The organism is Lysobacter sp. CA199 (genome assembly GCF_052078715.1).
Classification (GTDB): Bacteria; Pseudomonadota; Gammaproteobacteria; order Xanthomonadales; family Xanthomonadaceae; genus Lysobacter.
In genome coordinates this window covers 281,841-337,984 of sequence record NZ_JBQJIL010000001.1, presented here as the reverse complement: position 1 = coordinate 337,984, position 56,144 = coordinate 281,841, and the positions used below count along the sequence as shown (strand labels likewise).

At 63.9% G+C, this 56,144-nt stretch carries 57 protein-coding genes (2 of these 57 cut by a window edge); 37 read left to right on the top strand and 20 right to left on the bottom strand.

Annotated features, from left to right (window positions below):
- The 3 genes from ACTOWJ_RS01600 to ACTOWJ_RS01590 form a co-directional block, all read right to left on the bottom strand.
- Positions 1-221, bottom strand: partial view of a hypothetical protein gene (locus tag ACTOWJ_RS01600; protein WP_441332821.1) — the 5' portion only. Its footprint begins 1,459 nt before the window's first position; 221 of the gene's 1,680 nt are visible here — the first part of the coding sequence; its start codon is at positions 219-221; the stop codon falls past the left edge of the window.
- Positions 222-424: 203 nt separating this feature from the next.
- Positions 425-976 (bottom strand): phosphatase PAP2 family protein, encoded by a 552-nt coding sequence (locus ACTOWJ_RS01595; RefSeq protein WP_441332820.1) that lies wholly within the window; start codon positions 974-976, stop codon positions 425-427.
- Positions 973-2,154 (bottom strand): glycosyltransferase family 4 protein, encoded by a 1,182-nt coding sequence (locus ACTOWJ_RS01590; protein WP_441332819.1) that lies wholly within the window; start codon positions 2,152-2,154, stop codon positions 973-975. The genes ACTOWJ_RS01595 and ACTOWJ_RS01590 overlap by 4 nt, the downstream gene beginning before the upstream one ends.
- Before the next feature lie 247 nt (positions 2,155-2,401).
- Here ACTOWJ_RS01590 and ACTOWJ_RS01585 point away from each other — a divergent pair, with 247 nt between their 5' ends.
- From ACTOWJ_RS01585 to ACTOWJ_RS01575, 3 genes are all read left to right on the top strand, one after another.
- On the top strand, positions 2,402-3,916 hold the full coding sequence (locus ACTOWJ_RS01585; protein WP_441332818.1) for a glucan biosynthesis protein: 1,515 nt from the start codon (positions 2,402-2,404) through the stop codon (positions 3,914-3,916).
- Positions 3,913-5,832: a glucans biosynthesis glucosyltransferase MdoH gene (gene mdoH / locus ACTOWJ_RS01580; RefSeq protein ID WP_441332817.1), complete on the top strand. Its 1,920-nt coding sequence runs from the start codon at positions 3,913-3,915 to the stop codon at positions 5,830-5,832. Before ACTOWJ_RS01585 ends, mdoH begins: the two co-directional genes overlap by 4 nt.
- A 72-nt stretch (positions 5,833-5,904) precedes the next feature.
- On the top strand, positions 5,905-7,608 hold the full coding sequence (locus ACTOWJ_RS01575) for an AMP-binding protein (RefSeq protein WP_441332816.1): 1,704 nt from the start codon (positions 5,905-5,907) through the stop codon (positions 7,606-7,608).
- A gap of 140 nt (positions 7,609-7,748) precedes the next feature.
- Here ACTOWJ_RS01575 and ppx read toward each other — a convergent pair whose 3' ends face one another.
- The 6 genes from ppx to ACTOWJ_RS01545 form a co-directional block, all read right to left on the bottom strand.
- Positions 7,749-9,278 (bottom strand): exopolyphosphatase, encoded by a 1,530-nt coding sequence (gene ppx / locus ACTOWJ_RS01570; RefSeq protein ID WP_441332815.1) that lies wholly within the window; start codon positions 9,276-9,278, stop codon positions 7,749-7,751.
- 16 nt (positions 9,279-9,294) lie between these two features.
- On the bottom strand, positions 9,295-11,379 hold the full coding sequence (ppk1, locus tag ACTOWJ_RS01565; protein WP_441332814.1) for a polyphosphate kinase 1: 2,085 nt from the start codon (positions 11,377-11,379) through the stop codon (positions 9,295-9,297).
- Positions 11,380-11,404: 25 nt separating this feature from the next.
- Positions 11,405-12,799 carry a phosphate regulon sensor histidine kinase PhoR gene (gene phoR / locus ACTOWJ_RS01560; protein ID WP_441332813.1) on the bottom strand — a complete coding sequence of 465 codons (1,395 nt, stop codon included), beginning with the start codon at positions 12,797-12,799 and terminating at the stop codon, positions 11,405-11,407.
- 9 nt (positions 12,800-12,808) lie between these two features.
- The gene (gene phoB / locus ACTOWJ_RS01555) at positions 12,809-13,516 is read right to left on the bottom strand and encodes a phosphate regulon transcriptional regulator PhoB (RefSeq protein ID WP_441332812.1); all 708 of its coding nucleotides are present in this window, start codon (positions 13,514-13,516) and stop codon (positions 12,809-12,811) included.
- A 559-nt stretch (positions 13,517-14,075) separates the two neighbouring features.
- A complete protein-coding gene (locus ACTOWJ_RS01550; RefSeq protein ID WP_441332811.1) occupies positions 14,076-15,713 on the bottom strand; it encodes a M48 family metalloprotease in 1,638 nt (545 codons plus the stop codon).
- A gap of 80 nt (positions 15,714-15,793) precedes the next feature.
- Positions 15,794-16,054: a hypothetical protein gene (locus tag ACTOWJ_RS01545; RefSeq protein WP_441332810.1), complete on the bottom strand. Its 261-nt coding sequence runs from the start codon at positions 16,052-16,054 to the stop codon at positions 15,794-15,796.
- A 119-nt stretch (positions 16,055-16,173) separates the two neighbouring features.
- On the opposite strand from ACTOWJ_RS01545, the gene grxC reads away from it, so the two are divergent.
- From grxC to ACTOWJ_RS01520, 5 genes are all read left to right on the top strand, one after another.
- Positions 16,174-16,449, top strand: coding sequence for a glutaredoxin 3 (gene grxC / locus ACTOWJ_RS01540; protein ID WP_441332809.1), 276 nt, complete (start codon positions 16,174-16,176; stop codon positions 16,447-16,449).
- 211 nt (positions 16,450-16,660) lie between these two features.
- Positions 16,661-16,996, top strand: coding sequence for a carboxymuconolactone decarboxylase family protein (locus tag ACTOWJ_RS01535; RefSeq protein ID WP_441333071.1), 336 nt, complete (start codon positions 16,661-16,663; stop codon positions 16,994-16,996).
- Positions 16,997-17,297: 301 nt separating this feature from the next.
- Positions 17,298-18,311 (top strand): isocitrate dehydrogenase, encoded by a 1,014-nt coding sequence (locus tag ACTOWJ_RS01530; RefSeq protein WP_441332808.1) that lies wholly within the window; start codon positions 17,298-17,300, stop codon positions 18,309-18,311.
- A gap of 236 nt (positions 18,312-18,547) precedes the next feature.
- Entirely contained in the window at positions 18,548-18,784 is a 237-nt protein-coding gene (locus ACTOWJ_RS01525; RefSeq protein ID WP_441332807.1) for a hypothetical protein, read from the top strand.
- A gap of 376 nt (positions 18,785-19,160) precedes the next feature.
- On the top strand, positions 19,161-20,507 hold the full coding sequence (locus ACTOWJ_RS01520; protein WP_441332806.1) for a Na+/H+ antiporter NhaC family protein: 1,347 nt from the start codon (positions 19,161-19,163) through the stop codon (positions 20,505-20,507).
- A gap of 277 nt (positions 20,508-20,784) precedes the next feature.
- On the opposite strand, the gene ACTOWJ_RS01515 is transcribed toward ACTOWJ_RS01520, so the two are convergent.
- Together ACTOWJ_RS01515 and gloB are read right to left on the bottom strand one after the other, a co-directional pair.
- Entirely contained in the window at positions 20,785-22,155 is a 1,371-nt protein-coding gene (locus tag ACTOWJ_RS01515; protein ID WP_441332805.1) for a transglycosylase SLT domain-containing protein, read from the bottom strand.
- Entirely contained in the window at positions 22,152-22,937 is a 786-nt protein-coding gene (gloB, locus tag ACTOWJ_RS01510) for a hydroxyacylglutathione hydrolase (RefSeq protein ID WP_441332804.1), read from the bottom strand. Before gloB ends, ACTOWJ_RS01515 begins: the two co-directional genes overlap by 4 nt.
- 125 nt (positions 22,938-23,062) lie before the next feature.
- Between gloB and ACTOWJ_RS01505 the strand changes: the two genes are divergently transcribed.
- From ACTOWJ_RS01505 to dnaQ, 3 genes are all read left to right on the top strand, one after another.
- Complete coding sequence (locus tag ACTOWJ_RS01505) at positions 23,063-23,779, top strand: methyltransferase domain-containing protein (protein ID WP_441332803.1); 717 nt, start codon at positions 23,063-23,065, stop codon at positions 23,777-23,779.
- 36 nt (positions 23,780-23,815) lie between these two features.
- Positions 23,816-24,286, top strand: coding sequence for a ribonuclease HI (gene rnhA, locus ACTOWJ_RS01500; protein WP_441332802.1), 471 nt, complete (start codon positions 23,816-23,818; stop codon positions 24,284-24,286).
- A gap of 127 nt (positions 24,287-24,413) precedes the next feature.
- The gene (gene dnaQ / locus ACTOWJ_RS01495; protein ID WP_441332801.1) at positions 24,414-25,151 is read left to right on the top strand and encodes a DNA polymerase III subunit epsilon; all 738 of its coding nucleotides are present in this window, start codon (positions 24,414-24,416) and stop codon (positions 25,149-25,151) included.
- Between the two features lie 234 nt (positions 25,152-25,385).
- Here the strand turns inward: dnaQ and ACTOWJ_RS01490 are convergent, their stop codons facing one another.
- Positions 25,386-26,090 (bottom strand): PP2C family protein-serine/threonine phosphatase, encoded by a 705-nt coding sequence (locus ACTOWJ_RS01490; protein ID WP_441332800.1) that lies wholly within the window; start codon positions 26,088-26,090, stop codon positions 25,386-25,388.
- Between the two features lie 561 nt (positions 26,091-26,651).
- Here ACTOWJ_RS01490 and ACTOWJ_RS01485 point away from each other — a divergent pair.
- Together ACTOWJ_RS01485 and ACTOWJ_RS01480 are read left to right on the top strand one after the other, a co-directional pair.
- Positions 26,652-27,815, top strand: coding sequence for a tyrosine-type recombinase/integrase (locus ACTOWJ_RS01485; protein WP_441332799.1), 1,164 nt, complete (start codon positions 26,652-26,654; stop codon positions 27,813-27,815).
- A 163-nt stretch (positions 27,816-27,978) separates the two neighbouring features.
- Complete coding sequence (locus ACTOWJ_RS01480; RefSeq protein WP_441332798.1) at positions 27,979-29,001, top strand: ParA family protein; 1,023 nt, start codon at positions 27,979-27,981, stop codon at positions 28,999-29,001.
- Positions 29,002-29,104: 103 nt separating this feature from the next.
- On the opposite strand, the gene ACTOWJ_RS01475 is transcribed toward ACTOWJ_RS01480, so the two are convergent.
- The 3 genes from ACTOWJ_RS01475 to ACTOWJ_RS01465 are packed head-to-tail and all read right to left on the bottom strand — an operon-like array spanning position 29,105 to position 30,692.
- On the bottom strand, positions 29,105-29,713 hold the full coding sequence (locus ACTOWJ_RS01475) for a hypothetical protein (protein WP_441332797.1): 609 nt from the start codon (positions 29,711-29,713) through the stop codon (positions 29,105-29,107).
- A 29-nt stretch (positions 29,714-29,742) separates the two neighbouring features.
- Positions 29,743-30,504, bottom strand: coding sequence for a hypothetical protein (locus ACTOWJ_RS01470; RefSeq protein ID WP_441332796.1), 762 nt, complete (start codon positions 30,502-30,504; stop codon positions 29,743-29,745).
- Between the two features lie 20 nt (positions 30,505-30,524).
- Positions 30,525-30,692 carry a hypothetical protein gene (locus ACTOWJ_RS01465; RefSeq protein WP_441332795.1) on the bottom strand — a complete coding sequence of 56 codons (168 nt, stop codon included), beginning with the start codon at positions 30,690-30,692 and terminating at the stop codon, positions 30,525-30,527.
- A 931-nt stretch (positions 30,693-31,623) separates the two neighbouring features.
- Between ACTOWJ_RS01465 and ACTOWJ_RS01460 the strand changes: the two genes are divergently transcribed.
- Genes ACTOWJ_RS01460 through ACTOWJ_RS01450 form a run of 3 tightly spaced genes read left to right on the top strand, consistent with a single transcriptional unit; the run spans position 31,624 to position 36,454 of the window.
- Positions 31,624-32,268 (top strand): DUF1629 domain-containing protein, encoded by a 645-nt coding sequence (locus ACTOWJ_RS01460; protein WP_441332794.1) that lies wholly within the window; start codon positions 31,624-31,626, stop codon positions 32,266-32,268.
- A 41-nt stretch (positions 32,269-32,309) separates the two neighbouring features.
- Positions 32,310-35,873 carry a peptidoglycan-binding protein gene (locus ACTOWJ_RS01455; RefSeq protein ID WP_441332793.1) on the top strand — a complete coding sequence of 1,188 codons (3,564 nt, stop codon included), beginning with the start codon at positions 32,310-32,312 and terminating at the stop codon, positions 35,871-35,873.
- Positions 35,874-35,908: 35 nt separating this feature from the next.
- Positions 35,909-36,454 (top strand): DMP19 family protein, encoded by a 546-nt coding sequence (locus tag ACTOWJ_RS01450; RefSeq protein WP_441332792.1) that lies wholly within the window; start codon positions 35,909-35,911, stop codon positions 36,452-36,454.
- 91 nt (positions 36,455-36,545) lie between these two features.
- Here the strand turns inward: ACTOWJ_RS01450 and ACTOWJ_RS01445 are convergent, their stop codons facing one another.
- From ACTOWJ_RS01445 to ACTOWJ_RS01435, 3 genes are all read right to left on the bottom strand, one after another.
- Entirely contained in the window at positions 36,546-37,172 is a 627-nt protein-coding gene (locus ACTOWJ_RS01445) for a hypothetical protein (RefSeq protein ID WP_441332791.1), read from the bottom strand.
- A gap of 72 nt (positions 37,173-37,244) precedes the next feature.
- Positions 37,245-38,252, bottom strand: a complete 1,008-nt coding sequence (locus ACTOWJ_RS01440; protein ID WP_441332790.1) for a phage portal protein — start codon at positions 38,250-38,252, stop codon at positions 37,245-37,247.
- Positions 38,253-40,013 carry a terminase ATPase subunit family protein gene (locus tag ACTOWJ_RS01435; protein ID WP_441333070.1) on the bottom strand — a complete coding sequence of 587 codons (1,761 nt, stop codon included), beginning with the start codon at positions 40,011-40,013 and terminating at the stop codon, positions 38,253-38,255.
- 142 nt (positions 40,014-40,155) lie between these two features.
- Here ACTOWJ_RS01435 and ACTOWJ_RS01430 point away from each other — a divergent pair, with 142 nt between their 5' ends.
- From ACTOWJ_RS01430 to ACTOWJ_RS01370, 13 genes are all read left to right on the top strand, one after another.
- Positions 40,156-40,995 (top strand): GPO family capsid scaffolding protein, encoded by an 840-nt coding sequence (locus ACTOWJ_RS01430; RefSeq protein WP_441332789.1) that lies wholly within the window; start codon positions 40,156-40,158, stop codon positions 40,993-40,995.
- A 51-nt stretch (positions 40,996-41,046) separates the two neighbouring features.
- Positions 41,047-42,054 carry a phage major capsid protein, P2 family gene (locus ACTOWJ_RS01425; RefSeq protein ID WP_441332788.1) on the top strand — a complete coding sequence of 336 codons (1,008 nt, stop codon included), beginning with the start codon at positions 41,047-41,049 and terminating at the stop codon, positions 42,052-42,054.
- 3 nt (positions 42,055-42,057) lie between these two features.
- On the top strand, positions 42,058-42,798 hold the full coding sequence (gpM, locus tag ACTOWJ_RS01420) for a phage terminase small subunit (RefSeq protein WP_441332787.1): 741 nt from the start codon (positions 42,058-42,060) through the stop codon (positions 42,796-42,798).
- Between the two features lie 112 nt (positions 42,799-42,910).
- Positions 42,911-43,384 (top strand): head completion/stabilization protein, encoded by a 474-nt coding sequence (locus tag ACTOWJ_RS01415; protein WP_441332786.1) that lies wholly within the window; start codon positions 42,911-42,913, stop codon positions 43,382-43,384.
- Positions 43,384-43,593, top strand: a complete 210-nt coding sequence (locus ACTOWJ_RS01410) for a tail protein X (protein ID WP_441332785.1) — start codon at positions 43,384-43,386, stop codon at positions 43,591-43,593. Before ACTOWJ_RS01415 ends, ACTOWJ_RS01410 begins: the two co-directional genes overlap by 1 nt.
- A 7-nt stretch (positions 43,594-43,600) precedes the next feature.
- Positions 43,601-43,999, top strand: coding sequence for a hypothetical protein (locus tag ACTOWJ_RS01405; protein ID WP_441332784.1), 399 nt, complete (start codon positions 43,601-43,603; stop codon positions 43,997-43,999).
- Positions 43,996-44,412 (top strand): hypothetical protein, encoded by a 417-nt coding sequence (locus ACTOWJ_RS01400; protein WP_441332783.1) that lies wholly within the window; start codon positions 43,996-43,998, stop codon positions 44,410-44,412. Before ACTOWJ_RS01405 ends, ACTOWJ_RS01400 begins: the two co-directional genes overlap by 4 nt.
- A complete protein-coding gene (locus ACTOWJ_RS01395; RefSeq protein WP_441333069.1) occupies positions 44,402-45,040 on the top strand; it encodes a glycoside hydrolase family 19 protein in 639 nt (212 codons plus the stop codon). Before ACTOWJ_RS01400 ends, ACTOWJ_RS01395 begins: the two co-directional genes overlap by 11 nt.
- The gene (locus ACTOWJ_RS01390; RefSeq protein ID WP_441332782.1) at positions 45,037-45,582 is read left to right on the top strand and encodes a hypothetical protein; all 546 of its coding nucleotides are present in this window, start codon (positions 45,037-45,039) and stop codon (positions 45,580-45,582) included. Before ACTOWJ_RS01395 ends, ACTOWJ_RS01390 begins: the two co-directional genes overlap by 4 nt.
- On the top strand, positions 45,579-46,016 hold the full coding sequence (locus tag ACTOWJ_RS01385) for a phage tail protein (protein ID WP_441332781.1): 438 nt from the start codon (positions 45,579-45,581) through the stop codon (positions 46,014-46,016). Before ACTOWJ_RS01390 ends, ACTOWJ_RS01385 begins: the two co-directional genes overlap by 4 nt.
- Positions 46,013-46,474 carry a phage virion morphogenesis protein gene (locus ACTOWJ_RS01380; protein ID WP_441332780.1) on the top strand — a complete coding sequence of 154 codons (462 nt, stop codon included), beginning with the start codon at positions 46,013-46,015 and terminating at the stop codon, positions 46,472-46,474. Before ACTOWJ_RS01385 ends, ACTOWJ_RS01380 begins: the two co-directional genes overlap by 4 nt.
- 101 nt (positions 46,475-46,575) lie before the next feature.
- Positions 46,576-48,261 (top strand): sensor domain-containing diguanylate cyclase, encoded by a 1,686-nt coding sequence (locus ACTOWJ_RS01375; protein ID WP_441332779.1) that lies wholly within the window; start codon positions 46,576-46,578, stop codon positions 48,259-48,261.
- Between the two features lie 79 nt (positions 48,262-48,340).
- Positions 48,341-48,487, top strand: coding sequence for a hypothetical protein (locus tag ACTOWJ_RS01370; protein WP_441332778.1), 147 nt, complete (start codon positions 48,341-48,343; stop codon positions 48,485-48,487).
- A gap of 64 nt (positions 48,488-48,551) precedes the next feature.
- Here the strand turns inward: ACTOWJ_RS01370 and ACTOWJ_RS01365 are convergent, their stop codons facing one another.
- The gene (locus tag ACTOWJ_RS01365) at positions 48,552-49,298 is read right to left on the bottom strand and encodes a hypothetical protein (protein ID WP_441332777.1); all 747 of its coding nucleotides are present in this window, start codon (positions 49,296-49,298) and stop codon (positions 48,552-48,554) included.
- Between the two features lie 108 nt (positions 49,299-49,406).
- Positions 49,407-49,832 (bottom strand): hypothetical protein, encoded by a 426-nt coding sequence (locus tag ACTOWJ_RS01360; RefSeq protein WP_441332776.1) that lies wholly within the window; start codon positions 49,830-49,832, stop codon positions 49,407-49,409.
- Positions 49,833-50,019: 187 nt separating this feature from the next.
- Between ACTOWJ_RS01360 and ACTOWJ_RS01355 the strand changes: the two genes are divergently transcribed.
- From ACTOWJ_RS01355 to ACTOWJ_RS01320, 8 genes are all read left to right on the top strand, one after another.
- Positions 50,020-50,910, top strand: coding sequence for a baseplate assembly protein (locus ACTOWJ_RS01355; protein ID WP_441332775.1), 891 nt, complete (start codon positions 50,020-50,022; stop codon positions 50,908-50,910).
- A complete protein-coding gene (locus ACTOWJ_RS01350; protein ID WP_441332774.1) occupies positions 50,903-51,469 on the top strand; it encodes a phage tail protein I in 567 nt (188 codons plus the stop codon). The genes ACTOWJ_RS01355 and ACTOWJ_RS01350 overlap by 8 nt, the downstream gene beginning before the upstream one ends.
- Positions 51,466-53,190 carry a tail fiber domain-containing protein gene (locus ACTOWJ_RS01345; RefSeq protein WP_441332773.1) on the top strand — a complete coding sequence of 575 codons (1,725 nt, stop codon included), beginning with the start codon at positions 51,466-51,468 and terminating at the stop codon, positions 53,188-53,190. The genes ACTOWJ_RS01350 and ACTOWJ_RS01345 overlap by 4 nt, the downstream gene beginning before the upstream one ends.
- 2 nt (positions 53,191-53,192) lie before the next feature.
- Positions 53,193-53,813 carry a hypothetical protein gene (locus ACTOWJ_RS01340; protein ID WP_441332772.1) on the top strand — a complete coding sequence of 207 codons (621 nt, stop codon included), beginning with the start codon at positions 53,193-53,195 and terminating at the stop codon, positions 53,811-53,813.
- Positions 53,814-53,897: 84 nt separating this feature from the next.
- Positions 53,898-54,470: a phage baseplate assembly protein V gene (locus ACTOWJ_RS01335; protein WP_441332771.1), complete on the top strand. Its 573-nt coding sequence runs from the start codon at positions 53,898-53,900 to the stop codon at positions 54,468-54,470.
- Positions 54,467-54,829 (top strand): GPW/gp25 family protein, encoded by a 363-nt coding sequence (locus ACTOWJ_RS01330; protein ID WP_441332770.1) that lies wholly within the window; start codon positions 54,467-54,469, stop codon positions 54,827-54,829. Before ACTOWJ_RS01335 ends, ACTOWJ_RS01330 begins: the two co-directional genes overlap by 4 nt.
- Positions 54,830-54,837: 8 nt before the next feature.
- Positions 54,838-56,004, top strand: coding sequence for a phage tail sheath protein (locus tag ACTOWJ_RS01325; RefSeq protein WP_441332769.1), 1,167 nt, complete (start codon positions 54,838-54,840; stop codon positions 56,002-56,004).
- Positions 56,005-56,018: 14 nt separating this feature from the next.
- Positions 56,019-56,144, top strand: the 5' portion of a protein-coding gene (locus ACTOWJ_RS01320; protein ID WP_441332768.1) for a phage major tail tube protein. 387 nt of this gene lie beyond the right edge of the window; only the first 126 of its 513 coding nucleotides appear in the window; its start codon is at positions 56,019-56,021; its stop codon lies off the right edge, out of view.

Below are 56,144 nucleotides of genomic sequence, written 5' to 3'. Positions count from 1 at the left end.
CCGTCCTGATCCAGGGCTTCGTTGAGCCGGGCCAATTTCACCGAATCGATGAAGACCTGTTCGCCGCCGCGCGGGGTCTTGTCGGTGTCGTAGCCGGCCGGCATCGAATTGCCGTTGACGACTTGTTCGGCGATGGCCCTGGGATCGGTCGCAGGCGGCGCGGCCGGCTCGCGCTGATGGAACACCGGCGACTGGCTGACGGGATCGAGCGGCAGGCTCATGACGGAACTCCGTGGAGGATGTTCCGAGTGTGCTGAATCGCGGCCGCGCGGGGCAGCTAGGTCCGGCCCTAGGTTTGGCTTGAGCAGGGCGGAGCCCGTCGCGGCGGTTTTGCCGCGGCGCGAAAGCCTTGCCGGAGGCGAAAACACCGCGTTCCGGCCCGAGTTGCGGCGGTGGCAGACGCCTCAGCGGCGCGCGGCCGCGCTCAGGAGAACAACGACACCCCGGGCACCAGCCACAGCGAGATGCCAGCCAGGGTCGAACCGATCGCGGTGGCGGCCACCACGTCGCTGGGATAGTGCAATCCCAGCACCACGCGCGACGCTGCCACGCTGGCGGTGAAGGGCACCAGCAACCACGCCAGCACCGGGTAATGCGCCATCGCTACCAGGCTGAAGGCGACCGCGTGCAGGGTGTGGCCCGAAGGGAAACTGAATTCGTCCAGCGGCGCGACCCAGGCATGGATGCGCTGGTCGGAGGCGAACGGGCGCGGACGCCGGGTCCAGCGCTTGAGCAGCTTGTACAGCGCCAGCGCGATCACTCCGGTCGCGGCCAGATGCGCCGAGGCCGCCAGACCGTCGTAGCCGTCGACCGCGATCAGCGCCGCCATCAGCGCGTACCAGAACACTCCGTCGCCGAGCCGGCTGACCGCGGCGAAATACGCGCGCGAGCTGCTGCGTTCGCCGAGGCGGTTGGCGCGCAGGCACCAGCCCGATTCGCCGGCGATCAGACGTTTGCGCAAGGGCAACCGGTTCATATGACCTCCTGCTTGGGTTTGGTGTCGTCGTTGAGGCGTAACGGGGTGCCGCGCGCGTTGCGCTCGGCCAAGCCATGCAACAAGGCATCGAAATCGGCCGCGACCTGTTGTGGGCGCAGGCCGCTGATCGCTTCGCGGCCTGCGCGGGACATTCCCGCGCGTAGCGAATCCTCGCTGCCGATGCGCACCGCCGCGGCGATGAAACCGTCGTCGTCGCCGTCGGCGATGGCCGCGCCGTGGACACCGTCGCGCAGATGCTCGTGCGCGGCGCCGTAGTCGAAGGCCACCGTCGGCACGCCGCTGGCCATCGCTTCCAGGGTGACGTTGCCGAAGGTTTCGCTGTGGCTGGGAAACAGAAACAGATCGCCGCTGGCGAAATGCTCGGCGAGAACTTCGCCGCGCTTGAGGCCGCAGAAAATGAAATCCGGGTTGTCGCGCTGCAGTTTTTCCCGCGCCGGGCCGTCGCCGACCCAGACGAAACGCGCCTGCGGCCGTTGCTTCTGCAGCGCGCGGAAGGCGCGCACGGCCAGGTCCAGGTTCTTTTCCGGCGCGATCCGGCCGACGTAGATCGCCGCCAGACCGTCTTCCTCCAGGCCCCACTCGCGGCGCAGCGCGGCGCTGCGGCGGTGCGGATCGAACAACACGGTATCGACCGCGCGCGGCAGCCGCACCACGTCCTCGAAGCCGCGTGCGCGCAGGAACTCGGCCAACTCGCGGGTCGGTACCAGGGTCGCGTCGGCGCCGTTGTGGAAGCGGCGCATCCAGGCCAGCGCGGTGCCGACCAGGAACGGCGCGCCGTAGTCGCGCATGTATTCGTCGAAGCGGGTGTGGAAGCCGGTCGCGGCCGGAATGCGCAGGCGGCGGGCGGCCTTGAGCGCCGACCAGCCCAGCGGGCCTTCGGTGGCGACGTAGATCGCGTCGGGCGTATCGCGTTTCCAGGCTTCGATCAGGCGGCCGGCGCAGGGCAGACCGAAGCGCAGGCCGGGGTAGCGCGGCAGCGGCAGGCCACGCACCAGCACTTCGTGCGCGGCGCCCGCGGCCGGATCGCTGTCCTGGCGCGGGCGCACCACGCCGACCTGATGCCCCCGGGCGCGCAGACCCTGCTCCAGACCTTGCACGGTCAGGGCGACGCCGTTGATTTCCGGCGGGTAGGTCTCGGTGACGATCGCGTAGCGCATTGCGCGGCTCCGGGTTTGGGCAATCCTGGGCGCGCGGCGTGTCCCGAGCGTTGCCGCCGGGTTACGCGTACATGACGAGGCCGTCGGGCGCGCCCGGGTAATCGTTTTCATTCGATCCGGTCACGCATTCGCGGTGAAAACCGCGTCGACGCTGGCGAGTCAAGAGCGTCGCGGCGTGCGCGTGTTCCGGAGTGTTAACAAGCCGATCCCTACAATCGCCCGGTTTATCCAATCCGAAGGTGTGGGTTTGCAGCGACGCGAATTACTCAAGGCCCTGAGCCTGCCGTTGGCCGCGGCGGCCGTCGGCGGCGCTTGGCCGGGGTGGGCGTCGGCCGCGGGACAAGTCTTCGGGCCCGACACCGTGCCGGCGCTGGCGCGCGCGCTCGCGGCCAAGCCGTATCGGCCGGCCGGCGCGGATCTGCCCGAGGCCCTGGCGCGGATCAAGTACGACACCTGGCGCGATATCCGCTTCGACCCGGCCCAGGCCTGGTGGAAATCCGAACGCCTGCCGTTCCAACTGCAATTCTTCCACCGCGCGTTCTTGTTCAAGCAACGCGTCGACTTGCACGTGGTGCGCGGCGGCGTGGCCACGCCGGTGGTGTATACACCGAAGATGTTCAGCTTCGGTCAGGCGCCCAAGCCGTCGCAGGACGATCTGGGCTTCGCCGGTTTCCGCGTGCATGCGCCGATCAATCGCGGCGACTACTTCGATGAGGTCTGCGCGTTTCTGGGCGCGAGCTATTTCCGCGCGGTCGCCAAGAACCTGCTCTACGGCCTGTCCGCGCGCGGCCTGGCGCTGAACACCGGTGCGGGCGACGACGAGGAGTTTCCGGCGTTCACCGCGTTCTGGATCGAACAGCCCGCGTCCAGCGCGAAGCAGATCGTCGTCCATGCCTTGCTCGACAGCCCCAGCGTGGCCGGCGCCTTGCGCTTCGTGATCACTCCGGGCGCGGAAACGGTGTTCGACACGCAAGTGCGCTTGTATCCGCGTGTGGCTTTGACGCGCGTGGGCATCGCGCCGCTGACCAGCATGTATCACTTCGACGCCACCGATCGGGTCGGCATCGACGATTTCCGTCCGGCCGTGCACGACTCCGACGGCCTGGCCCTGCACAACGGCGCCGGCGAACAGATCTGGCGCCCGCTCAACAATCCGGCCGCGCTGCAGGAAAGCGCGTTTCAGGATCGCAAGCCGCGCGCATTCGGGTTGATGCAGCGCAAGCGCGCGTTCGCCGATTACGCCGACAGCGAAGCGCATTACGAGCGCCGTCCGAGCGCCTGGGTGGAACCGCTCGGCGATTGGGGCGAGGGTGCGGTGCATTTGGTCGAAATCCCGACCCGCGACGAGTACAACGACAACATCGTCGCCTTCTGGCGTCCGCGCGCGCCGCTGGCGGCCGGTCGCGAGCATCGTTACGACTATCGTCTGCACTGGTGCCCCAAGCATGCCTGGCGCGCCGAACTGGCGACGGTGGCGCGCACCCGCATCGGCGCCGGCGGCGACGGCGCGCGGCTGGTGGTGATCGACCTGGACGGCGGCCGATTGGGCACACTGTCCGATCAGGCGCAGCCGCGCGCGGTGGTCTGGGCCTCGGCGGGCCGAGTGGTCAACGCGGTGGCCCATGCCAATCCCGGCACCGGCGGCTGGCGCCTGTCGTTCGAATTGCAGCCCTCTGATGCGCGCGTGGTCGAGTTGCGCGCCGTACTCGAGGACGGCGACGGCCCCCTTTCCGAAACCTGGCTTTATCGTTGGACCGAATGAACGCAACTGTCGCTCCCCCGCAACGAACCGTTTCCGTGCCCTACGAGGCGCTGCCCCCGGAGTCGCCGATGGCGATGCCGGTGCAGTCGCTGAAGGTCGGCGAGCGCCCGAAACTTCGGCTGCCCAGCGCGCCGACCGCGATGGGCTGGCGCCGCTTCTACGTGATCGGCGGAGCCGCGCTGCTGACCCTGACCGCGGCGTATCACATCCTGCGCGTGCTTTACGTCGGCGGCTTGAGCGTGCTCGAAGCGGTGCTGCTGATGCTGTTCGTGCCGTTGTTCGCCTGGATCGCGCTGGCCTTCGCCAGCTCGCTGGCCGGCTTCTTCCTGATCCTGTCGCGGCGGCGCTGGCGCTTCGGCCTCAAGCAGGGCGGCGAGCTGCCCGAACTGGGCCAGCGCACCGCGTTGCTGATGCCGACCTACAACGAAGATCCCGAGCGGCTGATGGCCGGCCTGCAGGCGATCTACGAATCGGTGGTGGCCACCGGCCAGATCGACAAGTTCGATTTCTTCATTCTCAGCGACACCACCAAGGAGCCGGTCCGGCAGGCGGAAATCCGCGCGTTCAATTCATTGCGCGAACGCACCGGCGGGCATGAGCGGATCTTCTATCGCCGTCGCAAGAACAACGCCGAGCGCAAGGCCGGCAATATTTCCGAGTGGGTGCGCCGGTTCGGCGCGGCTTATCCGCAGATGCTGATCCTCGACGCCGACAGCCTGATGACCGGCGAGGTCATCGTGAAGTTGTCCGGCGCGATGGAACGCAACGCCGACGTCGGCCTGATCCAGACCTTGCCGATGATCGTCAATGGCCAGACCTTGTTCGCGCGCATGCAGCAGTTCGCCGGCCGCGTGTACGGGCCGGTGATCGCCTACGGCATCGCCTGGTGGCACGGCGCTGAAAGCAACTACTGGGGCCATAACGCGATCATCCGCACCCAGGCCTTCGCCGATCACGCCGGCCTGCCGGAACTGCGCGGCTACAAGCCGTTCGGCGGCACCGTGCTCAGCCACGATTTCGTCGAGGCCGCTTTCATGCGCCGCGGCGGCTGGGCGCTGCACATGGTGCCGGGCCTGGTCGGCAGCTATGAGGAAGGCCCGCCTTCGTTGACCGACATGCTGGTGCGCGACCGCCGCTGGTGCCAGGGCAATCTGCAGCACGGCGCGGTGGTCTCGGCAAAGGGCCTGCACTGGATCAGCCGCATGCACATGGCCATGGGCATCGGCCATTACTTCACCGCGCCGATGTGGGCGATGCTGATGTTGGTCGGCCTGATCATTCCATTGGATCGCATGGATTACTTCAGTTGGCAGAGCGTCCGCCTGCCGGGTTTCTCGCCCAGCGCCTACTGGCGCGATCAGGATCCCGACCGCGTGCTGTGGGTGTTCGTTGCGACCATGGCGGTGTTGCTGGCGCCGAAATTCATGGCGTTCCTGGCGATGCTCACCGACCGCGAGACCCGGCGCGGTTGCGGCGGCGCGATCCGCGCCTGCTTCAGCATGATCTTCGAAACCCTGCTGGCAGCGTTGATGGCGCCGATCACCATGTACGTGCAATCGCGCGGCGTGGCCGAAGTGCTGGCCGGCAAGGACTCGGGTTGGGAATCGCAGCGCCGCGACGACGGCAGCCTGCCGCTGTCGGGGCTGATCCGCAGCTACGGCGGCCTGACCTTGTTTGGCATGCTGATCGGCGCGATGGCCTATGCGATCTCGCCGCCGCTGGCGGCGTGGATGTCGCCGGTGATCCTGGGCCTGGTGATTTCGATCCCGGTGGTCGCCTTCACCTCGGCCAAGGCGCCGGGGCAGTGGCTGCGCAAGATCGGCATCTTCCGTATCCCCGAGGAAATCAACCCGCCGCCGGTGCTGGTGCGGGCCAAGCAGTTGCGAATCGAGGCGGCGCAGCGGTCTTCCAACTGAGTCACGAATTCGGCTCCGCGGCTGCGACGCGTGCTGCGAATCGAGGCGGCGGCCTGCGGATATGCTAGCGCCATGAGCACCGCACCCGATCCTGCACTGAGCCACGTCGTCGGCGTCGCCTCGCCGCCGCTGCTGGACGAAACCATCGGCGCGATGCTCGCGCGCATCGCCGCGACCTGGCCCGAGCGCGAGGCGCTGGTGGTGCCGCCGCAAGGCGTGCGGCTGAGTTGGAAGCGTTTCGATACCGCCGTTACCCGTCTGGCCGCCGGCTTGCTCAAGCTCGGCCTCGCCCCGGGCGATCGCATCGGCGTGTGGTCGCTCAACCGGGTCGAATGGGTGCTGCTGCAGTTCGCCACTGCGCGCGCCGGCCTGATCCTGGTCAACATCAATCCGGCCTACCGCACGCACGAGTTGGAATACGCCTTGAACCTGGTCGCGTGCCGGGCCCTGGCGATCGTGCCCTCGTTCAAGACCTCGCATTACCTGGAAATGCTGCGCGAACTGGCGCCGGAGTTGGATCGGCATCCGCCCGGTCTGCTGCGATCGCGCCGTTTGCCGGACCTGCGCCATGTGCTGGCGATGGGGTCGGGCGAACCGCCCGCGGGGACGCACGCGTTCGACGCGATCGCCGCGTGCGACGACGCCGGCGCGCATGCGCTGTTGCGGCAAGTAGCCACGCAGTTGTTCGCCGACGACGCGGTCAATATCCAATTCACTTCCGGCACCACCGGCGCGCCGAAGGGCGCGACCTTGACCCATCGCAACATCGTCAACAACGGCTTCTTCGTCGGCGAGGCGATGCGCCTGAGCGAGCGCGATCGCTTGTGCATTCCGGTGCCGTTCTACCATTGCTTCGGCATGGTCCTAGGCAATATGGCCTGCGTCACCCACGGCGCCTGCATGGTGATTCCCGGCGAAGGCTTCGACCCGCTGGTCACGCTGCAGACCGTCGCCGAGGAACGCTGTACCGGCCTGCACGGCGTGCCGACGATGTTCATCGGCGAACTGGAGCACCCGCGTTTCGGCGAGTTCGACCTGTCGAGCCTGCGCACCGGGATCATGGCCGGCTCGAACTGCCCGATCGAAGTGATGAAGCAGGTGGTCGGGCGCATGCACATGGAGCAGGTGACCATCGCCTACGGCATGACCGAGACCAGCCCGGTCAGTTTCCAGACCGTGCCGGACGACCCGTTGGCGCGACGCGTGGATTCGGTCGGCCGCGTGCATCCGCACGTGGAAGTCCGCATCGTCGACGAGCACGGCGGCAGCGTGGCGCGCGGCGAAATCGGCGAGCTGCTGACCCGCGGCTATTCGGTGATGCAGGGCTACTGGGGCGACCCCAAGCGCACCGCCGAAGCGATCGACGCCGACGGCTGGATGCATACCGGCGACCAGGCCGTCATCGATGCCGACGGTTACTGCCATATCGTCGGCCGCTTGAAGGACATGCTGATCCGCGGCGGCGAGAACGTGTACCCGCGTGAGATCGAAGAATTCCTCTACGCCCACCCTGCCATCGCCGACGTGCAGGTGTTCGGCGTGCCCGATGCGAAATTCGGCGAGGAAGTGTGCGCCTGGATTCGCTTGGCCGAAGGCGCCGCGCTCGACGCCGAGGGCGTGCGCGCGTTTTGCCAGGGGCGTATCGCCCAGTACAAGATTCCGCGTTACATCGAGTTCGTCGACAGCCTGCCGATGACGATCAGCGGCAAGGCGCAGAAGTTCGTGATGCGCGAAAAGATGATCGAGCGGATTGCGGCGGCTCAAGGCAGCGGGTGAGCGTCGCGAATGCGCGACGGCGACAGATTCGAAATCTCGATGTCAGTGCGCTTCGGTCGTCATTCCCGCGTTCGCGGGAATGACGTTCTGGTTGGGGCGCTGACAGCGGAAACAGCGTGAGAGTCGGTGTGGCTTGAAACTCAAGCCGCCAGCAACTTTAACGCAATCCCCAGCCCCACCATATCCTGCGGCTCGCCTTCCAGATCCGCGCGCACCAACGGCCGCGATTCCAGCCAACGCTTGGATACGGTCAGGGTGAGCGTGTTGCCGTCGGCGTGCGCGTCGAGCTGCGGGATCGGGTCGGATTCGTGCGCGCGGTGCAGCAGCACCGCCAGGCGCAGCAGCGCCGAGCTGCGCCGTACCGCGGCCAGCAATCGGTCGGGCAGGGCGTCGAAGGCGTTCTTGGGAATGCCGCGGCGGTGGGTGCGCACCAGCGTGGCCAGGAATTGCTGTTGCTGGCGCGAGAAGCCGGAGATGTCCGAGTTCTCGATCACGTAGGAGCTGTGCACGTGGTACTGGCTGTGCGCGATCACCAGGCCGAGCTCGTGCAGGCGCGCGGCGCGGATCAGCATCAGTCGGTCGTCGGCGTCCAGGTGCCAGTTCTTGGCGACCTGGTCGAACAGACGCAGCATGGTCGCTTCGACCCGCGCCGATTGCTGCTCGTCGATGCCGTAACGCTTGACCAGCGCCCTGACCGCCGCATCGCGCGGATCGTCGGCGCCGCCGCGGCCGAGCATGTCGTAGAGCACGCCTTCGCGCATCGCCGCCTTGCTGATGGCCAGGCGCTGCAGGCCGAGTACGTTGAAGGCCGCTTCCAGGATCAGGATGCCGCCGGCGATCACCGGACGGCGGTCGGCCGACAAGCCGGGCAGGTCGATGGTCTCGATGCGCTCTGACTGCAAGAGGCGATCGCGCAGAAGCGGCAGGGCCTCGGCGGTCACCGCGCCCTTGGTCAGCTTCATCGCCGCGCAGATCTCGCCGATGGCTTTATTGGTGCCCGACGAGCCCAGCGCCTCTTGCCAGCCCAGCGAGCGGTAGGTGCCGGCGAACTGCTGGAACTCGGCCGAGACCTCGGTCAGCGCGTCGCGCCATTTCTTTTTCGACAGCTTGCCGTTCTCGAAGAACCGGCGGGTGGTGGCGATGCAGCCGACCTGCAGGCTCTCGCGCTCGATCGCCTCGAAGCCCGAGCCGATGATGCATTCGGTGGAGCCGCCGCCGATGTCGATGACCAGCCGCCGCTCGCCGGGTTTGGACGGCTGTGCGTGGGCGATGCCCAGATAGATCAGGCGGGCTTCTTCGCGGCCGGAGACCACTTCGATGGCATGGCCCAAGGCCGATTCGGCCGGCATCAGGAACGCTTGCGGCGCGGCCAGGCGGCGCACGGTGTTGGTCGCGATCGCGCGCACCCGCTGCGGCGGCACGTCGCGGATGCGCTGGCCGAAGCGCGACAGGCAATCCAATGCGCGCTGACGGACCTCCGGCGCCAGCCCGCCCTTGCGGTCCAGGCCTTCGGCCATGCGCACGGTTTCGCGCAGGCGGTCTACCGTGCGCAACTGGCCCAGCACGTAACGCGCGACCACCATGTGGAAACTGTTCGAGCCCAGGTCGACCGCGGCGAGCAGGTCGCCGTCCTGGAGCGGCAGGCGGGTGGTCGGGAAAATATTGGTCATGCGCGGAAGTTTGGGGTCATCCGCATAATTTGGCCAACAGTGTGGACTGGGCCGAGTGCGGCATGGCGCCCTCGGCCGGGCTCATCCGCAGGTATTCGCCGCTGGCTTGCAGCTCCCAGGAATTGAGGTTGTCGGCCAGGTAATTGGCCAGCGCTTCTTCGTAGACGCGGCCGCGCAGGTCCGAATCCAGGATCGGGAAACCGGTCTCCACGCGCCGCAGCAGATTGCGTTCCAGCCAATCGGCGCTGGAGCAGAACAGGTCCGGCGCGCCGTCGTTGGCGAACCAATAGACGCGGTGATGCTCCAGAAACCGGCCGACGATGGAACGCACACGGATATTGTCCGAAATGCCTTCCACGCCCGGGCGCAAGGTGCACGCGCCGCGCACGATCAAGTCGATCTGCACGCCGGCCTGCGAAGCCTGATACAGCGCACGGATCACCTGCGGCTCGTTGAGTGCGTTCATCTTGGCGACGATGCGCGCGGGCTTGCCGGCGCGTGCGTGCTTGGTCTCGCGGTCGATGCGCTTGAGCACGCCGGCGTGCAGGGTGAACGGCGACTGCAGCAGGCACTTGAGCTTGAGCGACGGCGCCAGGCCCGAGAGTTGCTGGAAGATCAGATGCACGTCGTTGCCGATGTCCGGATCGGCGGTGATCAGGCCGAAGTCGGTATAGGCGCGCGCGGTGCCGCTGTGGTAGTTGCCGGTGCCCAGATGCACGTAGCGTTTGAGCTTGCGGCCTTCGCGACGCACGATCAGCAGCATCTTGGCGTGGGTCTTGTAGCCGACCACGCCGTACACCACCTGCACGCCGGCCTCCTGCAATCGGTCGGCCAGGCCCAGGTTGGCTTCTTCGTCGAAGCGCGCGCGCAACTCGACCACTACGGTCACGTCCTTGCCGTTGCGCGCGGCTTGCACCAACTGCTCGACGATCGGCGAATCCTTGCCTGCGCGGTACAGAGTCTGCTTGATCGCCAGCACGTTCGGGTCTTCGGCGGCCTGGCGGATCAGCTCCAGCACCGGCGCGAACGAGTCGAAGGGGTGGTGCAGCAGCATGTCGCCGTCGGCGACGGTGTCGAAGATGGTGTCGATGCCCGGCGCTACGCGCTGCTGGTAAGCCGGGAATTTCAGTTCCGGGCGCTGGACCAGATCGTAGACCTGGATCACGCGGTTCAGATTCACCGGCCCGTTGATGCGGTAGACCGCGTTCTCGGGCAGATCGAAATTCTCCAGCAGGGTGCGCACGATCGGCTTGGGGCATTGCTCGGCGATTTCCAGCCGCACCGCGCGCAGGTAGCCGCGGCCGATCAGTTCGTCGCGCAACGCCAGGGCGATGTTGTCGACTTCTTCCTCGTCGACCAGCAGTTCGGAGTTGCGGGTCACGCGGAACTGATACGCGCCCTTGACCTCCATGCCCGGGAACAGCTCGTCGACGAAGGCCGACAGCACCGAGGACAGGAACACGAAATCGTGCTTGCCGCCGGAGACGTTCTCGGGCATCTGGATGATGCGCGGCAGCGAGCGCGGCGCGCGCACGATGGCCAGGTTGCCGGCGCGGCCGAATGCGTCCTTGCCCTTGAGCACGACCACGATGTTGAGCGATTTGTTGAGGATCTTCGGGAACGGGTGCGCGGGATCGAGCCCGAGCGGCGAGAGCACCGGCATGATCTCGTCGCGGAAGTAGGCGCGCAGCCAGCGGGTCTGACGCGCGTTCCACGAGTTGCGGCCGAGCACGCGCACGCCCGCTTCCTCCAGCGTCGGGCGCAGCACGTCGTTCCAGCATTCGTACTGCGACTTGACCAGCTCGGCGGCGCGGTCGTGGATGCGCGAGAGCACGGTCTGCGGCGCCAGGCCGTCGGGACCGGGCGCCAGGCCCAGATCCTGCGCGTGGCGCAAGGTGCCGGCGCGGATTTCGAAGAACTCGTCGAGGTTGGTGCAGGAGATGCACAGGTACTTCAACCGCTCCAGCAGCGGCACCTGCGGATCCTGGGCCTGTGCCAGCACGCGGAAATTGAAGTCGAGCTGCGAGAGTTCGCGATTGAAGTACAGCGAACTGTCGCGCAGCGGGTCGGTGTCGATCGAGGTTTCCGTCATCGCATTCATGGCGCTGCTGCTTCGATCCTGGTGGTCAATCGGATGAGTGTTGCAAATCTCGCGGCGCTTGTGCGTGATGCGGCGCATCGGTCAGCGCATCGAACGATTCGTTGTAGGCGTCGCGGCGGCGGATGCGATCGACGCCGAAGTGGCAGGCGAAGGTGCTGCCGCGGCCGACTTCGCTGGCGATTTCCAGGCGCGCGCCGTGCAGATGCAGGACGTGCTTGACGATCGACAGGCCCAGGCCGGTGCCGCCGCTCTCGCGCGAACGGCTGGTGGACACGCGATAGAAGCGTTCGGTGATGCGCGGCAGATGAGCGGCCGGAATGCCGTAGCCGCTGTCGACCACTTCCAGTACCGCGCCGCGGGCGATGCCGGCGCTTTCGGGGCGGAACCGGATGCGGATGGTGCCGCCGGCCGGGGTGTAGCGGATCGCGTTGCCGACGAGGTTGGAGAACGCGCTGTGCAGTTCCTTGTTCGATCCGAACAGATCGACCCCGGCCAGATCGTCCATGGCGATTTCGTGACGGCCCTGGCTCAGCGCATTGGCCTCGCGCTTGAGCGTAGACAGCATCGAGGACATCGACACGGTTTCTTCCGCCGGCAGGCTGTCCTGCGATTCCAATCGCGACAAGGTCAGCAGGTCTTCGACCAGTTGGGTCATGCGCTGCGACTGGCGCTGCATTTCGGCCAGCATCGGCGCCCAGTCCGGATGTTCTTCCGGATCGAGCATGTCCAGATAGCCGTGGACCACGGTCAGCGGCGTGCGCAGTTCGTGCGAGACGTTGGCGACGAAGTCGCGGCGCATCTGTTCGAGCTGGAGCAGGCGGCTGACGTCGCGCGCGACCAGCAGCCACAGGTTTTCCGAGTACGGGATCAGGCGCAGGCTCAGGGTGATCGCCGGATTCCACGGCGAGGCCGATTCCATCGGCTCGGCGTTGCGGCCGGAGGCCAGCCAATGCGAGAGCTGCAGCGGTTGCAGGCGCTGCACCACCGGCGCGCCGATATCGCGCGGATAGCGCAGGCCCATCAGTCCGGTCGCGGCCTCGTTGAACCACTGGATGCGCTGGCTGTTGCGCTCGACCACGACGATCGCGTCGGGCATCGCGGCGGCGGCGGCGCGGTAGGCGCGCAGCATTTCGATCAGGCGGCGCTTACGGCCGCGCATTTCCGCCTGGCTGCGGTGCAGCAGGCGGTCGAGTTCGTTCCAGATGCCTTCACCCAGTGGCGGGGTCAGGCGCTGGCGCGCGGTCAGCCGGATCAGCACCCGACGCAGGCGCCAGTAATGCCAGGCGACCACGCCGAGCGCGGCGGCGGTGACGATCGGCCACGGATAGTCGACCAGAACCCCGAGCACGGCCGCGCCGACCAGGATCAGGGCCAATTGACCGAGGGTGCGGAACCAGGCGGAGCGTGCGCGGGGCGGCATACCGCCAGCTTACGCGGCGAGTGAGGCAGAAAAACGATAGCCCGCGCCGCGCACGGTCTGGACCATGCCGTCGAGACGATGCGGTTCCAGGGTCTTGCGTAAGCGGCGGATGTGCACGTCCACGGTACGTTCTTCGACGTAGACGCTGCCGCCCCAGACGTGGTCGAGCAATTGAGTGCGCGAGTACACGCGTTCGGGATGGGTCATGAAGAAATGCAGCAAGCGATACTCGGTCGGGCCGATCTGTACCGGCTGGTCGCTGCCGTCGCTCTGGGCGAACACGCGGTGGGCGGCGCCGTCGATGCGAAGTGCGCCGACGCCGACACTGCCGTCTTCGTCGTCTTCGCGCGAGCGGCGCAGCACGGCGCGGATGCGCGCCAGCAGCTCGCGCGCCGAGAAGGGCTTGACCACGTAGTCGTCGACTCCGGCTTCCAGGCCGCCGACACGGTCGTTCTCTTCGCCGCGCGCGGTCAGCATGATGATCGGGATCTCACGGGTCAGCGATTCCTTGCGCCAGCGCCGGGCCAGTTCCAGGCCGCTGGTGCCCGGGAGCATCCAGTCGAGCAGGATCAGGTCGGGCACGCGGTCGGCGATGGCCGCCTGGGCCTCGCGGGCGTCGCCGGCGTGGACGGGGTCGTATTCGCCCTTGCGCAGGGCGAAGGACACCATGTCGCGGATGGCGGGCTCGTCTTCAACTATCAGGATGCGCTTCTGCACACGGTCACCGAGGGGGAGGCGGAAAGGGTTCGTCCTTGAAGCCGCGCCAGTACACTACCGTTTTGTGACTACTCCATGACATGGGGCGGGCGGCATCGTCGGCTTTGCGCTGTCGCGAGGCAGTCCAGGGGTTTCCGTACGCCGCCAGCAGTGGCGCGGTTCAGCCGGTATTGCGTGCGCATTCGCCGTTGTTGGCAGCGTTATCGCCGCCGCGCGAGTTTGGCGGGGAGGTTACATGGCGATGGCAGCCGGATACCCAATGGGCCTTTTGAAGCCACTGTCTGGGTGCCGATGCCGCCAGAATTTGCCAAGTTTGAAAGCCCGGGGCGAGCGGCTTGCGACAGTTCGATGTCGGTTTGGGGTGGAATCGGGGGCGGAGAATGGCGCAGAGCAAAAGCAAATCCGCCCTGGCCCGAGACGCAGCCCGGGGTTCAGGGGGAGGGAGCGCAGGACTAGGGCGAGGCGCTTGGGCGCTGCCTCGTTTGAAAAAGGCGGCCGGCGTCCTTGTGGCTGGCGCCGTTCCGACCGATCCGGCGGCGCGGGGGATTCGCTCCGGCGGCTACTGCCGCCTGAGGTCTTCGTCGCGCACGCCCTGGCGCTTGAGCTCCAGCACGGTCGGGGTGATCGCGGCGATGCGCGCTTCGATCCGGGCGCGGGCGTAGTAGTCCAGGTCGGGCTTGCGCTTGAGCGTGTTGAGCTGGACCAGGGCCTGTTCAGGGCGGCCGCGCAGGTAGGCGGCTTCGGCGTAGGCCTCGCCGGCGCGGATCGAGTCGCCGGCGATTTCGCAGGCGCGGGCGAAGGTCTGCTGCAGCAGCGGGTCGTCGCTGTAGGCGCCGAACAGCGGCCGCAACACGGCTTGGGCGCGTTGCCCGGCGGCGGCGGTGCTGCGGTCGGTCAGCACCTTGGCATAGGTCAGGGCGATCGCGCGGTTGCTCGGGGTCTGGCGCAACAGTGCCTCGAAGCGCGCGTCGGCGGCGGCGGTCTTGCCGGCCTGGGCCTCGGCTTCGCCCAAAGCCAGGCTCAGCCACAGCTGGCCGGGGTTTTTCTGCAGCAGTTCGGTCAGGCTGGCGATGGCCGCGCCGGACTGGTTCGCGCGCAGCCGCGCCAGGGCCTGGCCGTAGCGCTGGGCGTCGGTGTCGCCGCTCATCTTTTCGTACTCGCGCACCGCTTCGCGCGGCGAGTTGGCGCTGAGCACCCGCACCCGCTCGCGGGCGAAGTCGAACACGCCGGTGCCGCCGGCGGTGAGCGCCTGGTCGTTGAGTTTCAGTCCGCTGGGCAGCAGCGGGTTGTCGGTGCCGGCCGCGCTCGGCGGCAGGGTGAAGGGCGCCTTGGGAATGCGTTCGACCCGGGTCGCGTTGGGCGTGGCGGTGATCGCAGTGAGGCTGTTCTTGTTGGCCAGTTGTTCGGCGCGTTCCTTGGCCTCGCTGATGCGGGTGGTGGTGACCGGATGGGTCATCAGATAGTCCGGCGTTTCGCCGTACCAATTGGCCGCGTTGCTGCGCGAGACCACCTGCATGCGCTGGAAGAAGTCGGCCATCGCCGTGGTGTCGTAATTGCTGCGCGACAGGGTCTGGATGCCGATCCGGTCGGCTTCGGACTCGTTGGAGCGGGTGTAGTTGATCTGACGCTGCTGCATCAGGCCCAGGCCCGAGGTGATCGCGGCCATGGTCGCGTCGTCCTGCGAGTTTTCGCCGGCGGCCTGCGCGGCGACGATCGCGCCGAGCATGGCCAGCAGAATCGGCAATTGGTCGCGCTGCGCGCGCTCCACACCGCGCAGCACGTGCTGCTGGGTGACGTGGGCGATTTCGTGCGAAATCACCGCGGCGACTTCGTCTTCCTTCTCGGCGGTGAGCACCAGTCCGGAGTTCACCCCGATATAGCCGCCGAGCGTGGCGAAGGCGTTGATTTGCCGCTCGCGCAGCATGAAGAAGGTGAAGGGTTGGCGCGGCTTGTCGCTGTTGGCGGCCAGGCGAGTGCCCAGGGTGTCGAGCCAGCTGTCGATCAGCGGGTCTTCGAGCAGGTAATCGTAGTGGCGCAACTGCGCCAGCATCATCGAGCCGTATTCGCGCTGTTTGGCCGGCGTGAGCAACTCGCCCGCCGAGGAGCCGATGTCGGGCAGTTTGTTCTCCTGCGCGCTCGCGCAGACGCTGCCGAGAGCGAGAGTGACAGCGGCGGTGAGCAGGACGATGCGGCGCAAGCGGAATTCCTCGGGACGAGCGGGCGGTGCGGGCCGGACGCGGCGGACGCGTCCGGTGGGTGGTGCGGGTTGCGAGGTACTCAGTTGTAACGCGCCGATGCGGAAAAAGGGTCCGGGTCGATCCTGTTCGGTTGGAACGGTTTGGTTGGAAAGGCTCGGTTGTAACGGCTGCGCAGTTGAAACGAGAACCCGTGGATACGGCAATGGATGCGGGCGGCGCGGGTCGGGCGCCGCGCCGACGCTGGCAGGATGCCGCCCGGTGCGATCGACGGCGTGAACCTGCCGTTAATCCACGGGTCGCCGATCCGGCCTGCATCGTGCCAGCGCTGGCGATCGCCCACCCGACGCGGGCGTATTGCCGCGCAACGGACTGCGTTCCACCGGCACGCTTTAAACTACCCTGCCGCGCGACCATATTCGACCGCGAACCCATCCCGAAGTTTCCGGCAGGAGAACCGTTTTGAGCGACACCGCCCCCCAGACGCCGCAGATCGTGATCTATACCACCGCGATCTGCCCGTATTGCGTCGCCGCCAAGAATTTTCTCAAGAGCAAGGGCCAGACCTGGAGCGAGGTGCGCATCGATCTGGACCCGGTCGAGCGCGAGAAGATGGTCGCCACGACCCGCCGCACCAGCGTGCCGCAGATATTCATCGGCGAAACCCACGTCGGCGGCTACGACGACATGATGGCGCTGCACCGCGCCGGCGGCCTGGAGCCGTTGCTGGCGGGTTGAGCGAGCGCGTTCAGGCGGCAATGCCGCCTGCGTCCGCGAACGCCCGGACAAGGACGGCCGGGCGGATCTGAGATGACCGATCAAGTACCGCCATGGACGGCACGCGCGCCCCACCATCGAAGGAGCCTGTGTGAGTAAAGATCGTACCGACGACGCTGCCGCCCCCGCCGAAACCGACCGGATCGCCGAATTCACCGCGTTTCGCAAGCGCATGAACGAACGCATCCTGGCCGAACCGAACCAGGTCGTGCGCCGTTTCTTCGCGCTCGACACCCAGACCTACCAGCCCGGTGCGCTGGACGTGAAGACCAAGGAGCTGCTGGGCCTGGTCGCGTCCATGGTGCTGCGCTGCGACGATTGCATCAGCTACCACGTGGCCCAGTGCAAGGAAGCCGGCGTGAACCGCGACGAGATGTTCGAAGCGTTCTCGGTGGGCCTGGTGGTCGGCGGTTCGATCGTGATCCCGCACATGCGCCGCGCGGTCGACTTCCTCGACAAGCTCGAGCAGGGCGAAGCCGCCGCCCCGGCGGGGCACGATCACGGCTAGAACCGGTGCCTTCCCTGTAGGAGCGGCGCGAGCCGCGACCGCGATACCTCAGTTGCGCCGCAAGCGCGGTATCGCGGTCGCGGCTCGCGCCGCTCCTATCTGGGGCGGCCGAGCTGACCCGATGGGTTCGGCGACTGCGCCGAATCGGGCGCAATGGGCCTGAACGCGGCCATTGGGCCTTCCTCCAGTACGGCCGCGAATGCAGGCCGGGGCGGCTTCCGGCATAATTAGGGGGCTAACGCTCACACTTTGCGTACCGCGCCCGCGGCGCGCGCCGCCCCAACGCTGGAAGAATTCCCTCATGACGCAAACCATTACGGTCATCCGTGGCGACGGCATCGGCCCGGAGATCATGGACGCCACCCTGCACGTGCTCGACGCGATGAACCTGGGCTTGTCCTACGAGTTCGCCGACGCCGGCCTGGTCGCGCTGGAAAAGCACGGCGAGTTGCTGCCGGCCGCGACCATGGACTCGATCCGCAAGACCCGCGTCGCGCTCAAGAGTCCGCTGACCACGCCGGTCGGCGAGGGCTTCAGCTCGATCAACGTCGAACTGCGCAAGCGCTTCGACCTCTACGCCAATGTGCGTCCGGCCAAGTCGTTCCCGAACACCAAGTCGCGCTTCCCCTCGGGCGTGGACCTGATCACGGTGCGCGAGAACACCGAAGGCGCTTACATCGGCGAAGGCCAGTCGTTGTCGGAAGACGGCGAGACCGCGCTGCTGACCCAGAAGATCACCCGTCGCGGCTCCGAGCGCATCGTGCGCTACGCCTTCGACCTGGCGCGCAAGACCGGCCGCAAGAAGGTCACGGTGGTGCACAAGGCCAACATCCTCAAGTCGACCTCGGGCCTGTTCCTGAAGACCGCGCGCGAAGTGGCTCAGCGGTATCCGGACATCCAGTGCAACGAGATGATCGTGGACAACACCTGCATGCAGCTGGTGATGCGTCCGGAGCAGTTCGACATCATCGTCACCACCAACCTGTTCGGCGACATCATTTCCGACCTGTGCGCCGGCCTCGTCGGCGGCCTGGGTCTGGCCCCGGGCGCCAACATCGGCACCGACGCGGCGATCTTCGAAGCCGTGCACGGCTCGGCGCCGGACATCGCCGGCAAGGGCATCGCCAACCCGTGCGCGCTGCTGCTGGGCGCGGCGCAGATGCTCGACCACCTCGGCCAGCCGGAGAAGGCGACCAAGCTGCGCGAAGCCATCATCGCCACGCTCGAAGCCAAGGATTCGCTGACCCCGGATCTTGGCGGCGGGGGCAATACGATGTCGTTCGCCACGGCGATCGCGGGCCGCGCCGCGGCCTGAGCCATCGGCCATCGCAAGACTCGCAGCGGGGCGCCTTCGGGCGCCCCGTTTGTTTTTGCGCAGCAGCGCACGCTTGCCCGAGCGTGGCGAGCGGAGCGGTGCGCTAGGCTCGGCGGCGGGAATCGGCAGGCCGCCGCCGTCTGTCCGAATCCGTCGTCGATGCCCCGGACTGCGCCTACGGCGCCGGGCGCGGCGGCATTCCATCCTGGCGGCAACGTTCGCATCGGAGGAAGGTCATGAAGATCAGGAAGATGAAGGGTAAGGCGATGGGTTTGCTTGCACTGGCGATGATGGGCGCGGCCGGTACGGTCGCCGCCATCCCGGCGCCGGGCACGTGCACGGCCGCGAATCAGGGCCAGCGGGTGACGGAGTCGTACTCGGGCGGCGGTTCGCGGATTTACCAGTGCGACAGCGGGGTGTGGCTGTTGTATGCGATCTGCGACAACCGCGGACGCTGCACTGTGGTGATCTGAGCGCGATTTGCTTTTCCCTTCTCCCGCTTGCGGGAGAAGGGAGCTCGCAGAGCCGGATGAGGGCGATGGGCCTCACCCCAACCCCGCTCCGACGCAAACGTCTGACGTTTGGGTGCTCGCGGACATGCGAGCCAATAGCTCGCAAGCAGCGGCCACTCATCGCGCCGGGGGAGAGGGGCTTGAGGTGAGGGCGGTGAGGGCGCAGGCGTCGCCTGCCATGGCTTCTCCGGCTTGCGGGAGCGACCCGGATGGATGGGTCGGCCGCCTCGACCCATATGCTCACATCGCCACCGATACAGCATTCCATCCCGGCACTCGACACAGAGTGTGCTGCGTTGCACAATCGCGAAGTTAATTAATCCATTCGGATGAAGCGATGAATCAACCGTCCCGTCCCGGCGCGCCCCTGTCCCCCAGCGGGCTCGCGCTGACGCCGCTGCTGCTGTTCCTGGCGCTGTTTTTCGGCGCCGGGCTGTATTTCACCGCGCATGGCGACGCGATGGGCTTCTATCAATTGCACGCGCCGGTGGCGATCCTGCCGGCGCTGGCGCTGTCGGCGTTCATCGCCTGGCGGCGCGGGATCAAGCCGTTGGAGACGCTGCTCAACGGCATGGGCGACCACAACGTGGTGCTGATGTGCCTGATCTTTCTGCTCGCCGGCGGTTTCGTCGAAGTGTCCAAGGCGATCGGCGCGGTCGATGCGATCGTCTCGCTCGGCGTGGGCAACGTGCATCCGGCCTTGCTGCTGCCCGCGCTATTCCTGGTCGCCGGGTTCATCTCGATGTCGCTGGGTACTTCGATGGGCACCATCGCCGCGGTCGCGCCGATCGCGCTCGGCGTGTCCGACGCTTCCGGCCTGGATCGCGCGTTGGTGCTGGGCGGGGTGATCGGCGGCGCGACGTTCGGCGACAACCTGTCGGTGATCTCCGACACCGCGATCGTCGCCAGCCGCACCCAGGGCTGCACGATGCGCGAGAAGTTTCGCGAGAACCTCAAGCTGGCGCTGCCGGCAGCGCTCGGCACGCTGGTGTTGCTGGGCTTCCTCGGCGAAACCGCGCCGGTGCAGACGCCCGACCCGGTTTCGCCGTGGCTGATCGTGCCGTATCTGATCGTGCTCGGCCTGGCCATCGCCGGCGTCGACGTGATCATCGTGCTGAGTATCGGTCTGGTCATCGCCGGACTGTTCGGCGTGTTCTTCGCCGAGGACTTCGGATTCGCCGCCTACACCAGCCACATCTGGGACGGTTTCGAGAGCATGGTCGAGATCACCTTGCTGTCGCTGCTGGTCGGCGGTCTGGGCGCATTGATGAAGGCGGCCGGCGGATTGGCGTGGCTGGCGCAGGTGATCGGCAAGTTCGCGCGCGGCCATCGCAGCCGGCGCGCGGGCGAGATCAGCATCGCCGCGTTGTCGGCGACTACCGATGTGTTCACCGCCAACAACACCGTGGCGATCCTGATCAGCGGCGGTCTGGCGCGCGACGTGGCGCAGCAGCACGGCGTTCCGCCGGCGCGCGCGGCCAGCGTGCTCGACATCTTCGCCTGCGTGACCCAGGGCGTGTTGCCGTACGGCGCGCAGATCCTGCTGGCGGCGTCGTTGAGCAAGGTCTCGCCCTTGGCGCTGGTCGGCAACGTGCATTACAGCTGGTTGCTGGGCGCGGTGACGATCGTGGCGATGTTATGGCCGTCGCGCAGGGCTCAAGCGCCGGCGGCAACGGCGGACTGAGCGCGGTCCATTTGCGTCGGTGAGGCGAGGACGGCGGTAACTGTGGTTGTTGCCGGACCTCGGTCGGGGCTGAAGGCCCTCTCACAAAACACCTCGTCGCCGCGCAATCTTTTGCCGAAGAGGCTGAGGCCTCTGATCGGCTCTGACACACGCGCGGCCACGAGGCCTTTTGTGGGAGGGGCTTCAGCCCCGACCGCGAAAAACGGACGACGGCGCACGCGCAGCCAAGCGATCGCCGCCAGCCGCCTGTATCGCGAAACGCAGAACGAAGCTGCGGCTATTTCCGCCCGCCGCTGGGCGCATCGATCACCAAGGCCTGGCCCGGTTTGAGCACCGCCTTCGCGTTCAAGCCATTGAGCTTGAGCAGGTCGGCCGCGCGCACGCCGTAGCGCTTGGCGATGGTCCAGGCGTTCTCGCCGCGGCCGACGGTGTGACGACGCGGCGCGGCGGCGACGGTTTTCGTCTCTTTCGTGCGCTTGGCGTCGCGGCCAGTGCCGGTGGTTTCGCTGTTGCGCTCGACCGATCCTGACCTCGGCGCTTCGGCGTCGCGCGCGGGCGTACCGGCATGAGCGAGCGTTTTGCCGGCGTTGTCGGCTGTGCCGCCAGCGTCGGCCGGGTCCGGTTTGGCCAGCAGTTCGCCGCCGGCGACGGCGACATCGGCCGCGATCGGGCCGGGCGTGCCGACGGCATTGGCGGCGACCGCCAGCAGCGGCGCGCGTTGGCCGCCGTTGCGGCCGATCCGGCCGTCGCCGAAGGCCGGGTTCAAGCGCAGCAAACGGGCTGAGTCCTGATCGGTGCGCGCGGCCCATTCGCCGATGCTGTCGATCTCCGCGGGCACGTTCACTGCGATCAGTCGCGGCACCGGCCGGTCCAGCGCGGCGAGCCATTCGGCGCGGTCGTCGGCCTGTTCCATCAGGCACGACAGCGCGTGCAGCTTGCGCACGTAGGCGGTGGTGATGTCCGACAGTCCGGTCAACTGGTCGTGGCGGGTGGCGGCGATGCTCTGGCCGCCGCGCTTGACCGCGTTGAGTACGCGGTACTCGCCGGCGTTGTAAGCCATCACCGCCAATCGCCAGTCGCCGCCGAACATGCCGTGCAGGGTCTTGAGGTAACGCACCGCGGCCTGGGTGGATTCCACCGGCGAGTAGCGCCCGTCGTAGCCCTCGCGCATCGGCACGCGATGGTTGCGTGCGGTCATGGCGATCATCTGCCACAGCCCGGCCGGACCACTGGCGCTGCGCGCGCCAGGGCGGTAGCCGCTTTCCACGAACGGGATCAGCGCGTATTCGGTCGGCAGGCTGGCCTCGCGCAGGGCGTCGACCACATAGCCGAACAGCGGCAGCAGGTCGTCGTCCTGGCTCGCCAGGCGCTTGGGCGCGGTGGCGAAATGCTGGCGCCAGCGGTTGCTGACGCCGGGCTCGCAGGTCTTGTCGGCCAGGCCGTCGCGGAAGCGCTGGTAGATCTCGCGGCCGTTGCGGGTCGGGCCGGCGTCCTGGATCGCATCGGCGGCCGGAGGCGGGGCCAGGGCGGCCTGTTCGCCGGCGCCGGCGGGCGCGGCCAGCGCCGCGCTCAGGCACAGCCCCGCGGCCAAGGCCGCGAGCCGCTGACGGCGCGTGGCCGCCCGTGCCAAAGCGTGCGGTCGTCTCACGCGCGGAACCCGTCCTTCCAGCGCCGCAGTTCGGCGAAGGTCTCGACCTCGTCGGCCGGCTCGCGACCCAGGCGATGGGCGATCGCGCGGATCACGCCGGTTTGGCGGGTGCGCAGGAACGGATTGGTCTGGCGCTCTTCGGCGATCGAGCTGGGCAGGGTGGGGCGTCCGGCATCGCGCATGGCCTGGGCCTGTTCGGTGCGGCGCCGCAGCGCCGGGTTATCGGGTTCGACCACGCCGGCGAAGGCGGCATTGGCCAGGGTGTATTCGTGCCCGCAGCAGACCCGGGTGTCGTCGGGCAGGGCGGCCAGCCGGGTCAGCGAGGCCAGCATCTGGGCGGGCGTACCTTCGAACAGGCGGCCACAGCCCAGGCTGAACAAAGTGTCGCCGCTGAACACGATGCGCTCGGTCGCGCGGCCGCCGCGCTCCAGGTAATAGGCGATGTGGCTGCGGGTATGACCGGGGACGGTCAGCACTTCCAGGGTCCAGCCGTCGACGTGGATCTTGACCCCGTCGCCGACCTGGGCGGTGGCGCTGACGATGCGGCCGTCTTCCGGGGCGAACACCGGAATGTTCGGCCAGCGCTCGCGCAGGGCCGGGACCGCGCCGATATGGTCGTCGTGGTGATGGGTCAGCAGGATCCCGACCGGGCGCAGCCCGTGCGCGGCCGCGGCCAGCACCGGCGAGGCGTCGCCCGGATCGACGATCAGCGAGGCTTCGTCGTCGCCCGACAAGGCCCAGATGTAGTTGTCGCTGAGGGCGGGCAGGGCGAGCAACCGCATTGTTGGCCTCGGGATTGGGGATTCGGGATTGGGGATTGGGTTCGGCGTGCTCAGGATCGGACTATGCTCTGCTCCAGCTTTCCGAATCCCGAATCCCGAATCTCCAATCTCGGCCCCACGCGACCATGCCCGCCCTGTCCCACGGACGTCAACCCGATCACGATTCCGGCCAGCCCCTGAGCTGGTTCGGCGACGTGCCCGGCCACGGCCTGCTGGACGTGGAGGCCGCGGCGATGGCGCGGGTGCTGGCGGTCAGCCCGAGCTTGCCCTGGGCCTGGTTCGGGGTCGCGGCCGCCTCGCCGCCGACCGGCCGCGGGGTGGCCCTGTACCGCAGCGGCGACGGCTTCGACGGTCCGCTGCGCTGCCGCCTGCCGTTGCCGCTGGCCAGCGAGGCCTTCGGCGCGGTGCTGCTGCAGCACGTGTTCGACGACGGCGTCGACCCGCAGCCGCTGCTCGGCGAATGCGCGCGCATCCTCGCCCCGGGCGGGCGACTGTGGCTGGCGACCCTCAATCCCTGGAGCCCTTACCGCCTGCGCTGGGCCCGCAGGGGCCTGTACGCCCGCGATGCCGGGCACTGGCAGGCGATGCTGCGCGCCTCGGGCTTCGCCTCCGATCCGGTCAGCCTGCAATGGCTGGGTCCGCGCTGGCGCGTGGCCCATGGCGAAGCCGGGGTGGGCGCGGCCGACGTGGTCCGCGCCGGGGTCGCGCTGAGCCTGACCAAGCGCGTGCATGCGGCCATTCCGCCGCCGCGTTTGCAGCAGTTGCGCTGGCAGACCGGACTGGTGCCGCGCGACGCGGCCGCGCATCGTGGCGCCAGCGCGGCACGCAACGACGATAAGTAGCGATAATGCGCGGCCGTTCCATCGAGTAGCCGTTGCGTGAGCCCGACCAAACAAGACGACGAAAAAATCGTAGACATCCACACCGACGGCGCCTGCCTCGGCAATCCCGGCCCCGGCGGCTGGGCCGCGCTGCTGCGCTACAAGGGCCATGAGCGCGAACTGTCCGGCGGCGAAGCGGACACCACCAACAATCGCATGGAGTTGATGGGCGCGATCATGGCCCTGGAAGCGCTCAGCGAACCGTGCCAGGTGGTGCTGACCACCGACTCGCAGTACGTGCGCAAGGGCATCACCGAATGGATCGGCAACTGGGCGCGGCGCGGCTGGAAAACCGCCGGCGGCGATCCGGTCAAGAACCGCGACCTGTGGGAACGCCTGCACGCGGCCAGCCAGCGTCATCAGATCGATTGGAAGTGGGTCAAGGGCCACTCGGGCAATCCGGAGAACGAGCGCGTGGACACGCTGGCGCGGCTGCAGGCCGAGCGGTTGCGTCCTTACCGACCATAACCGCGGCCGTACTCCGCGAGCATGCGAAAGCGGCGAGCGACGACGGGGAAACCCCGCTTACGGTGCTCGCGGCCCACGCCGCACGCCGACTTTTACCCACCCACCGCGCTTCTGAGACAATCCCCGCATGCGTCAAATCATCCTCGATACCGAAACCACCGGCCTGAGCTGGGAGCGCGGCAACCGGGTGGTCGAAATCGGCTGCGTGGAGTTCGTCGAACGCCGCCCCACCGGCCGCCACTACCACCAGTACATCAAGCCCGACTGCGACTTCGAAGCCGGCGCGCAGGAAGTCACCGGCTTGTCGCTGGAGCGGCTGGCCAACGAGCCGCGCATGGAGCAGGTGGTCGACGAATTCCTCGAGTTCATCCGCGGCGCGGAACTGATCATCCACAACGCGGCCTTCGACGTCGGCTTCCTCAATAACGAGTTGTCGATCTGCGGCGCGCAGTACGGCAAGTTGGCCGATCACGTTCCCAACATCGAAGACTCGCTGCTGCTCGCGCGTCAGCGTTTCCCCGGTCAGCGCAATTCGCTGGACGCGTTGTGCAAACGCCTGGGCGTGGACAACTCGCACCGCCAGTTGCACGGCGCCCTGCTCGACGCCCAATTGCTGGGCGAGGTCTACATCGGCCTGACCTCGGGCCAGGAAGAGATCGGTTTCGGCGATCCCGGCGTGGCCGGCGGGCAGGACCGTCCGGTTAGCTATCAGGTCGACGTCAGCGCGTCGCGTCCGCGGGTGGTCGTGCTGGCCGATGAAATGGCCGCGCATCAGGCGCGGCTGGAGAAGCTGCGCAAGAAGGCCGGCAACTGCGTGTGGGATCTGTCCGAGCCGCTCGAAGTCGCGCAGGCGGTCGAGGCCTGAGTTCCCGGGCCGGCGGTGGCGCCGGCCGTGGTGGTGGCGTGGTCGCGGCTTGCGCCGCTCCTACACGGGCTCCGGCTACCGACTGTAGGAGCGGCGCAAGCCGCGACCGCAAATCCCCGGCCTCCGCGCCACCGAAACACCGCCGCGAGACCCGCCACGGGCGCGCACCAAAACGGCTCATTGGAAAAATTTAGACGGATCTAAATCCGTCCAGCCCCGCCATGCCGCCCCGCCTCAGTGACTGCGCACCAGCACCACGGTGACATTGTCCGAACCGCCGCCGTCCAGCGCCGCGGCGACCAGCGAGTCCACGCATTCCTGCGCGCTGCAGTCGTTGTGGGCCAATACCCGGGCGATGCTGCGGTCGTCGACTTCCTCGGTCAGCCCGTCGCTGCACAGCAGCAGTTGCATGCCCGGGCGCAGTTCCCCGGTCATGGTCTCGACGTTGAGATTGCGCGGGTCGGTCACGCCCAGCGCTTGGGTCACCACGTTGCGGTGCGGATGGCTGCGCGCCTGTTCGTGGGTGATCGCGCCGTTGGCGATCAGCTCCTGCACGTAGCTGTGGTCCTGCGAGAGCTGGGCCAGATGGCCGTCGCGCCACAGGTACACCCGGCTGTCGCCGACCCATGCCACTTCGAAGCGGCTGCCGTGGATGCGCGCGGCGACCACCGTGGTGCCCATCGGCAGGGCGTCGTTGCGCCGGCGCGAGGTGCGGATGATCTCTTCGTCGGCGATCCGGATCGCCTGCGCCAGCGCGGTGCCGCTGCGGACCTCGCGGACGATGGTCTCGCGCGCCAGGGCGCTGGCGACCTCGCCGTATTCGTGGCCGCCCATGCCGTCGGCGACCAGCCATAGGCCGAGTTCGCTGTCACCGTAATAGGTGTCTTCGTTGAGTTCGCGGCGCAGGCCGACGTGCGTGAGGTGTCCGAATTCGATCATCTGCCGGTCATGCCATTCGCGTCGTCGGGTTTGCCATTGCTGTAACGGAATCATCGCGACCGAACGGCCGTGGCGCAAGAAAACGTGATCCCCATGCGAATTCATGCATGAGCGTCGATGAAGATCGTGTGTGCGCCAGGTTGCTTATGCGCCCGCGAAGTTCCCATCGGCGATGCCTTCGCCCCGCTGTGGATCGGTGTCGCCAAAGATCGAGACTCGCCCAGCCCGACCAAACCGCCGATGAAGGACGATGCGCGGGCCGGTTCGGGTTTTGCGCTTGCGTGCCCGGCGCGGGCGTGGCGGGCGGTTGCGTTCGCGCGGTCCCGGATGCGGCCTGGATCGGCCGCGGTCGAACGCGAAAAACACAACGGGCCCGCGATGGGCCCGTTGTGCGTATCTGGCGGAGAGGGGGGCCGCCATCGCGTTTCCGCATTGTTCCATTTTGGTCCGTCATCTGCAACTAAGTCATTGACGAGGCGGGAATTGCCGTCCGCACAAATCCATTTCCTTCCGCTATGATCCGCCGCCAAATCATGGGTACGGTAGTGGGTAGGAGAGTGCATGGCAAAAGGAATTCATCGCTTGTCGGCGCGGCAGATTGCCACAGCCAGGACAGGACATCACGCGGATGGAGGTGGCCTATACCTACAGGTGACCAAGACCCGCGCCCGCAGTTGGGTGTTTCGATACCAGCGAAACAAACGGCGCCGCGAACTCGGCCTGGGGACTGCATCGGTTGTAACGCTCCAAGAGGCGCGAGAGCGCGCAATAGAACTTCGCAAGGCACTCGCCCGAGGGGAAGACCCAATGGCCGCGCGGCTGGCTCGTAGGGCCGCGCAGCGGCGTACCTGGGGGGAAGTGTGTAAGGAATACATCGATACGGCGTCTACCGAATGGAAGAACGACGCTCAGGCGGCGCAGTGGCGCCAGTCTCTAACGGATCATGGTCCCGATGCCAAGCTGCCGCTGGAGCACGTCACCGACGCCGTGGTGCTTGCCTGTCTAAAGAAGATATGGGAGAGCAAGACCGAAACGGCGACCCGCCTACGCGGGCGCATTGAGCGCATTTGGGGTTACGCCCATTACAAGGGCTGGGTGAGTGGTGAGAACCCAGGGCGTATGAAAGGGCATTTGGAGTTTGCCTTACCCAAGGCATCCAAGATTAAGAAGGTCAAGCACCACGCCGCTATGCCATATGCCGACGTTCCATCGCTTATGCGCTTATTGCGCAAGCGGGGTTCCAAGTCGAGCAAGGCTCTGCGATTCACAATCTTGACTGCTGCGCGTACCGACGAAACGGTCGGTGCCGAATGGTCAGAGTTCAATATTCCAAAGGCCCGATGGGTCGTGCCACCTGAGCGAATCAAAGGTGGACGGGAACATGTTGTGCCGCTATGCGCTGAAGCGCTGGCAATTCTTGATTCCATGCCGAAAGACGAACCGCCATTCCGACTGTCCGAAAACACGATGCTCTATTTGTTGAACAAACCGGACAAGCTGGGCTTGCCCTATACGGTCCACGGTTTCCGGTCATCGTTTCGGGATTGGGCTGCCGAGGAGACGGAAACCGAAAACTTCATCGTGGAGATGGCTTTGGCACACACGATCAAGAACAAGTCCGAGGCGGCTTATAGACGCGGCCATCTCATCGCAAAACGACGGGTACTAATGAACGCCTGGGAGGCTTACCTGTCGATGGCCGCCAGAGTGAAGATTGCTGCATAAATCTGCTTCAACGCGTTCGGGTTTTGGCCCTACATAAACTGAACTGTTGCTTAACAACAATTCGAAAAGTCCGTTATGGACTTGAAAATGTCCAAAATGGACGCCATCATGTCCTTAGTGGACGGTCGTCCGTCCGCGTGTCTAATTATAAGGAGAAAAATAAATGGACATGATTTATGCGTTTTGGAACAACAAAGGTGGGACAGGTAAGACAAGCTTGGCATTTCAGTCAATGGCGCGTTATGCAGAGATGCATCCGGGAAAACGCGTGCTGGCAATTGACCTTTGCCCACAGGCAAATTTGTCGGAGCTAATGCTAGGCGGTCTTAACCACAGAGGCAGTGAAAAACTCCTGGAACGACAAGGGTTGTCTGTCCGATGCAGCATTGGCGGCTATTTTCAAAGACGTTTGCCATCCCCATACACTCCGCCAATTTTCAACGCAAGAGATTTTGTTACTCACCCGGTGACCTATAACTCATCGATTCCGAGCAATATTCATCTCGTGTGCGGCGACCCGCTGTTGGAATTGCAAGCTAATGCCGTGAATACTTTGGCGAATCAAAACATTCCCGGTACTAACACGTGGATTGCTGTCCTCGACTGGCTCAATGATTTTCTTGAGCAAATTGAGGATGAATACGACACCGTTTTTCTTGATTGCAACCCAAGCTTTTCGCTTTACACGCAGATTGCGTTGGCGACGGCGGATAGGATAATTCTGCCCGTGATGGCTGATGATTCATCTCGGCGCGCAATTTTGAACGCGTTCTCTCTGATATACGGATTGCGGTTGCCGTCTGAGATTTATGCGTCCTATATGTTTGCGACAAAGTTGCGTGATGCAGGTAGAAAGCTTCCGCAGGTCCATTTAATTGCCAAGAACCGTCTTACCCAGTACATGGGTTCTGCCTCGGCATATTCCGCCGTTTTAAAAGCGATTGAGACGGATATCGACTCACTTCTTGTAACCAGTCCGGATTTGTTTACATTTACTGATGTTAATGAAGGTACGGTGGAGATTCGTGACTTTCAGACCACGGGTGTGGTGGCTTTTGCGAAAGGTCAGCCGTTCTCTAAAGTGCGCTCAGGTAAACAGACAATTAATGGTCACCGGGTAGCGGTTAAACAAGATTATTTAGACCTCTGCAAAGAATCGCTTGAGAGAATTGCTGAAAAACTGTAAGTGATGTTAAAGGCCCGGCAGAGATGTCGGGCCTTTTTTTCCGAAGGTGCGATTGCGAAAGGCATGCTTTTATGAGTGCCGCCGAAACGCGGTTTTTATTCTGCTATCCAGTGGCTGCAGTAAACACAGCGACTAGGGCCGGCCACCATTTTTGACAGATATCTGTTATATCGTTTGCTAAGCCTGTAATTTTCTCGGCCTTATCTATTAGTGCCAGGGCAACGCCACTCTTCCTGCTCTCTATAGGCGTTGCCGCTTCTTTGGCTACCACACTAAGAATGTCGATCAGGTCGTTCTTCTGGTTTCCCGTGAGATCAGCGCTCTTCAGCACCGCTTCGGAAATAGCTTTGACGGCCTCTGCTGCATCAGGTTGCCCGGTGCTTATTAGGGCAGATATGGATTGATCAACAGTGCCGATTGAACCCGTGTTGATGGTGCCGATGACGCTATTCTGTACGGATATGTTGTTCATTTTAACGCCTTGAATGAAGGTCGGTTTCGGCCTTGGCGGGAATCGCGGAAAATGCGCACCGAATCCCGGCATTCCCGTCGCGAATGCAATTTCATCGCTACTGTAATTAACTGCGCGCTCTAGGCTCTCAAGTTCTTGTTGCTGAATCTGTGAGAACTTGAAGTAACAATCAAGGCATAACGGTATGTTTTGTTCGCCGACCGTGTACATCGCTGGCGAAATACATTGATAGCACTTCAATACAAATCCTCCAAAGACGAAGTTTCCGATTAAGGGCGCGGTATCCAGTGCGTCAGAAAAGTTTCAACAAGCTCCACAACCGTTAAAGCATCTGATATTACCTGAGGGTGTAGTATCAGCGGCCCCTCCTTAGTGCTAAGCGAGTGAACGAACATAGGGCACGCAGAGCCGAGATTCTCGATCTGATCTTGGATCGAATTGCAGAGCTCAAAATCGCCTTTTCGAATGGCTTCCATTGACGAGGCTTGCAAAGCTACATATGCATGCTTGTCCGCATCGGTAAACTGAGTGGGGGGAACATATAGTGGAATCCTGTGGGCCAAAGCATCTCGGTAATCTTTAGCGTAGATTTTGTGCCAATCTGCTATTGCACTAGTGCGAAGGTAAGTCGCGAATGCTATTGGCAAATGAAACTGGGTTTTAGGATGAAACAGGCCCACCTCAAGCCGCTTTATCGCTATCTTGTGTTCATGCACAAAGACCCAGGCTAAGTTGTCTTGAATGCCGCTGACATTTATAGCGAATGCATGAAGTTGGATAGAAGTGTCTGTTACCGCTGCGCGCGACAAAGGATTTGTTCGCGAGGGTGGAAAAATGGAGAAAATGTTCTCAACCGTGCGATGAATTGTTCCTAGCCTTCGTGAGACACCGTGTAGGGCATACTCCCTGGCTGATTCTTCGGTAAGGGTTATGGAGAATTCAGAAGTGACCTTTGCTTGCAGCGCGATAAAGCGTCGATGCAAAGACGTAAGTTCTTGTTGCATGTCGGACAATTGTTTTTCCGTAAACACTTGCTCCTCCTGGCGTGAAATCAATATTCAGCGTCCGCCCATCGCACGGGTTCATCGATCTTAGCGCCGTCAATGCGCCAGAAGCCCTGCGCGGCCGCCCACGGGGTCGCGATCGCACACACCATCCCTCCCGCGAAGTTCAACCATGGCGCGACGCCGCACGCATTGGCCAGGATCACCGAGTTCATCTGGCACCCACTCCTCATCGACCACGGCAACGCCTGGGACGCCGTCAATCGGCCATACCGCGTCGGGGTTAGCGGACGATGGTGACGCGGTAGCGGACAAGGCAGGACGGCATGGCGCGTCATCGTAGCGGCACCCGTCGTACAGCCCGAGACTGTGCCTATTTTGCCCGAAGTCCTTATCGACGCCGCGAACTGGGGGGGCTTCGGAAATCGGTAACTTCGGTAACCGGTTGAGAATTCCGACGTTTTTTTGAGCAATATCAGTACGTTGAACGAGGGGGGGTGCGGTAACCTATCCGGTAACCATGAGGTAACTGGTTACCGTTCTTAGAGGTAACTTATAACTCTCTTAAATTGCTTAAAAATCATTGGCTTGCGTATTGGTTACCGGCAAGGTTACCGAAAGTTACCGTCCTGGGGTAACCAACAAATTCCCTATTATTCAATCGTTTATGCCTGATTTTCCGGGGCGGTTACCAAAGTTACCGATTCCCGGAGGCCATCCAACGAGACGGAGGGCGGACGCCTAGCAGCGACTTTCAGCCCAGCCGGGCCTAGCTGCCGCGCTCAATGGGTCGAAACTGCGCGTTAGGTGCGTCAATCTGCGTCGCGCGCGCCCCGTGATCTGATGCGAGCTCACGACTGTGTTTCCCTGTCTTCCGTGGCGGCTCGCATTTGAGTCGAAAGCCGCACATGTAGTGGGAAGGCGTGGCGGGGTCTCGACCGCGCGCCAGCGCAGCAAATGCCCGTCCAACCCCTACCGTCGCGGGACGGCGCTCCCCATCTCGCCAGCGCGCCCACGTGCGACCTGAGAGCGTGCGCTGCGTCACCTTGGGGGTGGGCCGAGGATTAGCCCGACGCCCCCGTAGGAAAAGTCTGACGCGCTGACGATCCTTCTGCGCGATACTCAATAGTCCAGGATGGAGGCGCTATGAATAGACCTGAAATCGAACCTGTAGGCGCATCAAGCGATGTTGATGGCGAAGCTGGCAAGTTCTATGTTTTGGACGCCGACTATCGCGGCGCCGGACCATTTCACGGTGTTGTGTTTGCAAATCTAGATCGGCTACTGACAGGCCGAGCGATTCTCTTGCCGGCAGAGCGGGGATTTCCCGAACTGCGAGAGAAGCCGCTATTAGTGCATGATCCTGAGAAGGGAGGCATGCCGCGTGATCTTGAATCGGGATTGAGTGGCTATTGGCTAGTATCCGAGCGGTTAAAGAATTTGTTCGAGAAGATAGACCCCGATGGCTTTGCATTCGCAGCATGCGATTTCCGTTTAGCGGATGGCACTGAAGGTCCAACCCACTACTTATGCGATGTGGTCAGAAGCCTAGACGCGCTAGACGAAGATCGCTCGCGAGTAAAAATCTTAGTCGACGATGACTTTGTGAATGGCAAGGCATACGACCTTGGCGGCGGAGCGCGTCTAGTCTTCCGCGAAGACATGGTGGCGGGCGCTCATGTCTTTCATTCGCCGTTCGCCGATTATGAGTTCTGCGATGAACTTCTTCGGGACTTGCTAATTGCTGGACGTTTTACAGGAGTTGGTCTTGTAGACGCTACAAGGTACTAACCGGTTTCGCTTACTCGCGCTAATGGCAGGGACTCGCCGGCATGGCTTCCAACGAACAGCACGCGTTCCAGTTGCATCATTGCATCGAACAAAATAAAGCGTTCAACCAAAGCAGGTTGTTGCAAGCGTTGGACGAGATGGGCGTTTATAGCAAGCACAATGATCGCAATCTTGTGTATCTGCCGCGAACCCCTGAGCTTGCCGCAAAGCTCGATATCACTCCGCATTCTGGCGGCCCACTCGATTCTTACTCGGACGTGGTCAAGGATAGGCTGCGTCTCTTAACAGTGACAAAAGACGGACAAGCTGCAATTGATGGCGATCCGGATGCTGCGCGTCGAGTTGTTCAAAAAGTCCACAAGTTGGAAGACACCCTAAAGGCAGCAATCCTCAATGGCGATCTGTACACAAATGTGCCGGACGGTTGGTCGCTCGGACAAACGGATGCCGTTAACAGAAAGCTGGGTGCGGGATTAACGGACTACGCGAAAGAACATGCTGAGCAGATAGATCGGCTCGGCAAGTTGCCTGCATCTGAGGCGCATTGGAGTGCAGCGCTCCGGTCGGAACGCTATCTTGTCGCCACGGTTGAGGCGGTAAACGAGCCAGGATTGAAGCCAACTCGCGGCAAACCGTTTGCGGGTCATGCATCGTTGCGCGAAGCAATAAATCAAGCACACGTTGAAGGGCGCTTGTCGGTGTCTGAGCCGGCCCTTGCACAGTTGAAAGAAGGTTTTTCGGCGCATGTTGCCGAGGCCGATGCGCGGGAAGTGGCGGCGGCAAGTCGGGCAGCAGCGCGTGGCGCCGCACTTAGATCGCTGGTAGTCGGTGGGGTGGCGGTGAGCCTCGCCGATGCAGCAGACGCAAGCGAGCGCATTTCTTCGTCGCTGGATCAAGACAATCCGCTCGCCGCGAAGTCTCATGCAGTTCATTTTGCCGGGCGCGGTGCTGGCGGCGCTATTGGTGGGGCCGCGGCTGGTCTGATTGCGGGCTCTTGGACCGGCCCCGGCGTGTTACTAACAGTGGCTGCTGGTGCATACACTGGCAGTGAGGCCGGCGAGAAACTCGCGAAGATGTGGGATAACCGCCAGGTCTATCACCAGGTCCGAGACAACGTGTCGTGGGAATTCACCGGCCGACAGTGGGTGCGTGAGCGAACGGCGGACATTTCACGCGATGATAGAAGCAATGCGGAAATAACGACGTTCGCCGCGCCACCGGAGAAGGCGCGGGAACTGTACTTAGATGCGCTCAACGCGGCGACTGCGTTGGAACTTAAGAATGTACCGCCGCCGCGCACGCCGTTCGTTCAACCGCAGGCGCCGGGGGATACCCCGAGCCTCGATCCTGCGTCTTGGGAGCGCAACAGCCGCACCGAGCAATGGGAACGCAATGTGGTCGTGGGTCGGCTCGATCACGCGGCCAACGCCACTCGGCGCGAAATCGCATCGCCAGAGCGGGCGGCCGAATTGGATCGGGCCGCCGACCAAGTCATCCGGGAAAACATTGCCAGCGGTCAGGCGCCCATTGCGGCCCGCTACGAAATAGCCTACCGGGCCAGCGGGTTTGATTTGGTGGGCGAGAAGTTGCCGGCCGCGACCAATGTGCTAACCGAAGGCAATCTGAAGGCGAGCAACGGCGATCTGTACCGGCGTGACGAGAGCGGTCAATGGTTGAGCCTGGACGGAACTCCCGCCGCTGGCAATCTGCCCTTGGAACTGGAGCGGACGAACGCGGCCGTGCAACCGCAGTTGGCCCAACACAGAGAGTACGTCGCATCGCTGGCGCCATTGCAACCGCCGTCCACCGAGGTCGGAGACCGGGACCGCGCGATTTTGTTGGACACGTACTTGCAGCGCGGCGTGGAGCCGACGCAACAGCATATGGACGCGGCCATGCTCGCCATTGCGCGCACGCGCGAGGCTAACGATATTGCGCCCGGCATGACGACGTATCAGCTTCAGCCCAACGCCAAAAAAGGATACGACGTCACCAGTTCGATCGCGCACGTCTACAACTACTCAGACGGCGTGCCACGCATCGCGGCAGTCACGACCGCAGCGGAAATCGATCAAGCGCGGGTCGAGGTGCAAGGCCGCGCGGCGCCGATCCCGGACACGCCCGAACTACGGATCGAAGCGCTATCGCAGCAGCAGCGTGATGCCCAGGAACAAGCATTGCGCGAAGCGAACCGCATGGGACTATCACGCGATGATGTCCAGTTTGCCGCCCAGCATGCAGCGGCAGCAGCGATTGCAGCGGATCGCGAACCGGAAATCGTGATCATGCGCGATGACGTTCGCGTGCGCGCCCCGACGCCTGAGCCACGGCGCGAACCTGAAACGCCATCCCCCGAAGTCAGCAAGCCACCGCCGCCGGTTGCTGCACCCGAGCCCCCACCGGAGCAACGCGAAGCGCAGGCGCCGACCGAAGACGCGCGCAAGCCTATCGAGCCAGCGCATGCCGCCGTAAGCGAAGCTCAGCCCCCGTTAGCACCGCCCACGCCTCCGGCAGCGACGCAGCCCGCACCCAGCACGCCCGCCGCTCCTGTCGCGTCGGATGACGCGTTGCAACGCGGCAGCGAGGGGCAGGATGTGGCATTGCTGCAATACCGACTGGATCGCATGGGCTATCGCGGGCCGGAAGAAACGCCCCTGCCGCAGCATGGGCGGTTTGACGCCGCCACCGAGCACGGCGTGCGCCAATTCCAGGAAGCTAATCGCCTGCCGGCTACGGGCATGGTGGACCCGGACACGGTACAAGCCCTGGCGGTCGCGCAGCAGAGCCGCGTGATTCGTCCGGCGCCAACGGAACAGCGGGAAGATCCTGCCGCGTCCGTTCGCGAACGCCAGCCCGCCGCGCAGATTCAGGACGCCGCGCTTGCATCAGTCGCGCCGCCATCCCCGCAACCGTTGCACGATGACCGCAGCGAGGCGCAGGAAGCTTTAGCGCGCAGGCCGCATCAACCATTGGACGCGCGTCGCTATGCGTCATATCCGGCGCCGGAGCATGCACCCACACATTTAGCGCCCGAGCGCGTGCTGGCATCCGATGCGAGACCGGCCGAGCCGGTGTCCACATCGCGGCAGCCCGAGGGGGCAGGCGCGCCCGCACCGCCGCGTTTCGATCACGAACCCGAACCCGATAAGCGTGCAGCGCCATCCGAGCATGTCCCCGTCGCGTCGAGTCATGCCGCGCCAAGCGCGGCAGTTCAAGGTGCCGAAACCGAACCTGCCTTCGATCTTTCACGATTCTCGCGAGATGACCAAAGGATGATGGATAAAATTCGCGCTGGGTCGCCGGCCGGATTGTCAGATGAGCACGTGGCAGCAGCGATGCTGGGTGCGAAGCGCAATGGCATTCCTGACGCGGATCGACTTGGGCCGGTAGTTGTCGTTGGTGACACGCTTTGGGTCGAGAAGACGGTGCCCGGCTTCCACACGCCGTTGTCCTTGACTCAACAGCCGCCACAGTTGCAAGAGACCTACCGCGAAACACAGGCGGTCAATCAACAGTACGATCAGAAGCAGCAGCAAGAAGCGCAAGAGCGAGAGCTGGCGCAGCAGAATCAAAAGCAAACCGACGCTATGCGGCCACAGCTTTAATTTGATCAATTTCCGTTTTGGCAAATGGAGTAGCCATGCAGAACAAACCGGAGCTATTGCTCCCTGATACCATCCTGGAAGATCGCGACGAGATCGCGCAGCATTTTTTCGAGTACATCCACGAATTTGATGAGCGACGCCACTACCCACCTTCCGACGACGTGCCGGAGTTGAACGCCTACTGCGCACTGTATTACGAGTACCGCGTGAACAATGGTGGGCACCGCACGTACGTACTTAGCTCACAGGGGCGCGATAGAATTCGTGAGGCTGCCTTGGCCGGGCTTGACATGGTGGGCGCGACAGAGCAGGCCGGCATTCTTCGTCGGTTGATGGATTGGACGAAGAGAAATCCCGGCGTGGTGGCTATCATCATAGAGGGCAGAATTAGCCGTGAAGATCTCGGACCGCAACCCGAATTGGATCAAATGGATGAGGATTTCTTCCGAATCAACCGGGGCGGCGCCCCGAGCCATTTGATCGCAGATTGGGTGCTTCGACTCCCTGGCCTTAAGGTCGTCACTCAAGATCAATACGACGCGCTGATCAATGGCTATGGCGTAGCGAATTCTGTGAATTGAGCCGCGTAATCGCTTGGATCGATCTGCAACAAGCGAAGGGGCGCCCGAGGGCGCCCCTTCAGCTTGTAGCACAGACCGCAAGCATCGTCCGTCAGTTGACGTCTATCCGTCCGGTTTGCTGCAAGGTATTTTCGAGATGCCCGCGAATGAATGCGAGGGCAGGCCGGCCCATTTGATCTAAGTGGGCTTCATGCGGCATAACGCGGTCCAATAGACGCAGCCCCCGCTGTTCAAAGGCTCTGCAATCGAAGTAAGGCGAAACATTGTCCCGGTACAAGGCGACGCCTTCCGCGTAGTACCCCAAGACTTGGACGTATCGCGGCAGCAGCTTTTTGAACGCATCAATAGTGCCACGCCCCAATTGTCCCCTATCGCTCAAAACATCTCCGAGCGTGAGATTGCCATCTAGGTGCTGCGACTCCATCGCCACAAGATCGTTGCCGATCTCGATCAGCATGCGAACATGCTGGTCCTTCAAATTCGCTTCCGCGACTTGTTCGATTTGGCGATTCTGCATCATGATCGTCAGCGCTAATCCGGCCACGGTCAGAAACGCCAGCAATGGGCCGGCCACGCCGCCAAAGTATGTTCCGAACAAGGCTAAGTGGTCGTGGGTGACCTTGTCGTATGGCATCCCGAGCTTGACGAAGAAGACTGTCGCGCTTACCGCGATAATGCCGAGCGCCACCAGTACAAAAGTTACTGCGATCCAGCGCATACCTGCTCCCGGGTGTGAGTGAACTCATCCGTAGCTTGGTGAAAGTCGAGTGGGCTTGCAAGCATGTCGAGATCAAGTGCCAAGTTCATAAGGCAGGAAACGCACGATTTCGTCGCCAACCCATTCGTTGATGCGGCGAAAGCGCGTTTGCAACGGTATCAGCTCGTTGCGGGCGAACACTCGCGCGGCTTTCTCCACGTCGCCGAACCCGCCCGTATTATTGGGTGGCATGCCCAGCAGCTGCGGCGGCACGCGATGCGCGGCCAAGATGTCGTCCCGCGTCGCGCCCTTAATTCCCAAGAACTCATCGCGGGCGGCAACCTCGCTGATTGGGATGACTTGCACGCCGTCTTTCTTGCCGTTCGGCGAGTACAAGAACAGATTACGGAAATTGCCCACGCCTTTTGCATCCTTGAGCGCTTGGCGCATGGCGTCAATGTCGGCCTGATCCTGGGCCGCATCGTTGACGTACATGATGAAGCCGGCGTGGCTACCGTTGAGGTAATATTTTCGCCGGAACAGCGTCGCCGATTCGTTCAGTAGTGCCGACTGCAACGCGGCCACATACTGCGGCACCCCGTACAATTCCTGATTCAAATCCGGCTCCATCAAGTGGAAGATGGTGCCCGGGACGAATTCGTGTTCGTCTTCCCAGCCGCGATTGAAAAAGTAGTGGCCATCCTCAATGCCGCGTCGGGTATACCGGGCGAGCGCGTGCCGCAGCGAAAGTGGTTTGCCGCTGCGTGCGTTTCGGCGCTCCAAGTAGCCGTTGCCAAGCGCGATCGTATCGAGGGCCAATTTCTCGAATTGCTCACTGCTTAGCAGCCGATGCGGTACGAACGTCGAAACAAGGATGTTGCATTTCGTGTGGATCGCCGACGCGTGATGCGGGCTCGACCGAAAGGCGCGGGCGAGCCCGTCCAGCGACACCGGCGGTTCGTACCATCGACCGACCTTCGCGCATTCGGTGTGCTCCAAGAACCCGCGACTGTCCAGCACCGGCACCGGATCGCCGAACGTGAATGCTTGCGCCTTCGCAGGCATCGTGGCTACGGCATGGGTCGGTTGTGCATCGGTCATTCAAAACATCTCCACGATAGAACGGTTGCGGGCGGTGACGCCCTCTAATGGTTCGTTGTCCAGGGCATGCATCACCGCCCAGGCGAGATCGGCATGGCCGATATCGTCGCTGCGGCTTGCCTCAAAGGTGGCTTGGCGGCCGGTCGCGGTGAGCGTCTTGCGAATCGACATGAACGCCTGTGCCATGTCAGACCACGCCGTATCGAACTCCAATCGGCCACTCGCGATCACGTCTTTGGCTTTGAGCACCATGCGGGTTTTAGTCTCCACCGAGTACGTGATATTTCGTGCGCTGGGGAAGAACTCGCGCACCAACGGAAACACGCCCGCGCCGACACCGGTTGCATCGATGCCGATGTAAGTCACGTTGTACTGCTGCGTGATTTTGCGGATACGTTCGGCCTGAACTTTGAAGTCCATACCGCGCCATTGGTGCTTTTCCAGAATGCGGAATTTCCCGCCGGGGACGATAGGCGGCGCGACTACGACGAGGCCCGCGCTGTCTCCGGTCAGTGCCGGGTCATAGCCGAGCCACACCTCGCGATAGCCGAACGGCCGCATCGCGAAAGGTTTGTAATCTTCCCAGGCTTCGTAAGTGTCAACGAAGCACCGTTGCAACTCGGCAAGCGGAAACACCGATGCGGTGTCGTCCACGAACTCGCACATAAGCAAGTTGGCCCATTCTTCCGGGCTCTTTTCTTGCCGCAGCGCTTCCAAATCGAACAGGTCGCAGCCCAGGCGTGCCGCGTCCATAACCGTGACGATCTGACGCCAATGACCATCCGCACACAGTCGGCCGTCGCGCAGCGCATCGTGCGAGACGTCGATCTTGATGCGTTCGTCGCGCTTGCGCCCCTTGTTGAAGTGCTCGCCGGTCCAGAACGGGTATGCCTCATGGGTGACGGCTGACGGCGTTGAAAAGTACGTCTGCCGCCATTGCTTATGCAGGGCCATGCCGGCCGCGACCTTGCGCAACGTCTCGAACTGGAACGTCCAAAAGTATTCGTCAAAGTACAGGTTGCCGTGATAGCTCTGCGCGGTGCGCATGTTGGTGCCGAGGAAATACAGCGTCGCCCCGTTCGGCATCACAATCGGATCGCCGGTTATGTCCACATCGACCGACTGCGCGAATTCGATGATGTAGCGCTTGAACACGTGCGCCTGCGACTTGCTCGCCGACAGAAATATTTGATTGCGCCCGGTTTCCAGCGCATCCACCAACGCTTCGCGGGCGAAATAGTAGGTTGCGCCGATCTGTCGCGACTTGAGAATGTTGCGGATGCGCTGCGTAAGCGCTTGCTCTCGCCAGACCCGTTGATAGCCGAATAGCTGTCGGTCAAAGGTGGCGATGAGTTGCTGTGTCTGTTCCTCGCTGAATGCATTGCGGATCGGCTTGCGCTTCGGCTTCGCGTTGCGCTTTTCGATGTTTGGATTCAAATCGCATTCATGGCCGCCGGGTTCGCCGTAGCGGCGCACGCGCGCCAATCGCTCGATCTGCCGGCCGAGCAGGTCAATTTCCTTGTAGTCGCTTCCGGTCTTGATCTCTTTGAGCACCAATTGCGAAAGCCGCGTTTCAATCGAAGATTCAATGCGCGCAATCGTCGGTGCATCGTCCCAGCGGTCCCGCTGTTTCCAGCTTTCGACCGTGGTCCGTTTCAGGCCCAGGTGTTTCGCGATGTCAGTAACGCGCCATCCCTGCCAGTAGAAGGCACGGGCGCAGCGGCGTTGATCTTGATTGGGCGCGGTAGTCGGCGATGGCATCTGCACAAGCTAGGTCGCGCGCACGCGAAGGCTGCAACGTCGTGCGGTGTCTATGCGCGTTACACACCGCTGGTGCGTTGGTGCTTTGCATTGGCGAACCGACCATAACCCCATCGAAACCAAACATCGTTCGGGGTCATTGGTGGCAAACAAAAAGTGGTATCGCGTTGCCGTAGAGGGCAACACCTGCGACCGTCGCATCATCGAACGGTCGTGGCTGCTGGACGCGGCGGCGACCTACAACCGCGAAAAGTACGCCGCGCGCATCTGGATTGAACACATTCGCGGTGTCGCGCCCGATTCGCAGTTCGGCGCGTATGGCGACGTGCTCGCGCTGAAGACCGATACCGTCGTGATCGACGGCGAACAAAAGTTGGGCCTGTTCGCGCAGATTCAGCCCACGCCGGCGCTGGTCGGCCTCAACAAGAAAAGTCAGAAGCTCTATTCGTCGGTGGAAATCGACCCGGATTTCGCCAGCAGTGGCCGCGCGTATCTGGTCGGCATGGGCGTGACCGATACGCCCGCCAGCCTGGGCACGGAACTGCTGACCTTCGCGGCGGCCAACCCGGCCGCACACCCATACGCCGCGCGCAAGTTCAACGCGAACACGATCTATACCGCCGCCGAAGCCGTGGCGTTCTCGTTCGACGCGGACGAAGACGAACCGACGCCGCCGGGTGACAGCCTGTTCAACCGGGTCCGTTCGATGCTGACCCGGCGCAGCGCCAACGACGACGCCCGCTATTCAGACGTGAGTCGCGCCGTGGAAACGGTCGCCCAGGCTTCAGCCGATGCAGCCGCACGCGTGATCGAGGGCGAGCGCGCCACCGAAGCGCTCCGCCAGGAATTCGCCGATTACCGCGCAGCCACCGAGACCCGATTTACCGAGATGCACGCGCTGTTGGACGCCACGCCCGATGGCGCACCGCGCCGACCGCCGGCCGCTGGCGGCGGTGACGGCGGCGACGTGACCGACTGCTGATCGTCCACCGCGCCCGCCCTTTCTATTACGCATTCGGAAGCCCATCGGCACATGAAGAACCCCACCCGCATCAAGTTCAATAGTTACTCCGCGACCGTCGCCCAACTGAACGGCGTTGACGATGCCACGAAGTCGTTCAACGTCGCGCCTTCGGTTCAGCAGAAGCTAGAACAGCGCATTCAAGAAAGCTCCAGCTTTCTCAAGTCCATCAACGTTCAGGCCGTGGACGAGATCAAGGGCGAGAAAGTCGGTCTCGGCGTCGGCGGCCCGATTGCGAGTCGCACCGACACCACGCAGGGCGTCCGCGCGACCCGCGATCCGGTTGCGCTGGACAATCGCGGCTATGAGTGTTTCCAGACGAATTTCGACACGCACCTGACTTACGGCAAGCTCGACGCCTGGGCGAAGTTCCCGAACTTTCAGACGATGGTGCGCGACGCCATTCTGAAGCGGTGTGCGCTGGATCGAATCCAGATTGGTTTCAACGGCGAGTCCGTCGCGGCGAATACCGACATTACCAAGTTTCCGTTGCTGCAAGACGTGAATAAGGGCTGGTTGCAGCACTACCGCGAGCAGGCGCCGGCCCGCGTGCTCAAGGACGGCAAGACCGCCGGCACGATCACGGTCGGCCCCGGCGGTGATTTCGAGAATCTGGATGCGTTGGTAATGGATGCCGTCGCCGGCCTGATCGACCCGTGGCATCGCCGTGATACCGGGTTGGTCGCCATCCTGGGCAGCGATCTGCTGCACGACAAGTATTTCCCGATGGTCAACAAGACGCAGCCGCCCAGCGAGCAATTGGCGGCCGATATCGTCATGAGCAAGGAAACGGTGGGCGGCAAGGCGGCGGCGCAAGTCCCCTTCATGCCTGACGACGCGATTCTGATCACGCGTTTCGACAATCTGTCGCTGTACTACCAAGACGGCGGGCGCCGTCGCTACATACAGGAAAACCCGTCGCGCAGCCGCATCGAGAATTACGAATCGTCCAACGAAGCGTATGCGGTCGAGGACTTCGGCTGCGGGTGCCTGATCGAAAACATCAAGATCGTGCGCTGATCCATGTCGCTCGCCCGCCAGCATTTCATGCGCATGTGCGCCGCCGAGGCTTCGGCTTCGGCGGCGCACGGCGAGCCGATTGATGCTAGCGCCTATGAGCTGATGCTCATGCAGTTAGCAGAACATCGCCGCCGCCTCAAAACGGTGCAATCGGTAGAACGCAAAATTGATATGAAGCGGCGCATCTTGCCCGAGTACGCCCCCTGGATTGAGGGCGTGCTCAGTGCCGGGCGCGGCGGGCAGGACATGGTGTTGATGTTTGTCCTGGTCTGGCACATCGACGCGGGCAATTTTGCCGACGCATTGCGGATCGCGGCTTATGCCTTGCAATTCGATCTGGCAATGCCCGACGCGTACCAGCGCACGACGGCGACGGTCATCGCCGAACAAATCGCGGACGCGGCGTTGATCTCGCAGGCCAGCGGCGATGTGTTCGACGTGCGCGTTTTGTCCGAAGCCGAGACGTTGACCCGCGACAAGGACATGCCCGACGAAGTGCGCGCCAAGCTGCATAAGGCGCTGGGCGTGGGCTTCATGACTCGCGCGGGCGAACCGCCGTTCGTTGCCTCACATCGGGAGTCCGCCGAGGCGGCCCGAGACCATTTGCGCCGCGCCTTGCAGTTGCATGACCGCGTAGGCGTCAAGAAAGAACTTGAGCGCTTAGACCGAGCGCTCAGCAAGTCCACCCCACAACCGGGCCCGAACGCAAAGGCACGCGTTACGCGCTCCGCGCGCAAGGCGTAGCCGCTTCGATGGCCCCACCGAGTCGCCCACCCGCGTCACGGCGGCGGGGCGGGAATGCGGACCTCTCTCCCCAAATTCCCGCCCCCCACCGCCGTATTTATCTGGAACGCCCATGAGTAGCTTTATCGCCACCGCACCGGCCGCCACCACGCCGGAAGCGGATCGCTTGGAAAACGATGGTTGGTTTCCCGACCTGTCCCTGACCGCACTGCGCGCTGCCGGCCGCATTGATGGCACCGTGCCGCCTGACCGCTTCCGCGAACTGGCGAAGGCGGCGGCGCTGAGTGTCAACGCCCGGTTACGCGAATTCCGCGCCGGCAACGAGGGCGCCGGTTATCTGTCCCTGGTGTCGGTGCCGTCCTCGCGCATCGGCGGCGAATCGCGCTTGCTGGTGCTGTATCGCCGCGCCGTGGCTTGCCTGTTGAAAGCCGATGTGATCGAACGCTATCCCGACTTCGACAGCACCGGCAGCGGCGAGCGTCGCGCCGAGGAGCAAGAGCCCGGCGCCGACCGTTACCGCCGTGATGCGTCCTGGGCCGTGAGCGATATCAACGGCCTGACCCGAACGGTGGTGGAACTCATCTGATGCGCGCCTATGCCGCCCAGGGCGAGACCTTGGACGCGCTGTGTTGGCGCGTCCTGGGCCGCACGGCGGGCGTTGTAGAGGCCGCCATCGCGGCCAATCCCGGCCTCGCCGATCTAGGGCCGGTGCTTCCGCACGGAACCCCGGTGGATCTTCCCGACCCCGTGGCGCGCACACCTCAAACCCGACCCCTCATCCAGCTTTGGGACTGATCGCCACGTGACGACACCGACCGAACCCCTGTTATCCATTCCGGCGCTGAGCGGCACCGCCGCGGTATCCACCTATGCCGGCGTCGTCGCCTGGACATGGCCGCTGTCGCACGTGGGCGTGCCGGCGGCGGTGTTGTGCATGGCATTCGCGGGCGTGGCCTGCGGGCTGCTGGTTAACCGCCCCGGCGGCCCGCGCTGGCGCATGTACTTACTCGCCCTGGCCTATGCCGTCGTGTCCGCCTGCATCGCCATCGTCGTACCGAGCTTTCCAGGCCTGGACTTCCTGCGATCCGTCGCGCCGGCCCTGGCGCTGCTGGTGGCGTTCTTCTCGCAATCGCTTATCCCCGTTCTAGGCGATGCGCTGGCCGAGCGAATCAAGCGCGAGATCGGGGGTAAGGCCGAATGAAGCTGTTGGAGTGGTTGACCGCCGTGGTCGCGTTGTTTACGGCGCTGGCGATGCTCAAGGACACGTATTTGGGCGAAGACGTGCGCGGCCTGCTGCGCCTGATCCTGCGTGACGCATGGGCCGCGTTCCGAGTCGGCGGATGCCGCGCGATCGATGCCGCCGAGCTGGGCGCCGTGGTGCGGTTTGCCTTGCGCCTGGTCTCACTGGTCGGCGTCGTGGCGGGCGCGGGCGTGGCTGTCGTCTTTCCGGTCCTGGGTGACCCGGTGCCGATGCACGAAGGCGTGTTGCGCGTCTCGCTGTGCATGTTCCTGGCCCTGAACGTCCCGTGCCCCTGGTGGCGGTACATCAACCACGGTCACCCCCGCATCCCCTGTGTTTCGCTTCGGAGCGTTCGCCGCAATGCTGTTCACTGAATCCCAACTCGCCGCCGCCGTGCAATGCCCGCTCGCCCGCGCAGTTCGCTGGCATGAACCGCTGTTGCGCGCCATGCACCGCCACGCCATCACTAAGCCGCGCCGCGTCGCGCACTTCCTCGCGCAAATCGGCCATGAAAGCGGCGGCCTGTTGCGCGTGGATGAAAATCTGAACTATTCGGCGTCGCGCTTGCTGGAAGTGTTTGAGGATCATTTCAGCCCAGCCACGGCGGCGCAGTACGCCGGCCAGCCGGCACGCATCGCCAACCGCGCGTATGCGCTGCGCAATGGCAACGGCGACGAAGCGAGCGGCGACGGCTATCGCTATCGCGGGCGCAGTCCGGTCCACCTGACCGGGCGCGACAATTATCGGTGGATCGCCGGCCAGATCGGCGTACCGCTGGAAGCCGAGCCCGATCTAGCTTTGCAGGTCGAGAACGGCGCGGCCGTCGCCGCCGCGTATTGGAGCGGTCGCGGTCTGAATCTGTTGGCCGACGAAAACGACACGCTGGGCGTGAGTCGCAAACTCAACTTGGGCCGCACCGACACCCGGCGCATTCCCAACGGGTGGGCCGACCGCGCCGCGCGCACGAAAGCCGCGCTGCGCGTCTTCGGGATCGGGCCGTGAGCGGCGCTCTTGCCTGGGAGTTGATTCGGCCGGTGGTTCGGGCCGTCGCATGGCTGCTGATTCTGGTCGCGGTGATCGGTGCCTATGTGGTTATCCAGTCGAGCCGGCTGCGTGCCGCCGACCGCCGCGCCAGCGCGGCCCAGGAACGCGCCCAGCGCGCCGACAACGCCCGCCGCGAGGCTGAGGCCGCCCGCGATCTCGCCCGCGCTGAAGTGCGCGTGGTGACGCGTTACGTGGGCCGTGTGCAGGTCGTGCGCGAGAAAGCCCAAATCATTACCCTAGAGGTTCCCGTGTATGTCTCCCCGAACGCTGACGCCGCTTGCACTGTCCCTGTTGGCTTTGTGCGCTTGCACGACGCCGCCGCCGCGAACGAACCCGCCGGCCAGCCCGCCGGAAATCCTGATGCGCCCGCCGAAGGCGTTGCGCTCTCTGACGTTGCCGCCGCCGTCGCCGACAACTACGCCAGCGCACACGAAAACGCCGAACAGGTGATCGGCTTGCAAGACTATGTGCGCGCCCTGGTCGGACACTGCGGCCGATGAACAAGCCCGCGAGTCTGCGCGCGCATCTCGCGGCGGCCCTGCCGGAACTGGCGACCGATCCCGACCGGCTGTTGGTGTTCGTGGAAGAGGGCAGCGTGATTAGCACCGCCCAGGCGAGCGCGTCGTTTGAACTTCGCTATCGCTTGTCGCTGGTTCTGGTCGATTTCGTCGGCGATGCCGCGCGGTTGTTTCTGGCGGTGCTGCGCTGGGTCGCGGTGCATCAAGTCGAGTTGATCGGCAACCCGGACCGTCGCAGTGATTTAGCCTTTGAAGTGGACGTGATCGACCATGACCGCGCCGATGTGGAAATTCGATTGCCGCTGACCGAGCGCATCGGTGTCGTGACGGCCCCGGACGGTAGCGAGCAGGTCGTGCCGTGGGCGGAACCCGTGTTTGATCCGATGGCTTGGGCGCACGTCATCGAAACCCCATGAGCGATCTGGATGCGCTGGAAGGCTGGGCCGCGCCGCTGATCGCCGCGTTAAGTCCGACTGCGCGGCGCACGCTGCTGCGCGCCGTGGCCGTCGATCTGCGGCGAGCCCAGCAAGAGCGCATCGCACGGCAACAGAACCCCGATGGCAGCGCCTACGTGCCGCGTAGGCCGCAACGCGCCGAACGCGTCGGCCGTGTACGGCGCGGCGCGATGTTCCGCCGCATCCGGCAGGCGCGACACCTCAAAGCCAAGATCACGCCCGATGGCGTGCAGGTTGGCTATCAAGGGCGGGTGGCTCGAATCGCCCGCGTCCACCAAACCGGCGGGCTCGATCCGGCCCGCCCTGGTGGGCCGCTGCTGCGGTATGCCCGGCGGCAACTGCTGGGATTCAGCGAGGCCGACCGCGACCGGCTGCGGGACCGGCTGTTGGCCCATCTGGCGGGCGACGGTGTCAAATAGCGACGGGGCGCCCACTTCCCGAGATAAAGCGTGATCGCGTCCGCGACTCCGAGGACAGGGCTACAGCTATTCTCGCGACGTGAGACAGGGGCCGGGTGGACATGGATCGTTACTTGCGTCGTGCAATGCAAATAGTGTGTTTGTTGCTGGTCACGCTGACTACGGTCGGCGCTGCGCCCATGCCTGCGTTAGAAGTCTCGTTCTTGGCCCCTGCAACGGGTTTCACCGCTGAACGCATCTTGGCCGGCGAAGCGGCCGAGCATTTCGAGCCCGCGTCGTCGGGCGAAGTCGTCATTATGGGAAAAGAGCCGCAATGGCTCCGTGTCGTCGCGCACCGGGATTATCCGCAGCAGTTCGCGCCCAATCTGGTGATGACGCAGCCTTATCGAAAGACGATAGAGGTCTGGCGCCCTGGTGATCACGCCCCCCTTCGTCGCGCCACTTATGGCGCGGATGCGGACTTGAATCATTCCACGCTGTTTCACGTCATCCCGCTCCCGAACGGATTGCGGCGAGGTGACGTGATATATCTGCGCGCGAAAGCAGTTGATGTGCGGCCATCGCGATTCACGATTGAATCGGCCGCTTATGTGCATCGCATGGATATGACGTTCGGGCGTGCGCGAACCTTCGTGCTTACGTCTCTGAGTATCGTTGCGGTCCTCGCCTTGGGTTTTGGCGTGAGTCTGCGGCAGCGGGGTTATGCCTATCTGGCGCTGACCTTGGCGGCCCAAGCCGTAACGCTCGCTATCGAGGGCGGCGAAGTCCGTGAATTTGCGTGGCTGGTGTCGGTTGCGCAAGACCATCGAACTAATATCTTGCTGAACACAACAGCGACGCTCGCAAGTGTTCGGTTCTTGATGTTCTTCCTGAGTATTCCGCCGCTGCAACCGCGCATCGCGAAGGTGCTTAACGCGTGCAGCGTCGTCTTCCTGGCATTGATTGCCGTCTCAACGGTCCACGTATGGTATGCGTCGGCGATGATTGGCAACGTGACGTTGCTGGTCGCGATTGTTTCTGTGTTCAAGGCGATTCTTCATGCGCTGCACATGCGGCAACGCGAAGCGTTCTTCCTGCTGCTGGCTTGGACGCCGCTAATGGTCGTGGCGGTAATCCGCGTGGGCGGATTGCAAGGCTGGCTGCCCATCTTTGATTGGGTAGAGTTCGCGCTCCCGTTCACCATGACCGTTGGCGGGTTGGGTCTGCTATTCGGCATGACCGACAAGCTGCGGCAACTCAGGCGCGAAAATGAAACGGCGCGTCATCGGGCGACGCACGACGGTTTGACGGGCGTACTGACGCGCAGTGCGCTCGATGATGCGATGCACGCGGCGACCGAGGCCGCGCATACCACGGGCCGCCCCCTGTCCGTCGTGTTCTTCGATATCGATCATTTCAAGCGCGTGAACGACGACAACGGCCACGCGACGGGTGATGAAGTGCTGCGCATTGTGGCGCTGCGGACACTCAATCGCCTCCGCCCGTTCGACGTGTTCGGCCGCTACGGCGGCGATGAAATGCTGGTGGGCTTGCCGGGGGCTACACTGGATGAAGCGGTGTTGATCGCTGAACATGTGCGCGGCGCAGTGTCCGGCTCCCCGATATCCATCGATGGGCGCCGGCTGGAAGTCGGTATTAGTATGGGGGTTGCACAACTCCGAGAGGGCGAAACGTTGGGGGCGCTGTTGCGCCGCGCCGATATCGCCCTGTATCAAAGCAAGGCGCAAGGACGCGGCCGGGTCACCGGGTCCGATCTGCAAACGCCTACGCAGCCCTTTACCGCTTGAGCGGAACAGAGCGCGGCGTCTCAGTCCGCCCGGCGCGCTTCACTATTCTGAAAGTTCCATCCGCCTGACTGAGTACGCCATGAAACGCAAAATCACCCTCGCTCTCGCCGCTGCGCTGTTTGCGTTGCTCTGCACTGCCTGCGCCCCGCCCAATAGCCCGGCCGATCTGCATCCCGAAGCGCACGCCGCGCTTTCGCAGGCATCTCACGCCTTACGCGCACCCTGACGGCGTAGAGATCGAGATAGAAGACGCCCGGCCTAATGGCCGGGCGCTGAGTCGTGCGCTTTCATCACACGTCGAGCGCTTTGGTCGTCTTTCGCTCTTTCGCGCGCAAAATTGCCTTGCTGAGAATGTCGCCTGCACGATCGAACTGCGATTTTGTCGCGAAGTAGACCACCGCGCCAACACCAAATCCGGTAAGCAGAGCAGTGATGGCAACTACGAGGTAGGGCGGCGAGGTAAATCCCAGCGCAATCGCCGCGAGATTCAAAGTGCTTGTTACTGCGGCTGTTGTGATGCCCACCATCTGCGACTTGAAGGTTGCGCGCACCGATTGCGCGGCCAAATCGATCTTTGCCTCTTCCAGCTCAAGCATGCGAACCGGTGCGAGACGATGCAGGGTGATTTCGTCCAACACTCGCAAGTCATCAATCACGTTTGCTTGTACGTCGGTAATCGTCAGCCTGCCGTATTCGCGTATCCGATACGCTGCGCGAGCCAGTGCCGCCAATCCAATAACGGCACCTGCCGCTACCCACACGCCAGAAGCGAGCGCGTACGGGCGCAACACATCTCTTTCCACGTCGAAAAGAACGTGGAGCGCTGCACTCCCATAAACACCAATGAGGCCGGGGATGCATGCGATTGCAAATTTTGTCACGCCCTTGTGTAGTCTGGCGCCAGCGCTGCGTTCAAACGACTGCCTGTCGTTAAACGCAATGTCGTTCATCAGTTCCTGAATCCTTGGCATGGTGGGCCACTGAGGACGAGGTGCAATCTCCGTCGATACATCGAACGTCGCGATTGTTTTGTTCATATGCGCTCCTTTGCGCGTGTGCCGACAGTCGGCGAGTTGATCGTGCGCCAAGGCTACGGACGCCGCAATGACCACTTTTTGAGGAAAGTTTTTTGCCGCGTCGGGGTTTCATTTCACCCGCCGCCGGTATCCCCATCGCGGCAACGCGGCTATCTCGGCCAAGACCGCCGCCAGACCGTCGTCATCACGCGATGCCAGTTCGTCGGGCTTTGTGTCCTGAATGCGTGTGTCTACTTCCCAGGCGCCGCGGTTACGCCCTAGTGCCAGATCGGCGGCGCGGCGATAGGTTTGGTGACGTGAGTTGCGCACATGGGCGAGGTGCCAGCGCATGAAAACGTCCGGCAGCGCCCGCCTGTCGCTCGCCGCGACCTTCTCGGGATTGCTGGGTATGTACTCGCTCGCATCGATCACCCGTGCGGCGGCAGTCAGAAGCCATGCCGTATCGCGGACAAGGTCGGCCCGCTCTTGGGGCGTCCGCTTAACGCGCTCGCCCAATTCCCTTGATCGCGACAGCAATCGGTCGGCGAGTTCCAACAAATCCGCCTCAAGCTATGGATTGCGCGGTTCGTGCTGCATCGCGGTCACTGCTGGTTCGTTACGGCCGGAGTCTACGCCCGGTCGTCTCACGCGGTGAGAATGTAAAAGCCGCATACACGCTTGACCTTGCTCGGGGAATCCCCGTGCGCGCGCGAGCCTGTCCGAAGTTCAAACCGGACCGGCCATGTCTACCTTTACCGCCGTCGATCTGTCCCGCCTGCCGCCGCCTGCGGTGGTTGAACCGCTGGACTATGAAACGATCCTGGCGCGTCGCATCGCAAAATTTCGTTCGCTCTATCCCGCGCACGACACGCTCGCAGACTCTGATCCGACGATCATTCACTTACAGGAGAACGCATATCAGGAACTGATATGGCGTCAACGCGTCAACGATGCCGCGAAGGCCCGCATGTTGGCGTACGCCACCGGTAGCGATCTGGATCACATCGCCGCCCGCGACAACCTGTTGCGTTACGTGTTGGACCCCGGCGACCCGCCGCGCGGCATTCCGCCCACCTACGAGAGCGATGCGGACTTCCGCCGCCGCGTGCAATTGGTGCCCGAAGGGTTTTCCGTCGCTGGGCCGGAAGGCGCGTACATCTTCCATGCGCTGAGCGCCGATCCCAACGTGCTCGACGCCAGCGCGACCAGTCCCGCACCCGGCGAAGTGCTGGTGACCGTGCTCGCCCGCGAAGGCGATGGCACGGCGTCGCAGGCCCTGGTGAGTGCGGTGGAGCGGGTCTTGACGGATGACCGAATTCGGCCGTTGACGGACTACGTCAAAGTGCAGTCTGCGCACATCGTGCCGTTTGAGGTGCGCGCGACGGTTTACACCTTCGCCGGACCCGATGCGTCGCTGGTTATTGAGGAGTCCATAAAGCGCCTGCATCGCTATGTAGAAGAGTCGCACCGGCTGGGCCGCGACGTGCCGAAGTCGGGCCTATATTCGGTCCTGCATTCCGAAGGCGTGCAGCGCGTGGAACTGCATTCGCCCGCCGCCGATATCGTGATCGATCGGACGCAGGCTTCGCACTGCACCGTGGTTGACGTTCGCGTGGGCGGCATAGATGAATAGTCTGTTGCCGCCGAACGCGTCCGCGCTGCAACGAGCGCTAGAAGCCACCAACGCCACTATCGCGGATGTGCCAATCCCGTTGCGCGAGTTGCAAGATGCAGACCTGTGCCCGCTGCCTCTGCTGCCGTGGTTGGCGTGGGAACTATCAATTGATTCGTGGAAGCCCTATTGGGCCGAACACGTCAAACGTGCTCGCGTGCGTGTCGCCATAGATATTCAGCGGCGCAAGGGCACCGTGCAAAGCGTGCTCGATGTGGTCGCGGCCTTCGGCGGCGCCGTAGCGCTGCGCGAATGGTGGCAGTTGGAGCCGAAGGGTCGGCCGCACACCTTCGACGTGCAACTCACGATTTCCGGTGATGGCGGATCGCCACCGAGCCGCGAACTGATTGCGGACGTGATCGCCGAAATCGAACGCACCAAGCCGGTGCGTTCGCACTTCACCTTCACGCAGGGCGCCTATGCAACCGGCGGCGTCGGCGTCGTAGCGGCTGGCCGCGTCGCGGCGTATCGCCGTATCCAACTCACCGCCATTGAACCCCAGGAGTCCCCCAACCCGTGAGCGGCCTTTTCATCACTGTGACCGATGCCGGGTTTCGCGCCCTGGTCAATTCGACCAACACCGGCAGTCGTGCCGTAAGCATCACCCATATCGGCTTGTCGGCCGCTAGCTTCACGTCAAACCCGGGCATGGTCGCCATGCCGGGCGAGTTCAAGCGCCTGACGACCTTCGGCGGCGCCGCCGTCGCCAAAGATACGCTGCACCTGTCCATTCGCGATGACGGCCCCGAGGCGTACAGCATGCGGGCGTTCGCGCTGTATCTGGACGATGGAACCTTGTTTGCGCTCTACAGCCACGGCGACGTGCTGATGAACAAGGATGCCGCGATTTCCATGATTCTGACCACGGACATTCGGTTCCAACGCATCGACGTGACGACCCTGGTGTTCGGCGATAGCGTCTGGCTGAATCCGCCCGCGACGGAAACCGTGCAAGGCGTTGTGGAACTGGCCGACCGCGCAGAGGCTATCGCCGGTCTCGACCGCACGCGCGCCCTGACGCCGTCCGGTGCTAAAGCGATGATGGATGCACGTTTGGGCGAGAACGCGCCGACCGCGTTCGTCAAAACGCTTCTATCGGCGGCAACAGCGCTGGTGCTGCGTACTTCGTTGGGCCTGGGCTCGGCGTCGGTGCGCAACGAAGGTGCCGGTAACGGCCTGGATGCCGACAAGCTCGACGGTGAACACGGCGCCTTCTATCGGGATTACAACAACATGACCAACGTGCCGGGCACATTCCCGCCGAAGAATCATCGGCACGCATGGGCCGATCTGGACGGCGTGCCGGACACGGCCAGTCGAAATCCGACGTTCGAGGAAGTCACCGGCAAGCCCGAGACGTTCAAGCCCTCGCCGCACTCCCATGCAATCGCCGATGTGAGCGGCCTGCAAACCGCGCTCGACAACCGCGCCAATAAATCGCACCAACACGATGGCGCCGACATTTCCGGACGCCTCGGCGGCGTCGCGAAGACTATCGGCGATTGGAACACGGCGACTGAAAACGGTTGGTATATGGCTGCAAGTGCGGCCAATGGACCGGTGGGGGATTGGCTTATCGGGGAAGTGGTACAGCACAACAACGATTGGCAGACGCAAACCGTTTGGACGTTCTCGACTAACTTCCGCAACATCTGGCGCCGGCAAAAGGTGGGCGGAACGTGGACCGGCTGGGAGCGTTGTCATCTGCATGAAAGCACCCTGGACGGGCGCTATGCAGTTCGCGCCACCGATGCGGGCTTCCGCGATATTTACGCGGATCGTGGCGACGGAACCGGCGTGATCTTCCTCAACAGCGCCCGAAACCGATACCTGTATTGGGATGGGCAGAACTACATTTTGAACGAAGGTCCGGTGAACATGCCCGGCGGCCTGAACACCGGCTCATCGCGCCATCTGAAAACGGACCTGCGCGCCTTGCCCTACGGTTTGGCCGAGGTGGAACGTATCCGGGTGAAGGTGGGTCAGTACAAGACCGAGTTTCAAAGCGACGGGCGCAGGCGTTGCTTCGTCATCGCCGAACAGCTTGCGCCGATCATCCCCGAGGCCGTCCGCGCAAAGTCGGTGCTGTTCAAGGGCAAGCGCTACGCCGCCGTCGAATACATTCAGTTGATCCCGGTGCTGATTCGCGCCGTGCAGCAGTTGTCCGCGTTGGTCCGTCGCCTGACTCGACGGGTGGACGGGATGCACCGCCGCCTGAGCAAACTGGAACGGAGCGCGTAGCCGTGGCGACTCTGATCAAGCACCAAGGAATTCCGTTTGAGGATTTGTTCGACCCGGACATCATCGGTGATGGTCCCATCGCGCATCGCTGCACGCACAACGGGCAGCCATTGCGATTCGCGCATATTCAGTACGGCGCCAAGCGCGCCGACGTGAATTTTCGGGTGAACAATTTGGACGTGTCCAATTTATGGGCGGCGAAGGGCACCGCCTCGTATGTGAGCGATGGCGGCTTTGGTGGCAGGCTCCGAGCATCGGACGTCGGTTATCCGTCCGCGAAGGCGACCGCCACGTTTTCGTTCAATGCGGACGGCTCCACAACGTGGAAGTCGGAAACAGGCGGCGGCCAGGGCGGCGGCACTTGGACACGTTCGCAGCCGGGCGAGTACGACATTCTGTTTACCCAGGTCGCCGCCAACGTCGAAGGCTTTTTGCAGGGAACGCTAAACGCTTGGCTACCGCTGACGGAATCGCGGTGGGTCGCGCTGACCGTGAGTGCTTCGCGCGGTCGCCAAGCCACCGCCACGCGCACCGTGCGTGCGCAGATTCGACGCCGACAGGATGGGCGAATCTGGATGGATAAGACGATGGAGTTCTATTGCACGGTGGCTTCGGACGGCTGATGCCGTCGTCGGCGCGCAGCGTGTAACGCGCTTACACGCTTGCGCTTTCGTGAGCGCACGTCCCGTGCGCCCGATCCTGTCGGTATGCAATCCAACGCCGACATTCTGCGCAAACTCGCGAACATCATCCGACTCGGCACCGTAGCCGAAGTGGATCACGCCACCGCGCGGGCGCGTGTCTCGTCGGGCGACTTGTTGACCGACTTCCTGCCGTGGAGCGCGGGCCGGGCAGGGCACCGCTCGCAGTGGTCGCCGCTGAGCGTGGGCGAGCAAGTCATTCTCGTGTGTCCGCAGGGCGACACGACCGGCGGTTTCATTCTCGGCGCGTTCTATAGCAAAGCCAACGGCGCCCCCGAGGCGTCCGCCCACAAGCACGTCACGCGTTACCGCGATGGGGCGCTGATCGCTTACGACGACGAAGCGCACGCCTTGTCCGCGACGCTTCCCGGTGGCGGTACGGCCACCGTATCGGCCGATGGCGGCCTGACGATCAACGGGCCGGTGACGATCAACGGCGCCGCGACCATCAACGGCAATGTGTCCATCGATGGCAAGGCCGACGCGACGGGCGACGTTACCGGGGCAGGGGTGAGCCTTACGAAGCACCCGCACGGCGGCGTGCAGACCGGCGGCGGCAAGTCGGGGCCGCCGGTATGACGGGCATGGACCGCGCCACCGGTCGCGCGCTCGATGGCGATGCGCATCTGCGCCAATCCGTCGCCGACATTCTCACGACTCCGCTAGGTACGCGCGTGATGCGCCGCGACTACGGGTCGCAGTTGCCGGAGTTGATCGACCAGCCGTTGAACGAAGCCACGCGCACGCGGTTGTTCGGCGCCACGGCGACCGCGTTGCAGCGGTGGGAGCCGCGCTTGCGGTTGCGCCGCGTCCAGTTCACCGCAGGACTGACGCCCGGTTCCTGCGTGCTGCACCTCACCGCCGACCGAATCGACCCCAGCGGCCGACGTGCGCCGGTCGCGCTGAATGTCCCCCTTTCCCTTCGTTTGTCCCGTTAGGAGTTCTCTTGGCTGACTACCACCACGGCGTGCGCGTCGTAGAAACGCAGGGCGGTGCGCGCACCGTTCGTACCATCTCCACGGCCGTCATCGGTGTGGTCTGCACATCGAACGATGCGGATGCCGTCGCATTTCCGATGAATCGGCCGGTGCTGCTGACCGATGTGCGCCGCGCGATCGGCAAGGCCGGCGCCAACGGCACCTTGCGCCCCACGTTGCAGGCCATCGCCGACCAATGCAGCACGCCGACCGTGGTCGTGCGCGTGCCGACCGGCAGCGATGACGCGGCTACGACCAGCGCCGTCATTGGTAGTTCCGACGGCGGCAGCTTCACCGGCCTGTATGCGCTACTGGCCGCACAAGCGCAGCTCGGCGTGCGCCCGCGCATCCTGGGAGCGCCCGGCGTGGATACACAGCCCGTGGCCGTAGCGTTGGGCGTGATCGCAAAGAAGCTACGCGCGATGGCGTATATCAGCGCCGCCGCGAGCGGGACCAAAGAAGACGCGGTGCTGTATCGCAAGAATTTCGCTCAGCGAGAATTGATGGTGATATGGCCCGACTTCGTTGCTTGGGACACCGCCAGCAGCACGACGCAACCGGCGTATGCGACCGCCCGTGCGCTTGGCCTTCGCGCTCGCATCGATCAAGAGCAGGGTTGGCACAAATCACTGTCCAACGTGCCGGTGGCCGGCGTTACGGGCCTGTCGCGCGATGTGTTCTGGGACTTGCAAGACCCGAGCACGGACGCGGGCTATCTCAACGCCAGTGACGTGACCACGTTGGTCAACTTCAAAGGGCATCGCTTCTGGGGCTCGCGCACATGCAGCGACGATCCGCAATTCGCGTTTGAGTCGTATGTGCGCACCGCGCACGTCATCGCGGACACGTTCGCCGATCTGGCAGCGACCTATGTGGACGCGCCAATGTCGCCGACGCGAGTACGCGACATGATCGATGCCATGAACGCGCAGTTCCGCATGTGGAAGACCGGCGGCTATTTGTTGGGCGGCGATTGCTGGTTCGATCCCGACATGAACCTAAAAGAGTCGTTGTCCGCTGGAAAGCTCGCGCTCGCGCACCGCTATACCCCGGTGCCGCCGATGGAAGACATCACGCTCAATCAATCCTTCACCGACGTGTATTTGGCTGATTTCGCCAGCCGTCTTGTCGCCTGAGCCCCGGAGACTTCATGGCCCTTCCCGCAACACTCAAGAATTTTCTTCTGTTTCACAACGGCGTGAGCTTTCTCGGCCAAGTCAACGAAGTCACGTTGCCGCCGCTCGCGCGCAACATGACGCCGTATCAGGGCGGCGGC

Coding starts and splice junctions, on each gene's coding strand:
- ACTOWJ_RS01595 (WP_441332820.1), bottom strand. CDS start 976: ATGAACCGGTTGCCCTTGCGCAAACGTCTGATCGCCGGCGAATCGGGC.
- ACTOWJ_RS01590 (WP_441332819.1), bottom strand. CDS start 2,154: ATGCGCTACGCGATCGTCACCGAGACCTACCCGCCGGAAATCAACGGC.
- mdoH (WP_441332817.1), top strand. CDS start 3,913: ATGAACGCAACTGTCGCTCCCCCGCAACGAACCGTTTCCGTGCCCTAC.
- ACTOWJ_RS01575 (WP_441332816.1), top strand. CDS start 5,905: ATGAGCACCGCACCCGATCCTGCACTGAGCCACGTCGTCGGCGTCGCC.
- ppx (WP_441332815.1), bottom strand. CDS start 9,278: ATGACCAATATTTTCCCGACCACCCGCCTGCCGCTCCAGGACGGCGAC.
- ppk1 (WP_441332814.1), bottom strand. CDS start 11,379: ATGAATGCGATGACGGAAACCTCGATCGACACCGACCCGCTGCGCGAC.
- phoR (WP_441332813.1), bottom strand. CDS start 12,799: ATGCCGCCCCGCGCACGCTCCGCCTGGTTCCGCACCCTCGGTCAATTG.
- ACTOWJ_RS01535 (WP_441333071.1), top strand. CDS start 16,661: ATGAACGAACGCATCCTGGCCGAACCGAACCAGGTCGTGCGCCGTTTC.
- ACTOWJ_RS01530 (WP_441332808.1), top strand. CDS start 17,298: ATGACGCAAACCATTACGGTCATCCGTGGCGACGGCATCGGCCCGGAG.
- ACTOWJ_RS01525 (WP_441332807.1), top strand. CDS start 18,548: ATGAAGATCAGGAAGATGAAGGGTAAGGCGATGGGTTTGCTTGCACTG.
- ACTOWJ_RS01520 (WP_441332806.1), top strand. CDS start 19,161: ATGAATCAACCGTCCCGTCCCGGCGCGCCCCTGTCCCCCAGCGGGCTC.
- gloB (WP_441332804.1), bottom strand. CDS start 22,937: ATGCGGTTGCTCGCCCTGCCCGCCCTCAGCGACAACTACATCTGGGCC.
- ACTOWJ_RS01505 (WP_441332803.1), top strand. CDS start 23,063: ATGCCCGCCCTGTCCCACGGACGTCAACCCGATCACGATTCCGGCCAG.
- dnaQ (WP_441332801.1), top strand. CDS start 24,414: ATGCGTCAAATCATCCTCGATACCGAAACCACCGGCCTGAGCTGGGAG.
- ACTOWJ_RS01490 (WP_441332800.1), bottom strand. CDS start 26,090: ATGATCGAATTCGGACACCTCACGCACGTCGGCCTGCGCCGCGAACTC.
- ACTOWJ_RS01485 (WP_441332799.1), top strand. CDS start 26,652: ATGGCAAAAGGAATTCATCGCTTGTCGGCGCGGCAGATTGCCACAGCC.
- ACTOWJ_RS01480 (WP_441332798.1), top strand. CDS start 27,979: ATGGACATGATTTATGCGTTTTGGAACAACAAAGGTGGGACAGGTAAG.
- ACTOWJ_RS01465 (WP_441332795.1), bottom strand. CDS start 30,692: ATGAACTCGGTGATCCTGGCCAATGCGTGCGGCGTCGCGCCATGGTTG.
- ACTOWJ_RS01460 (WP_441332794.1), top strand. CDS start 31,624: ATGAATAGACCTGAAATCGAACCTGTAGGCGCATCAAGCGATGTTGAT.
- ACTOWJ_RS01455 (WP_441332793.1), top strand. CDS start 32,310: ATGGCTTCCAACGAACAGCACGCGTTCCAGTTGCATCATTGCATCGAA.
- ACTOWJ_RS01450 (WP_441332792.1), top strand. CDS start 35,909: ATGCAGAACAAACCGGAGCTATTGCTCCCTGATACCATCCTGGAAGAT.
- ACTOWJ_RS01445 (WP_441332791.1), bottom strand. CDS start 37,172: ATGCGCTGGATCGCAGTAACTTTTGTACTGGTGGCGCTCGGCATTATC.
- ACTOWJ_RS01440 (WP_441332790.1), bottom strand. CDS start 38,252: ATGACCGATGCACAACCGACCCATGCCGTAGCCACGATGCCTGCGAAG.
- ACTOWJ_RS01435 (WP_441333070.1), bottom strand. CDS start 40,013: ATGCCATCGCCGACTACCGCGCCCAATCAAGATCAACGCCGCTGCGCC.
- ACTOWJ_RS01425 (WP_441332788.1), top strand. CDS start 41,047: ATGAAGAACCCCACCCGCATCAAGTTCAATAGTTACTCCGCGACCGTC.
- gpM (WP_441332787.1), top strand. CDS start 42,058: ATGTCGCTCGCCCGCCAGCATTTCATGCGCATGTGCGCCGCCGAGGCT.
- ACTOWJ_RS01415 (WP_441332786.1), top strand. CDS start 42,911: ATGAGTAGCTTTATCGCCACCGCACCGGCCGCCACCACGCCGGAAGCG.
- ACTOWJ_RS01410 (WP_441332785.1), top strand. CDS start 43,384: ATGCGCGCCTATGCCGCCCAGGGCGAGACCTTGGACGCGCTGTGTTGG.
- ACTOWJ_RS01400 (WP_441332783.1), top strand. CDS start 43,996: ATGAAGCTGTTGGAGTGGTTGACCGCCGTGGTCGCGTTGTTTACGGCG.
- ACTOWJ_RS01385 (WP_441332781.1), top strand. CDS start 45,579: ATGAACAAGCCCGCGAGTCTGCGCGCGCATCTCGCGGCGGCCCTGCCG.
- ACTOWJ_RS01380 (WP_441332780.1), top strand. CDS start 46,013: ATGAGCGATCTGGATGCGCTGGAAGGCTGGGCCGCGCCGCTGATCGCC.
- ACTOWJ_RS01375 (WP_441332779.1), top strand. CDS start 46,576: ATGGATCGTTACTTGCGTCGTGCAATGCAAATAGTGTGTTTGTTGCTG.
- ACTOWJ_RS01370 (WP_441332778.1), top strand. CDS start 48,341: ATGAAACGCAAAATCACCCTCGCTCTCGCCGCTGCGCTGTTTGCGTTG.
- ACTOWJ_RS01365 (WP_441332777.1), bottom strand. CDS start 49,298: ATGAACAAAACAATCGCGACGTTCGATGTATCGACGGAGATTGCACCT.
- ACTOWJ_RS01355 (WP_441332775.1), top strand. CDS start 50,020: ATGTCTACCTTTACCGCCGTCGATCTGTCCCGCCTGCCGCCGCCTGCG.
- ACTOWJ_RS01350 (WP_441332774.1), top strand. CDS start 50,903: ATGAATAGTCTGTTGCCGCCGAACGCGTCCGCGCTGCAACGAGCGCTA.
- ACTOWJ_RS01335 (WP_441332771.1), top strand. CDS start 53,898: ATGCAATCCAACGCCGACATTCTGCGCAAACTCGCGAACATCATCCGA.
- ACTOWJ_RS01330 (WP_441332770.1), top strand. CDS start 54,467: ATGACGGGCATGGACCGCGCCACCGGTCGCGCGCTCGATGGCGATGCG.